This window comes from Candidatus Kryptonium thompsonii (assembly GCF_001535985.1).
GTDB lineage: Bacteria > Bacteroidota > Ignavibacteria > Kryptoniales > Kryptoniaceae > Kryptonium > Kryptonium thompsonii.
Window position 1 is genome coordinate 1 of record NZ_CZVS01000033.1, and the last position, 57,671, is coordinate 57,671.

53 protein-coding genes, 2 pseudogenes and 1 CRISPR repeat array are annotated in these 57,671 nt (G+C 35.5%); of the genes and pseudogenes, 49 read left to right on the forward strand and 6 right to left on the reverse strand.

Annotation, left to right across the window (positions count from 1 at the left end; translation table 11 throughout):
- The 36 genes and pseudogenes from AWW78_RS05530 to AWW78_RS05700 all read left to right on the forward strand — a co-directional run.
- Window positions 1–1,293, forward strand: a 1,293-nt coding sequence (locus AWW78_RS05530) for a WD40 domain-containing protein (protein ID WP_141653896.1), incomplete at its 5' end; no start/stop codon positions are given.
- Window positions 1,290–1,892, forward strand: coding sequence for a caspase family protein (locus AWW78_RS05535; RefSeq protein ID WP_333783399.1), 603 nt, complete (start codon window positions 1,290–1,292; stop codon window positions 1,890–1,892). The genes AWW78_RS05530 and AWW78_RS05535, both read left to right, overlap by 4 nt.
- A gap of 84 nt (window positions 1,893–1,976) precedes the next feature.
- Window positions 1,977–3,248, forward strand: a complete 1,272-nt coding sequence (locus AWW78_RS05540; protein WP_047133282.1) for a cryptochrome/photolyase family protein — start codon at window positions 1,977–1,979, stop codon at window positions 3,246–3,248.
- Between the two features lie 42 nt (window positions 3,249–3,290).
- The gene (locus AWW78_RS05545) at window positions 3,291–4,232 is read left to right on the forward strand and encodes a YbgA family protein (RefSeq protein ID WP_047133283.1); all 942 of its coding nucleotides are present in this window, start codon (window positions 3,291–3,293) and stop codon (window positions 4,230–4,232) included.
- A gap of 602 nt (window positions 4,233–4,834) precedes the next feature.
- Window positions 4,835–6,148 carry a nucleotide sugar dehydrogenase gene (locus tag AWW78_RS05550; RefSeq protein ID WP_047133284.1) on the forward strand — a complete coding sequence of 438 codons (1,314 nt, stop codon included), beginning with the start codon at window positions 4,835–4,837 and terminating at the stop codon, window positions 6,146–6,148.
- Window positions 6,149–7,480 (forward strand): flippase, encoded by a 1,332-nt coding sequence (locus tag AWW78_RS05555; protein WP_047133285.1) that lies wholly within the window; start codon window positions 6,149–6,151, stop codon window positions 7,478–7,480.
- A complete protein-coding gene (gene glf, locus AWW78_RS05560; RefSeq protein ID WP_047133286.1) occupies window positions 7,470–8,603 on the forward strand; it encodes a UDP-galactopyranose mutase in 1,134 nt (377 codons plus the stop codon). Before AWW78_RS05555 ends, glf begins: the two co-directional genes overlap by 11 nt.
- 20 nt (window positions 8,604–8,623) lie before the next feature.
- Window positions 8,624–9,586: a glycosyltransferase family 2 protein gene (locus tag AWW78_RS05565; protein ID WP_075426139.1), complete on the forward strand. Its 963-nt coding sequence runs from the start codon at window positions 8,624–8,626 to the stop codon at window positions 9,584–9,586.
- 110 nt (window positions 9,587–9,696) lie between these two features.
- The gene (locus AWW78_RS05570) at window positions 9,697–10,959 is read left to right on the forward strand and encodes an O-antigen ligase family protein (protein WP_159420990.1); all 1,263 of its coding nucleotides are present in this window, start codon (window positions 9,697–9,699) and stop codon (window positions 10,957–10,959) included.
- Entirely contained in the window at window positions 10,925–12,679 is a 1,755-nt protein-coding gene (locus AWW78_RS05575; protein ID WP_176696232.1) for a glycosyltransferase family 4 protein, read from the forward strand. The genes AWW78_RS05570 and AWW78_RS05575 overlap by 35 nt, the downstream gene beginning before the upstream one ends.
- Window positions 12,660–13,535, forward strand: a complete 876-nt coding sequence (locus AWW78_RS05580) for a Gfo/Idh/MocA family protein (RefSeq protein ID WP_141653897.1) — start codon at window positions 12,660–12,662, stop codon at window positions 13,533–13,535. The genes AWW78_RS05575 and AWW78_RS05580 overlap by 20 nt, the downstream gene beginning before the upstream one ends.
- Before the next feature lies 1 nt (window position 13,536).
- Window positions 13,537–15,663 (forward strand): bi-domain-containing oxidoreductase, encoded by a 2,127-nt coding sequence (locus AWW78_RS05585; protein WP_047133290.1) that lies wholly within the window; start codon window positions 13,537–13,539, stop codon window positions 15,661–15,663.
- A gap of 11 nt (window positions 15,664–15,674) precedes the next feature.
- On the forward strand, window positions 15,675–16,856 hold the full coding sequence (locus AWW78_RS05590) for a hypothetical protein (RefSeq protein WP_082359550.1): 1,182 nt from the start codon (window positions 15,675–15,677) through the stop codon (window positions 16,854–16,856).
- The gene (gene wecB / locus AWW78_RS05595) at window positions 16,857–17,969 is read left to right on the forward strand and encodes a non-hydrolyzing UDP-N-acetylglucosamine 2-epimerase (protein ID WP_047133291.1); all 1,113 of its coding nucleotides are present in this window, start codon (window positions 16,857–16,859) and stop codon (window positions 17,967–17,969) included. It abuts the gene before it with no gap.
- 6 nt (window positions 17,970–17,975) lie between these two features.
- Window positions 17,976–18,983: a DUF354 domain-containing protein gene (locus tag AWW78_RS05600; RefSeq protein ID WP_047133292.1), complete on the forward strand. Its 1,008-nt coding sequence runs from the start codon at window positions 17,976–17,978 to the stop codon at window positions 18,981–18,983.
- 15 nt (window positions 18,984–18,998) lie between these two features.
- A complete protein-coding gene (locus tag AWW78_RS05605) occupies window positions 18,999–20,135 on the forward strand; it encodes a DegT/DnrJ/EryC1/StrS family aminotransferase (protein WP_047133293.1) in 1,137 nt (378 codons plus the stop codon).
- Window positions 20,129–21,568 carry a sugar transferase gene (locus tag AWW78_RS05610; RefSeq protein WP_075426140.1) on the forward strand — a complete coding sequence of 480 codons (1,440 nt, stop codon included), beginning with the start codon at window positions 20,129–20,131 and terminating at the stop codon, window positions 21,566–21,568. Before AWW78_RS05605 ends, AWW78_RS05610 begins: the two co-directional genes overlap by 7 nt.
- Before the next feature lie 27 nt (window positions 21,569–21,595).
- The gene (locus AWW78_RS05615) at window positions 21,596–22,597 is read left to right on the forward strand and encodes a Gfo/Idh/MocA family protein (RefSeq protein WP_047133294.1); all 1,002 of its coding nucleotides are present in this window, start codon (window positions 21,596–21,598) and stop codon (window positions 22,595–22,597) included.
- A 22-nt stretch (window positions 22,598–22,619) separates the two neighbouring features.
- Entirely contained in the window at window positions 22,620–23,159 is a 540-nt protein-coding gene (locus AWW78_RS05620; protein ID WP_047133295.1) for an acyltransferase, read from the forward strand.
- Between the two features lie 21 nt (window positions 23,160–23,180).
- Window positions 23,181–24,602, forward strand: a complete 1,422-nt coding sequence (locus AWW78_RS05625; RefSeq protein WP_047133296.1) for a hypothetical protein — start codon at window positions 23,181–23,183, stop codon at window positions 24,600–24,602.
- A 321-nt stretch (window positions 24,603–24,923) separates the two neighbouring features.
- Window positions 24,924–26,501 carry a capsule assembly Wzi family protein gene (locus AWW78_RS05630; protein ID WP_047133297.1) on the forward strand — a complete coding sequence of 526 codons (1,578 nt, stop codon included), beginning with the start codon at window positions 24,924–24,926 and terminating at the stop codon, window positions 26,499–26,501.
- Window positions 26,502–26,518: 17 nt separating this feature from the next.
- A complete protein-coding gene (gene glmS / locus AWW78_RS05635; RefSeq protein ID WP_047133298.1) occupies window positions 26,519–28,363 on the forward strand; it encodes a glutamine--fructose-6-phosphate transaminase (isomerizing) in 1,845 nt (614 codons plus the stop codon).
- A gap of 96 nt (window positions 28,364–28,459) precedes the next feature.
- A complete protein-coding gene (locus AWW78_RS05640; protein WP_047133299.1) occupies window positions 28,460–29,800 on the forward strand; it encodes a UDP-glucose dehydrogenase family protein in 1,341 nt (446 codons plus the stop codon).
- 14 nt (window positions 29,801–29,814) lie between these two features.
- Window positions 29,815–30,375 (forward strand): dTDP-4-dehydrorhamnose 3,5-epimerase, encoded by a 561-nt coding sequence (gene rfbC, locus AWW78_RS05645; RefSeq protein ID WP_047133300.1) that lies wholly within the window; start codon window positions 29,815–29,817, stop codon window positions 30,373–30,375.
- A gap of 97 nt (window positions 30,376–30,472) precedes the next feature.
- The gene (locus tag AWW78_RS05650; RefSeq protein WP_047133301.1) at window positions 30,473–31,417 is read left to right on the forward strand and encodes a UDP-glucuronic acid decarboxylase family protein; all 945 of its coding nucleotides are present in this window, start codon (window positions 30,473–30,475) and stop codon (window positions 31,415–31,417) included.
- Complete coding sequence (locus AWW78_RS05655; protein ID WP_047133302.1) at window positions 31,414–31,806, forward strand: hypothetical protein; 393 nt, start codon at window positions 31,414–31,416, stop codon at window positions 31,804–31,806. The genes AWW78_RS05650 and AWW78_RS05655 overlap by 4 nt, the downstream gene beginning before the upstream one ends.
- Before the next feature lie 737 nt (window positions 31,807–32,543).
- Window positions 32,544–33,428 (forward strand): hypothetical protein, encoded by an 885-nt coding sequence (locus AWW78_RS05660; protein WP_082360235.1) that lies wholly within the window; start codon window positions 32,544–32,546, stop codon window positions 33,426–33,428.
- Between the two features lie 30 nt (window positions 33,429–33,458).
- Window positions 33,459–36,098, forward strand: a complete 2,640-nt coding sequence (locus AWW78_RS05665) for a molybdopterin-containing oxidoreductase family protein (protein ID WP_082349296.1) — start codon at window positions 33,459–33,461, stop codon at window positions 36,096–36,098.
- 13 nt (window positions 36,099–36,111) lie between these two features.
- Window positions 36,112–36,768, forward strand: coding sequence for a 4Fe-4S dicluster domain-containing protein (locus AWW78_RS05670; RefSeq protein ID WP_047133303.1), 657 nt, complete (start codon window positions 36,112–36,114; stop codon window positions 36,766–36,768).
- A gap of 22 nt (window positions 36,769–36,790) precedes the next feature.
- A complete protein-coding gene (locus tag AWW78_RS05675) occupies window positions 36,791–37,144 on the forward strand; it encodes a hypothetical protein (RefSeq protein WP_047133304.1) in 354 nt (117 codons plus the stop codon).
- On the forward strand, window positions 37,144–37,869 hold the full coding sequence (locus AWW78_RS05680) for a TorD/DmsD family molecular chaperone (protein WP_047133305.1): 726 nt from the start codon (window positions 37,144–37,146) through the stop codon (window positions 37,867–37,869). The genes AWW78_RS05675 and AWW78_RS05680 overlap by 1 nt, the downstream gene beginning before the upstream one ends.
- A 119-nt stretch (window positions 37,870–37,988) precedes the next feature.
- A pseudogene (gene moaCB / locus AWW78_RS05685) lies at window positions 37,989–38,771 on the forward strand (bifunctional molybdenum cofactor biosynthesis protein MoaC/MoaB); the annotation flags it as partial.
- Window positions 38,768–39,511: a sulfite exporter TauE/SafE family protein gene (locus AWW78_RS05690; protein WP_047133306.1), complete on the forward strand. Its 744-nt coding sequence runs from the start codon at window positions 38,768–38,770 to the stop codon at window positions 39,509–39,511. The pseudogene moaCB and the gene AWW78_RS05690, both read left to right, overlap by 4 nt.
- Window positions 39,493–39,924, forward strand: coding sequence for a MoeA family protein (locus tag AWW78_RS10280; RefSeq protein WP_082349294.1), 432 nt, complete (start codon window positions 39,493–39,495; stop codon window positions 39,922–39,924). The genes AWW78_RS05690 and AWW78_RS10280 overlap by 19 nt, the downstream gene beginning before the upstream one ends.
- Window positions 39,925–40,006: 82 nt before the next feature.
- Window positions 40,007–40,711, forward strand: a complete 705-nt coding sequence (locus AWW78_RS10285) for a molybdopterin molybdotransferase MoeA (RefSeq protein ID WP_082349293.1) — start codon at window positions 40,007–40,009, stop codon at window positions 40,709–40,711.
- 106 nt (window positions 40,712–40,817) lie between these two features.
- On the forward strand, window positions 40,818–41,702 hold the full coding sequence (locus tag AWW78_RS05700; protein WP_075427170.1) for an AAA family ATPase: 885 nt from the start codon (window positions 40,818–40,820) through the stop codon (window positions 41,700–41,702).
- A gap of 20 nt (window positions 41,703–41,722) precedes the next feature.
- On the opposite strand, the gene AWW78_RS05705 is transcribed toward AWW78_RS05700, so the two are convergent.
- From AWW78_RS05705 to AWW78_RS10995, 5 genes and pseudogenes are all read right to left on the reverse strand, one after another.
- Entirely contained in the window at window positions 41,723–42,073 is a 351-nt protein-coding gene (locus AWW78_RS05705) for a HepT-like ribonuclease domain-containing protein (RefSeq protein WP_047133308.1), read from the reverse strand.
- The gene (locus tag AWW78_RS05710; protein ID WP_047133309.1) at window positions 42,066–42,362 is read right to left on the reverse strand and encodes a nucleotidyltransferase family protein; all 297 of its coding nucleotides are present in this window, start codon (window positions 42,360–42,362) and stop codon (window positions 42,066–42,068) included. The genes AWW78_RS05705 and AWW78_RS05710 overlap by 8 nt, the downstream gene beginning before the upstream one ends.
- Window positions 42,363–42,498: 136 nt before the next feature.
- Entirely contained in the window at window positions 42,499–42,699 is a 201-nt protein-coding gene (locus tag AWW78_RS05715) for an ATP-binding cassette domain-containing protein (RefSeq protein WP_218059847.1), read from the reverse strand.
- Between the two features lie 186 nt (window positions 42,700–42,885).
- Entirely contained in the window at window positions 42,886–43,668 is a 783-nt protein-coding gene (locus tag AWW78_RS05720; protein WP_075426143.1) for a two-component regulator propeller domain-containing protein, read from the reverse strand.
- 69 nt (window positions 43,669–43,737) lie between these two features.
- Window positions 43,738–43,881 (reverse strand): annotated as a pseudogene (locus tag AWW78_RS10995) (two-component regulator propeller domain-containing protein); the annotation flags it as partial.
- Window positions 43,882–44,789: 908 nt separating this feature from the next.
- Here AWW78_RS10995 and AWW78_RS05735 point away from each other — a divergent pair.
- The 5 genes from AWW78_RS05735 (at window position 44,790) to AWW78_RS05755 (ending at window position 46,552) form a co-directional block, all read left to right on the forward strand.
- Window positions 44,790–45,050 carry a hypothetical protein gene (locus AWW78_RS05735; RefSeq protein ID WP_047133311.1) on the forward strand — a complete coding sequence of 87 codons (261 nt, stop codon included), beginning with the start codon at window positions 44,790–44,792 and terminating at the stop codon, window positions 45,048–45,050.
- 3 nt (window positions 45,051–45,053) lie between these two features.
- The gene (locus tag AWW78_RS10650) at window positions 45,054–45,260 is read left to right on the forward strand and encodes a hypothetical protein (RefSeq protein ID WP_047133312.1); all 207 of its coding nucleotides are present in this window, start codon (window positions 45,054–45,056) and stop codon (window positions 45,258–45,260) included.
- A gap of 20 nt (window positions 45,261–45,280) precedes the next feature.
- Window positions 45,281–45,637, forward strand: a complete 357-nt coding sequence (locus AWW78_RS05745) for a hypothetical protein (RefSeq protein ID WP_047133313.1) — start codon at window positions 45,281–45,283, stop codon at window positions 45,635–45,637.
- A gap of 93 nt (window positions 45,638–45,730) precedes the next feature.
- Complete coding sequence (locus tag AWW78_RS05750; protein WP_141653899.1) at window positions 45,731–46,111, forward strand: hypothetical protein; 381 nt, start codon at window positions 45,731–45,733, stop codon at window positions 46,109–46,111.
- A gap of 72 nt (window positions 46,112–46,183) precedes the next feature.
- A complete protein-coding gene (locus AWW78_RS05755; protein ID WP_047133315.1) occupies window positions 46,184–46,552 on the forward strand; it encodes a hypothetical protein in 369 nt (122 codons plus the stop codon).
- Between the two features lie 257 nt (window positions 46,553–46,809).
- On the opposite strand, the gene AWW78_RS05765 is transcribed toward AWW78_RS05755, so the two are convergent.
- Window positions 46,810–47,106, reverse strand: coding sequence for a PfkB family carbohydrate kinase (locus AWW78_RS05765; protein ID WP_075427168.1), 297 nt, complete (start codon window positions 47,104–47,106; stop codon window positions 46,810–46,812).
- Window positions 47,107–49,190: a CRISPR direct-repeat array (repeat unit 30 nt; unit sequence GTTTAAATTCCACACTGGTTCGATGCTCAC).
- Between the two features lie 473 nt (window positions 49,191–49,663).
- On the opposite strand from AWW78_RS05765, the gene AWW78_RS05770 reads away from it, so the two are divergent.
- From AWW78_RS05770 to AWW78_RS05805, 8 genes are all read left to right on the forward strand, one after another.
- Window positions 49,664–50,656 (forward strand): AAA family ATPase, encoded by a 993-nt coding sequence (locus AWW78_RS05770; protein WP_047133318.1) that lies wholly within the window; start codon window positions 49,664–49,666, stop codon window positions 50,654–50,656.
- The gene (locus AWW78_RS05775) at window positions 50,649–52,334 is read left to right on the forward strand and encodes a helix-turn-helix domain-containing protein (RefSeq protein ID WP_047133319.1); all 1,686 of its coding nucleotides are present in this window, start codon (window positions 50,649–50,651) and stop codon (window positions 52,332–52,334) included. The genes AWW78_RS05770 and AWW78_RS05775 overlap by 8 nt, the downstream gene beginning before the upstream one ends.
- A 26-nt stretch (window positions 52,335–52,360) precedes the next feature.
- A complete protein-coding gene (locus AWW78_RS05780; protein ID WP_047133338.1) occupies window positions 52,361–53,209 on the forward strand; it encodes a DNA-methyltransferase in 849 nt (282 codons plus the stop codon).
- Window positions 53,193–54,269, forward strand: a complete 1,077-nt coding sequence (locus tag AWW78_RS05785; protein ID WP_047133320.1) for a hypothetical protein — start codon at window positions 53,193–53,195, stop codon at window positions 54,267–54,269. Before AWW78_RS05780 ends, AWW78_RS05785 begins: the two co-directional genes overlap by 17 nt.
- A 377-nt stretch (window positions 54,270–54,646) precedes the next feature.
- On the forward strand, window positions 54,647–54,976 hold the full coding sequence (locus tag AWW78_RS05790) for a nucleotidyltransferase domain-containing protein (protein WP_047133321.1): 330 nt from the start codon (window positions 54,647–54,649) through the stop codon (window positions 54,974–54,976).
- A 10-nt stretch (window positions 54,977–54,986) separates the two neighbouring features.
- The gene (locus tag AWW78_RS11000; RefSeq protein WP_047133322.1) at window positions 54,987–55,169 is read left to right on the forward strand and encodes a HEPN domain-containing protein; all 183 of its coding nucleotides are present in this window, start codon (window positions 54,987–54,989) and stop codon (window positions 55,167–55,169) included.
- Window positions 55,170–55,560: 391 nt separating this feature from the next.
- Window positions 55,561–56,820, forward strand: coding sequence for a DNA methyltransferase (locus AWW78_RS05800; protein ID WP_047133323.1), 1,260 nt, complete (start codon window positions 55,561–55,563; stop codon window positions 56,818–56,820).
- Window positions 56,799–57,482, forward strand: coding sequence for an MjaI family restriction endonuclease (locus AWW78_RS05805; RefSeq protein WP_047133324.1), 684 nt, complete (start codon window positions 56,799–56,801; stop codon window positions 57,480–57,482). Before AWW78_RS05800 ends, AWW78_RS05805 begins: the two co-directional genes overlap by 22 nt.
- Window positions 57,483–57,671 lie beyond the last annotated feature (189 nt).

Genomic DNA, 57,671 nt, shown 5'->3' on the forward strand with positions numbered 1-57,671 from the left:
GTCACATCCATAGCCTTTTCACCCGATGGTAAAACATTTGTCTCTGGAAGTGCTGATAACACTCTTAAACTTTGGGATGTCTCTACTGGTAAGGAGATAAGAACATTTAGAGGACATAGTGGTGATGTCACATCCGTAGCCTTTTCACCTGATGGTAAAATAATTATATCTGGAAGTGGAGGGTTATTTGACAACACTCTTAAACTTTGGGATGTCTCTACTGGTAAGGAAATAAGAACATTTAGAGGACATAGTGATGATGTCACATCCATAGCCTTTTCACCCGATGGTAAAACATTTGTCTCTGGAAGTGCTGATAACACTCTTAAACTTTGGGATGTTTCTACTGGTAAGGAAATAAGAACATTTAGAGGACATAGTGGTGGTGTCACATCTGTAGCCTTTTCACCTGATGGTAAAACATTTGTATCTGGAAGTGATGATAACACTCTTAAACTTTGGGATGTCTCTACTGGTAAGGAAATAAGAACATTTAAAGGAAATAGTGATAGGGTTTGGTCCGTAGCCTTTTCACCTGATGGTAAAATGATTGTATCTGGTAGTCATGATGGCACAACCCGCTTATGGGACATCGCAACAGGTAAGGAAATTGCTCAGATGGTGGGTTTCACCGACGGTGAATGGATTGTCATCACACCAGAAGGTTACTTTAACGCTTCACCAAATGGAGCAAAGTATTTGAATGTCAGAGTTGGCAACAATGTCTATTCCATAGACAACTTCTTTGAGAAGTTTTTCAACCCTGTTTATGTTGCATCTGTGCTTCAAGGTAAAAAGGTCGAAGCTGTTGTTGATATAAGAAAGGGAATTTTAACTCCGCCCGATGTGAGTATAATCTCACCTGAACCGAACGCTGTATTTAATACAGACGTAATAACTGTAACTATCCGAGCAAAGGATACTGGTGGAGGCATAGATGAGATAAGGCTTTATCATAATGGCAAGGTAGTTGGAGAAGACAAAAGAGGGATAAAGTTAGCTTCTAGTGAAAATGAGATAATAAAGACGTATACCGTGACCCTTGTTGATAGCATAAACATATTTAGAGCGGTTGGCTTCAGCAAGGATAGGACAGAGTCAAACCCTTATGAAATTACAGTAAGGCTTGCTTCTCCAGCAAAGGATGTATCGCTTTATGTCTTTGCAGTCGGAATAAATAGATATAAAAACCCTGCTCTCAATCTCAACTATGCTGAGCCTGATGCAAGGGGAATAGTGGAATTCTTCAAGGTAAAAGGAAAGGATTTATTCAAGAAGGTGGAGACAATATAGAACTTTACAACGAACAGGCAACGAAGGAAAATATCATTTCAAAACTCAAAGAGCTTGAAAATACGAACCCACAGGATGCTGTATTGATTTACCTTGCGGGGCATGGAGAGACTATAAATGACAGGTGGTATTTCATCCCTCATGAACTTACATATCCAGAAAGGGAAGTGGAGGTGCAGACAAAGGGGATATCCTCTGATGAGCTTTCAGTTCTAATAAGGAACACAAAAGCTCAGAAGATACTTGTGCTTATAGATGCGTGTAAATCAGGGGCTGCGCTTTTAGCATTCAGGGGATTTGAGGATAGGAAAGCGCTCTCACAGCTATCTAGGGCAACAGGGGTGCATGTGATAGCAGCATCTACTAAAGAGCAGTATGCAGCAGAGGTAAAGGACCTTGGGCATGGGGTGTTCACATACACCCTTCTTGAGGGACTAAAGGGCAAAGCGGCTGGAGGAACAAACATTGTAACTGTTCGTAAACTTATGGGGTATGTTGAAGAACAACTTCCTGAGATAACTAAGAGATACAAACAGGAAGCACAATTCCCTGTGGTTGATTCAAAGGGAATGGATTTTCCATTGGTATTGGTAAAGTGAATGAATTTATTGTATATTTATTTTTGTAAATCTTGCACGTAGATGTTGGTATGGTCATTTAAAAAAAATTAGATAATATGAATAATGAGAGCTATAGTCTGGCTAAAAAGGGATTTGAGAGTAGAAGATAACAGGGTTTTTGAAGAAGCGAAGAATTACAAAGAGATTATTCCAGTGTTCATTTTTGACGATCAGATTCTTGCTGATTTGATGTCTTACGATAAGCGCTTAGTTTATATAATAAATGCTATAGAGAACATTGGTATAAAAGTTTACACCTTTAAAGGAAAAACATTAGAAATTTTCAAAAGGCTTTTGGATGAATTAAAGCCCGACGCTGTAATAACCCAAAAAGCTTATTCATGGGATGGTGAGGAAAGGGTAAAACAGGTTAAAAATCTATGTTCACTATACAATGTAAAGTTCATAGAAGTCTTTGATGGACTTTTGGTAAATCCCGAACTCATACCTCCTAAAAAGGTCTTTACAAGTTTTTACAAAGATTGGCTTAAATATCTTGACTTGGAAAGAACCGATGTGAAAGTAAAAAACATACCTATCATAGACTTAAAAACTTTTGACCCAAAAGAATTAATAAGCCAGTTGAAAATAGATACAGTATACTTCAAACCTCAAGACTGTAAAGAGAGATTAAAAAGTTTCGATTTCAAGAATTATGAGAAAACCAGAGATTATCCTTATTTAGATGGTACTTCGAAGTTATCTCCGTGTATAAGATTTGGGATTATCTCCATCAGGGAAATTTTTGAAAGGTCCAAGGAAAGTGAAAGTTTTTTAAGAGAACTTGCTTGGCGAGAATTTTGGTATCATATCAAGCTAAACTTCCCGTGGACAAAAGATTTAGAGTTTCAAGAAAAGAGAAGGAATATACAATGGGAAAACAATCAAAAATTTATAGATGCCTTCCTCAACGCAAGCACTGGTTATCCCATTATAGACGCAGGCATTAGACAACTTATTCAAGAAAAGTGGATTCACAACAGAGTTAGAATGATTTTGGGAAGCTTTTTAACAAAGGACTTGCTCGTAGATTGGCGGATAGGTGAGGAATTTTTTAAACACCATTTAATAGACTATGACCAGTTGGTGAATATAGGAAACTGGCAGTGGATTGCTTCAGTAGGAGCAGACCCTAACCCTTTGAGGATATTTAATCCTATACTACAAGCTAAGCGATTTGACCCTAACTGCGAATATATAAAAAAATATATCCCAGAATTAAAAAATCTCCCATGCCACCAGCTCCATGATCCGTTAACGTATAATCTACCATATCATAAGCCAATAGTTAACCATTATGAGAGAGTGAGTATTGTAAAGTTGAAATATAAATAAATCTAGGCTTGTTTGCAGAACAAATATTAAGGGTCAAAACTTATGAGAGAATTCGAAAAACCTATTTTGGTTTTAAGTGCTTGCCTTGATTTACAGCCTGTTAGATATGATGGAGGCACTATAAAAGATGAGTTTGTTATCAAGCTTAGGAACTATTGTGAGATATTGCCTGTTTGCCCTGAAGTTGGCATAGGTCTTGGTATACCTAGGGATAGAATAATTGTATACGTAAAGAATAATACCTACGGTGTTTTTCAACCTACCACGGGAAGGGACTTAACCCAAGAATTACTTGCATTTTCAAATAACTTTATAAAATCTTTGCAGGAAGTGGATGGTTTTTTGCTAAAGAGTAAATCTCCCTCTTGCGGAGTATCAAATACTACGGTATATAAGGACACAGAGGGGAAAGAATTTTACACAAAAGGCAAAGGGCTTTTTGCGATGGAGGTTTTAAAAACCTATACAGATATACCAGTAGAAGACGAAGGTAGACTTCGCAACCCACAGCTAAGGGACTTATTTTTAACGCGTATTTTTTCACTTGCGCATTGGCGAGTTTTTAGTAAAGAATTAAAAACGATAACCGAACTTATGAACTTTCACAGAACTTATAAATACATGCTCTTGTCATTCAGTCCTATGCTCTTAAAGAAAATGGGAAGACTCTTGGCTCAATACAGAAGCAAAGAAGATTTAGAAAGTATAAAATCCGAGTATGGTCTTCTTTTTAAAAAAGCTCTAAGTAAGAAACCTCATGCTGGATCTCATATAAACACTTTTATGCATATTTTGGGACATTTATCCGACTTTTTAACAAGTAGGGAAAAGAAGCATTTTTTGGAGGTTTTGGAAAAATTTAAAAATGGGAAACTACCGATAAGCGTTCCAAGGGAAATTCTTAGAAGCTGGGCTTATAGATTTGGAGATAGCTATGTGCTTTCACAAGCTTATTTAGACCCTTATCCGGAAGAGTTAGAATGAACAATCACAAATCCTTATAAAAGCAAGCTTAGGCTTATAAATTATTACGTTAAAATCCACTGCTCTCATGTTTACGTTTATAGGTGCGAATATCTTTTCTATATGTTAAGTTATTCAGCATTTACTAGTAAGATGGTCGCGAGAGATTTAGTTATCAGAGCTAAATTTTAATAGATTTGAGTGAGTACAGCAAATAGTTGTTTGAATAGTATAGAAGCGTTTTGTTATGAGTTTAACATTTATTTTTTTTCATGAAAAATGTTTTGTTTCATAAAAGTTTTTTCATTAGTCTAAAATGATATTTTGGTTTGATATCGAACGCCAATGTGTGAAACAATTGGAAATAGAGTGAACAGGTAGGTAAAGGTTTTGATTTTAAAGCGGATGTAATAAATGTGTTTGTTTAACTTGACAATGTGTGTTTTTATTTTTTATATTTATACTAGGTTCATGTTGATTGACTTGACAAACACGTTTTTATTTTTTATATTTATATAAGAGGTTCATGTTGTTAATCTTACACATATCAATGTTTTATTCCAGCGAGCCTATTATGGGGTCGCAATGGCGGTAGCACGCAAAGTAAAAAAGTTGGGGCTTAAATGTCATCCGATTTACATATTGAATTAATTGAAAAAATTAACTCAAAGACCGCAAAGATAGGTGTCATAGGGCTTGGTTATGTGGGTCTCCCTCTTGTGATTGCTTTTTCAAAAGCCGGCTTTGATGTCGTCGGCTTTGATATTGACGATGAAAAGGTCAATCTTTTAAACAGGGGTGAAAGCTATATAAAGCACATTGATATAACACCGATAAAACAAAACAGCAAGTTCAAAGCGACATCCGATTTTTCAAAATTAAGTGAAGTTGATGTTATTATAATTTGCGTCCCTACGCCTTTGAATAGGTATCGTGAGCCGGATATGAGCTTCGTCCTTAACACAGGGGAGACAATATCAAGATACTTGCGCAGGGGTCAAATTGTCGTTCTTGAATCAACCGTTTATCCTGGGGCTACGGATGAGGATTTAAGACCTGTCCTTGAAAAGAGCGGTTTAAAAGCAGGCGTTGACTTTTTCCTCGCTTTCTCTCCAGAGAGGGAAGACCCGGGGAATAAAGGATTTTCGCTGTCAAACATACCGAAAGTCGTCGGTGGATATACAGAAAAATGTCTTGAGGTGGCAAAGGCACTTTATTCCAAAGTTGTCGCAAAAGTTGTCCCTGTATCAACAACAAGGACAGCTGAGGCGGTAAAACTGCTTGAAAACATTTATAGGTCTGTTAACATAGCGCTTGTAAATGAATTGAAGATGCTTTTTGACAGGATGGGGATTGATATTTGGGAAGTTATAGAAGCAGCAAAGACAAAACCATTTGGATTCCAGGCGTTTTACCCAGGACCAGGGCTTGGGGGACACTGTATCCCCATAGACCCTTTTTATCTAACCTGGAAAGCAAGGGAATATGATTTTCAAACGAGGTTTATTGAGCTTGCAGGTGAGATAAATACATATATGCCATACTATGTCGTTCAAAAGACGATTGAGGCGTTAAACAGGAAAGGGAAGAGTATTTCAGGAGCGAGAATATTGTTGCTTGGTTTAGCTTATAAAAAAGATGTTGATGATGCTCGTGAGTCACCAGCATTTAAATTGATGGAGTTGTTTGAGGAGAAGGGAGCGGTGGTTGATTATAACGACCCTTATATTCCTCTTTTACCCAAGACGAGGAAATATAAGGCAAACAGCAAACGATCGGTTCCTTTGACCGAGGAAAATCTCTCAAAGTACGATTGCGTTGTCATTGTTACCGATCATTCCGTTTATGACCCAGATTTCATAGTAAGACATGCAAATCTTGTTGTTGATACGCGTGGTTTGATAAAGGATAAAAATGAAAAGGTGGTAAAGGCGTAAGTGTTTAATAAACTGAGAAATATTATTTCACATCCAGAGCATAAAATTTTGCTGAAAAACATCTTTTCTCTCTCAATTTTGCAGTTCGCAAATTATGTTTTGCCGTTAATCACGATACCTTATGTCGTTCGTGTTATAGGTCCAGATAAATTTGGCTTAATTTCTTTTGCTCAGGCATTTGCTACTTACTTTTTGCTTGTTGTAAATTATGGCTTTGATCTAAGCGCGACGAGAGAAATATCATCAAATAGAGATAATAAAAACACACTTGTAAGAATTTATAGTAATGTTTTATTTACGAAAGCATTTTTGTTCACGCTTTGCACTTTGATTTTCACGAGTTTAATTTTCCTTATACCAAAATTTAGGGAAAATATCCTCGTATTTATTGTCTCATATTTAATTGTGGCTGGTTACGTTTTGTTTCCGACATGGCTTTTTCAAGGGCTTGAAAAACTTTATATTACCTCAATTTTTAATTTTATTGTAAAGCTTCTTTTTACAATAGGGATTTTTATTTTTTTAAGGAATAAAAACGATTTTTATCTCGTTCCACTGCTAATGTCTTTGGGTCAAATTTTTGCTGGAACGCTTGCCTTAATGTATAGTTTAAAATTGCTTGATTGGAAAATAAATATGCCCAGGTTAGAAGATATATTTCGTGAATTGAAAAATGGTTTTTCGGTTTTCATTTCACTTGTTTTTATAAATTTTTATACGATATCAAATACATTTATTCTGGGTTTTTTCGCTCCACATGAAAATGTCGGATATTTCGCCTCTGGGAGTAAGCTTGTCTTGGTTTTCCAAACTTTGGTTTTGGCTCCTTTGGCTCAATCTTTATATCCGCATGTGGGGAAAATTTTAAGAAACGATTTGAATAGAGGTATTGAATATATAAAAAAGTTCAGTGTTATCGTAACTGCGCTCACCTTACCCGCAAGTATTTTTTTGCTTATTTTTGCCCCTATCTTAGTGAAGGTTTTTTTAGGAGATCAGTATTTGCCATCAATTAATGTCGTGAGAATTTTATCCTTTTTCCCGTTTATCATTGGTCTTTCAAATCTTTATGGAATTCAAACGACTTTAAACTTGAAAATGGATAAGGATTTTTTTAAAGTGGTTATGGGAGGATCTATTATAAATTTGCTTTTAAATGTGTTGCTTGATCATAAATTGGCGGAAATTGGAAGCTCAGTTTCATGGCTGATAACTGAAATATATATAACGAGCGCATTTATAATTTTGCTTGAAGCAAAAGGAATAAAAATCATTGACTTTAAATTTTATTCAAGGTTTATAACAGGAGTAGTAAAAAGTCGTGAGATTTGATTATTTAATAGTAGGTGCAGGATATAGCGGTTGTATATTAGCAGAAAGAATAGCAACACAACTTGAAAAAAGAGTTTTACTCGTTGAACGTAGGAATCATATAGCTGGTAATGCCTATGATTATTATGATGAAAATGGGATCCTTGTTCATAAGTATGGTCCTCATATTTTCCATACAAATAGTAAAAAAGTTTGGGATTATCTTTCAAGGTTTACGGAGTGGAGGTTGTATTATCACAAAGTTCTTGCTGTTGTTGATGGAAAAAAAATTCCAGTGCCTTTTAATTTAAATTCTCTCAAAATGATATTTCCTGAAAGATATGCTGAAAAGCTTGAGCAACTTCTTATTGAAAAATATGGATATGGTGTTAAAATACCCATCTTAAAATTCCTTGAAGACGCGGAAGGCGAGTTAAAAGTTCTTGCGGAATTTATTTATGAGAAAATATATTATGGATATACCTTAAAGCAATGGAATTTGAAGCCTGAAGAACTTGATCCAGGAGTTACAGCTAGGGTTCCTGGAATATTTATTAGTAAAGATGATAGATATTTTCAAGATAAATACCAGGGAATTCCAAAACATGGCTACACAAAGATGTTTGAGAAAATGATAAACCATCCAAATATACATGTTTTGCTTAACACTGACTATAAAGATATAATTGACTTTATAAAATTTGACAAGTTAATTTTTACTGGACCAATTGATTATTTCTTTGATTATATGTATGGAGAATTGCCTTACAGGAGTTTAAGATTTAAGTTTGAGCGATATGATGTTGAGTTTTTCCAGGAGGTAGCGCAAGTAAATTACCCTAATGAGTATGATTATACAAGGATAACTGAATTTAAACATTTAACTGGTCAAGTTAATCCTTATACTGTTGTGGCATATGAGTACCCCGAAGCTTACGAAATTGGCGCAAACGAGCCATATTATCCTATACCCAGGGAAGAAAACCTTGAGGTATATAGAAAATATGCCAACGAGGCAAAAAAGTTAAATGGCGTTGTTCATTTCGTTGGTAGGCTAGCGGATTACAAGTATTATAACATGGATCAAATAGTTGCAAGGGCATTGAGTGTTTTTGAAAATGAGATAGTTTATTCAAGTGTATAAAACAAAAATTTTTAACATAGATGAGAGACAATACGGTTTGTGCCGTTGTGGTGACTTACAATAGAAAAAATCTCCTTTTGGAATGTCTTGAAGCGATAAGGAGGCAGACAAGACCAGTTGATGCAATTTACATCATAGATAATGCATCTACGGATGGAACTCCCGAAGTTTTAAAAGAAAACGGATATATCCCCGAATTACCTCCTTTCAATCTTTCAGAACCTTATGAAATTGAACATAAAATAAGCAACTTGGTTGACGGAAATCCTATCAATGTATTTTATGTCCGAATGTATGAAAATACAGGTAGCGCTGGTGGATTTTATGAAGGAGTCAAAAGAGGATATGAGAGAGGCTATGACTGGTTGTGGTTAATGGATGATGATGGCTTGCCTGAGAAGGATTGTTTAATGAATTTGTATAAATGCACTAATGATTTAAATATTGTTGGTTCTTTAGTTGTAGCCTCTGATAATTCCTCCGAATTAACATGGAAACTGCGGGTAGTTGATTCTCTGGGAAATTTTATCCCAAGAACTTATTTTTCAAATGTTGAAGAAGTCAAAAGACACGCAAAAAATGGTATATATTATGGTATTCCGAACTTCTTCAACTCAATTATAATTAAGAAAGACGTAATCTCTATAGTTGGGTTTCCGAATAAAGACCTTTTTATATGGGGTGATGAAGTTGAATATGCAATGAGGTTGAAAAAAGCAGGTTATAAAATGGGGGTTTGTGTAGATAGCATATTTAGGCATCCGAAGATTAAACATAAAACTATTAGTGATGTTTACATTTATCGTCTATATTCAGATATTCAGTTTAATAGTTTCTTTCTCAGATTAATTTATCCAGTATATATATTCATTAAGTTCAGCAAGTTTCTTATCTTGAGATTTAAATTTAAACTAACGGCAAAAATTATAAGAGCAATTATTTCAGCGCTTTTTTGGGGTAAATTAATACCTTATAGAAAATGAGTGAACTGTTTTATATATTATTGCCTTTTGTAATTTTATATTTGTTTAAACTTTATCCTTTGTTCAGGAAAGATTTGGTGTATCTATTATTTGTCTTTTGGGTCACAGGAGTGGCAACTTTAGCTCGTGAGTTTACCTATATAAAGTTTGGATTTATTTACATTACCGAGCTTATTATGTTGTCTGTAATTTTGAGTTCTATGGTTAGGGCTTCGCTTGGGCGAAAATTAATTACTTTTAAAAACGGGATAATAAATGTTGCCTTGTTGTTTTTATTTGCATATCAATCTTGGGGACTATTGAGGTTAATTTACGATTTACTTTTCTTTAAACCATCTGTAACATCTGAAGATAATATCTTAACTGTTTTACGAAATTTTAGTTTGGTTTATTATTCCATTTTTGTCTATATCGTTTTGATTGTTCTAAATTTTGAGGGTGCAAAAAAAATAGAAGCAATTTTCAAGTCTATTTTATATTTTAGTGTTTTAAGAAATATTGTCGTAATCGTTCTTTATGCTATCGGTTATGAAACATTTATTCCAGAAGATGGTGGAATTATAGGTGGACATCATTCTTTATTTGCTGTTTTTTCTTTTTTAATTTCATTTTATTTTTTAATAGAGTATAGGGACTTAAAATATTTGTTCTTTCTTTTACTTAATCTGATTTTTGTAGTTCTTTCAAGTCATAGAAGCGCATTTATGGCTTTAATAGGTAGCGTATTATTATTGATTTTATTATATAAAGGGCAAATAAAATTTAAATTAATTACGGCACTATTGATTTCATTCTTCGGTTTGTCGTTTGTTATAATTACTTTTTCTGAAAGCGCGTTTGCTTTTATCGTACGAAAAATATCAGAAAATTTTGAAAGTTTGGTTTATTATAAATTATCTGATCCCAATTCCAACTGGCGATATCTTTACTGGAACAATGTATTAAAAGTTTTTTTAGAAAATCCAATTGGAGTTGGTTTTAACTATTCGTTAAGTAATTTAGCTCCTTGGTGGGTTTGGAGTGACAATCCCAGAGAAATTCTTTTTAGAAGTTCACTAAGGTTGGATCCACATAATTCATTCTTGTCTATTTTAGTTAGAACTGGAGCGGTTGGATTTGCTATGTTTACTTTATTTTTGGCAATTTTTTTTATAATTGTTAGAAAGACTTACAAGAAAGCCAAAGGAAAGATAAAGAATTTACTCATAATATCTTTCTCCAATTTTATATCTGTTTCAATGTTTGCAATGTTTAATGTTACTTTAGAAGGTCCTTATCATGGAACATTTTTTTGGATATGGATAGGAATATGTTTGTTTATAGCTCTTAATGTTAAAAATGCAGTTGAGAGTAATGGAATATTCAAAGATTAAAATATTAATCGTTGGTTCATTTCCCCCTCCTTACCATGGGAGCGCGATATATCTTGATAAGTTGAGAAAGAAACTTATTCAAGAAAAAGATTTGGAAGTATTTGTTGTTGACACATCAGATAAAAGAGATGATTTAACCAACTTGGGTAGATTTGACTTTGCAAATGTATATGCTGGCTTGAGGTCATTGTTTAAATTGATTTATTATCTAATATTTGTTAGACCAGATGTGGTCTATATCCCAATATCCCAAAATCATTGGGCTTATTTTCGCGATGGTTTATTTATTTTAATTTCAAGTGTATTTAAAGCCAAAATTCTTATTCACCTGCATGGTTCATATTTCCTGAAGTTTTACGAGGAATCATCTTGGTTGTATCAAAAGTTCATAGATTTGACAATGAAGCGCGTTGACGGAGCTATAGTTTTAGGGGAAAAGCTAAAATATATATTTGAGAAGTGGTTATCCACCGATAAAATTTTTGTCTTACCGAATTTCATAGAGTGGGAATTTAACGAAGATAAAATTCGTAGCACTAAGAATGATGAGTCGGTAGTTAGAATAACTTACCTGGGAAACTTGCGTGAATCAAAGGGTATATTTGATTTACTTGAGGCAATAAAGATTGTGAAGAAAAGTACAAGGACTAAATTTATTGTTAATATTGCTGGGAAATTGGGTGATGATCCTGTAACGGGTTTGAGCTTGAGAGAGCATGAAATTAGATTTGGTAATTATTTGAAAGAACTTGGTGATGTGGCGAATTATATTGGTGAAATAAAGGAAGAAAAAGATAAATTTGAGCTTTTGAAAAATACGGATATTTTCGTTTTCCCAAGTTGGAATGAGGGACAACCACTTGTAATTCTTGAGGCAATGTCATGTGGTTGCCCTGTTATATCAACTAAAGATGTTGGGGTGATTGATGAGACAGTTATTGATGGAGTTAACGGATTACTTGTAGAAAAAAGGAATATTAGGCAACTCGCGGATGCTATATTAAAATTAGTTAATAACAGAGATCTGAGGATTAGTTTCGGGATGAATTCTTTGAAGAGGTTTGGAGAATTTTATACGATAGAAAGGCATATTTATGAATTTAGAAAGATATTAATTGTTTTATTGTTTGGAGAAAAATTAAGATATCTTAAAGTTTTACCGGTTGCTATAAAACTTATACCCCCAAGAAGGTTTAACGACCTGTTTGATTTAAGGGGATATACATTGAAAAAGTTTATAAAGTTTTTGGTGATAGAAGGTATCGGTTTAAGTATTAATAAGGCAAAAAATAAATTAATTGAGAGAAAAATTTTAAAAGGTGAATATCTTGTGATAATGAAATTTAAGTATGATAAAAATATCTTTTTTTGCTTTACCAGAGATTTGGGGTATTTTAAACCTGAGGAAATTATGTTTTTTAAATCAAAATTTGATGATATAGGAATTAATTCAATATATTTATCCACAGAAACTTTAGATATATTTGAACATTATCTTCCAGTTCCTTCTTGCCCTGATGATGTAAAGGAAAAATTAGTAAATGGAATTTTAAAGGATAATCAATATTTAGTTCCATTTCCTGAAATTTATACTGTTATTTGTAGAACTAAGATTGAATCTACAGCCATATTAAGTAATCGTATCTCTCTAAGAGATAACGGTTGTTTTATTTTGGGTTTTGGTGGATATATGCGGGAATATGCACTACACTTTTTTTAAAAAAGATATAATAGCTGCTTTGGATTATAAGGCTAGAGCTATAAGGCGATATTTTAAATTTGATTTTCCAATTTATGATAGGTTTGAAGATATTATGGATGAAATCGCAAGAGTGAAAAATCCATTAGTTATTATTGCTACCTATCATTCAGATCATGCATGGATGACTAAAATGGTTTTGGATTGCAATCCAACCGCAAGAGTTTTTATAGAAAAACCCGCTGCAGTTACTAATGAAGATGCAAACATTTTGTTTGAACTTAGAGCTAAAGGAGCTTTCATTGATATTGGTTATAACAGGAGACATGCTCTATTTACTCAAGTTATTCGTAATGCTTTAAAGGACTCAAAAGGTCAGGTTCATATTACTTTTATTGTTAAAGAATTAAAGATTCCAAAAACCCACTGGTATTTTTGGTCAAATCAAGGAACCCGAGTAACTGGTAATTGGACGCATTGGATTGATCTGCTTAGATTTTTAACGGGTAAAAATGTAATTAATTTTTCAGTTATTGGAGATGATGGAAATGCAACGGTACTTTTTGAGTTGGAAGATAAAATTTTGGCTGAGATTATAGTAACAGATATTGGTAGTGATTTTTATGGCGTTGAAGAATATTTTGAGATTAGATTTAATAATACAACAATAAAACTTCGTGATTATAGGGAATTAGAGATAATAAATAATTTTAGGAAAATACGTTATAAAAGAATGAGAAGAGACAAAGGACATTACAAAATGTATTTAACGCTAAAGGAAAACATTTTGAATAATAAAGGTCCTTTTTATCCTGCTGAAGATATACTTTGGGTTACTCATTTGTGTAATGAAATAATAAGAGTTATCAAAGATTAATATGTTTCAAATAGTTCAATATCAAAAGACGGGAAAGATATCTGTAGAGGATTTACCGGATATAAAGATGTTTCCAGGAGGTATCCTTGTTCAAAACTATTATTCTCTGATTAGTGCGGGGACCGAGAGAACTTCGGTTAAAACCGCTCAGGCGTCTTTATTTGGGAAGGCAAAGATGAGACCAGATCTCGTTAAGCAGGTTTTGGAAAATATAAAACGTGAGGGTTTAATCGCAACCTATAAGAAAGTTATGAATCGGCTTGATAACTATAAAGAACTGGGTTATAGTTCAGCTGGAATTGTGCTTGCGTCAAATGTTGATGAATTTAAACCAAGCGATAGGGTAGCTTGCGCTGGGTATGCATATCATTCTGAGCTAATCTTTGTTCCAAAGAATCTCGCAGTTAAGGTCCCTGATAATGTTTCTCTTGAAGAGGCATCTTTCATTGCGATAGGTGCAATCGCTTTACAAGGAATAAGGCAAGCAAAGATAAATTTGGGTGAAAATGTTGTGGTGATTGGATTGGGATTGATAGGTCTTGTTACAGTTCAATTGCTTAAAGCAAGTGGATGTCGTGTTATTGGAACTGATATATCGGAGAGAAACTTTAATCTTGCAAGAGAGTTTGGATGCGATGAAGTGGCATTGTTTGATAGTTACATTGAAAAGGTCGTTGAATCATTTACTAAAGGTTATGGGGCTGATGCTATTATAATTACTACTGCCACAAATTCCAATGAACCTATTGAGAAGGCGATTTCATTTGCAAGAAAGAAAGGAAGAGTTGTAGTTGTTGGTGTTACCGGAATGGATATACCTAGAACAGGATTTTACGAAAAGGAACTTGAAATAACTATCTCATGCTCGTATGGACCTGGAAGATATGAGATTGACTATGAACAAAAGGGGATTGATTATCCTTTTGGTTATGTTCGTTGGACGGAAAAAAGAAATATGGAAGCGGTGATTCAACTATTGTCTGAGGGTAAAATTAGCTTCAGTAGATTAATAACACATAAAATTCCAGTTGAAGAGGGGCTAAAGGCATATGACTTAATTACTGGTAAAATAGACGAGCCGTACATTGGGATTTTGATTGAATATAATAAGGAGCCGAAAAAAGAGTTTGTTCGCATTAGAAAAAATATTAAGGGTGAAAATAAAATAAGTGATATTGTTGTTGGCTTTATTGGTGCGGGTAATTTTGCACAATCTTATCTTCTGCCGTATTTGAAAGATAAAGTTACTTTGAAAAATGTTGCGACAAGAAAACCGATAAATGCAAAGTCCGTGGCAGAAAAGTTTGGTTTTATTGAATATTCAAGTGATCCATCGGTGATTTTTGAAGATAAAAATATAAATACTGTGTTCATAGTAACGCATCATGATTCCCACGGATTTTATGTTAAGGAAGCTCTAAAGTATGGGAAAAATATATTCGTGGAAAAGCCACTAACTGTTAGAGAAGACGAATTATATGAAATTAAGAAGTTATACGATGAGTCCAATGTTCATTTAATGGTAGGGTTCAATCGCAGATTTTCAAAACAATTTGGGCTGATAAAGGATTTCATTTCAAAAAGTAGAGACCCCATTGTTATTAATTATAGAATTAATGCTGGTTCTGTATCACCGAACTCTTGGTTGCAAGATTGGGAACAAGGAGGAAGAATAATTGGGGAGGCATGTCATTTCATTGATATTTTTGACTATCTAATAGATTCCGAACCCGTATCTGTTTATGCAGTATCATCCGATAGTAATAACTCAAAGCGTTTGGAGGAAAATGTAGTGGTGACCATCAGTTATAACAATGGTTCTGTTGCAAACTTATTGTATTTATCTAATGGAAGTAATTCTCTGCCTAAGGAATATTGTGAAGTTTTTTCTGGCGGGTTGGTTGCGGTGATGGATGATTTTAAAAGAGTTATATTATATTCTGCTGGTAAAAAGAAAAAAGTTAAATTTAACACTGGTAAGGGACATAAAGAAGAAGTGGAGCATTTCCTCAAAGTTTTAAGGGGTGAAGAAAAGCCAAAATTAAGTTTTGATTCAATCTATAAAACCACCTTTTTAACATTTAAAATCATTGAATCTTACCAAAATAGAGCTGTAATATATCTTTAAATCGGTAGGTGATGGAATTAGATTCAAAATTTATGAGGGTTCTTTTTTCGCTTAGGGATTATATTAGGAGAGAAGGCTATGCAGGTTATGATCCTTATGATGGATTAAACTCTCCGTTATTTAAATTGCCAATATTAAGGTCGAATAAGTTTATCCGTTTTGCTTTTCAGCAAATTTTCAGAAGAATACCTATTAATCTTAGGGGTTTGTTGGGTATAAAAAAGGGGATAAATCCTGTAACACTGGGTTTATGTATACAAGCATATACGTATCTTTCCATGATAAATGAAGAAGAAAAAGAATTTTACTTGAATGAGATAAAAAGTTTATTAGATATTTTAGTTAATTTAAGTTCAAAAGGATATAGTGGTTTTTGTTGGGGTTACAATTTTGATTGGGAAGCAAGATACACCAAAATTCCAGCATATACACCAACCATAGTAGCAACTGGGTTAATAACTAATGGATTATTTGTATACTATAAAGCTTATTCCGACAAAAGCGTTAAAGAAATTTTAATAAGTTCAGCTAAATTTGTTTTGAATGATTTGAATCGAACATATGAGGGGGAGACATTTTGTTTTAGTTATTCACCTAATGACCATCAAAAGGTTTATAATGCTACAATGAAAGGAGCGCGCCTTCTTACCCAAGTATACGAAATTACCGGAGATCAATATTATTTAGAAGAGGCAGAGAGAACTGTAAAGTTTGTTATCAATAATCAGAATGATGATGGTTCATGGTTTTACTCAAAGGGAGACGCAAGAAAGTGGGTTGATAATTTCCATACCGCTTATGTTCTTGATGCATTAGATGATTTTATTAAACTTTCAGGTAGAAATCAGTATAAGATATATTTGGATAAAGGGTTAATGTATTATCTTGAAAAGCTTTTCATGCCGGACGGTAAACCGAAATATTTTTCAAGACGATTTTATCCTGTAGATGCAACTGAGGTAGCTCAATCGATTTTAACTTTAACACGTTTTGGGTATATTGATAGGGCTATTAATGCGTTAAATTACGCATTGGAGAGTTTATATTCTGGTAAGGGATTTTTTTATTATCAAAAAAACAGATTTTTCACGCACAAAACATCTTATATGCGTTGGAGTAACGCTTATTTTTTTAATGCAATTGCTTGTCTAGCATATTCGGTGGTAGTAAAAAGTAAATACCTTTGTTTTTAGATGAAAAAGATCATTTCTGTAGTTGGAGCAAGACCAAATTTTATGAAGGTAGCTCCTATTAATAGAGCGATTCAGAATTTCTTGAGAGAGCATTCGGATTTTCCTCTTATTCATAAGATTTGTCATACAGGTCAACATTATGATAGTAATATGTCTGATGTGTTTTTTAAAGATTTAGAGCTTCCAGAGCCGGACTTTTATCTTGGAGTGGGAAGTGGTAGCCATGCAGTTCAAACTGCGCGAATAATGATTGAGTTTGAGAAAATTTTGATAAGTGAGAAACCGGATTTGGTTATAGTTGTTGGTGATGTTAATTCAACAATTGCGTGTAGTTTGACAGCTGTTAAACTTGGTATTAAAGTAGCCCATGTTGAAGCTGGCTTGAGGAGTTTTGATAGAACTATGCCTGAGGAAATCAACCGTATCTTAACAGATGCAATTTCTGATTATCTTTTTGTTAGTGAAGAAAGTGGTGTAAAAAATTTAAAAAGAGAAGGTATTCCAGATGAAAAGATTTTTTTTGTTGGTAATGTTATGATTGATAGCCTGATAAGTTATTTGCCAAAAGTAGAAAGGTCGGAAATTCTTGGATTTTTTTCTCTTAAACCGTCTCAGTATGGAGTTGTTACTCTCCATAGACCTTCAAATGTTGATAGTAAAGAAAGGTTAAAGCAAATAATAGATCTTCTCGTGGATATTTCAGAATATAAAAGGATAGTTTTTCCAATACATCCAAGAACAGCTCAAAATCTTGAAAAGTATGACTTATTGAAATTTTTAAATCACAATATTATAGCAACTAAACCTCTCGGATATATAGATTTTATAGCTTTAATTAAGAATTCGGCTTTTGTGTTAACCGATAGCGGGGGTATTCAAGAGGAAACGACATACTTAGGGATTCCGTGTATTACTTTAAGAAATTCAACAGAAAGACCAGTTACCGTTGAAATTGGAACAAATGTACTCTCTGGGGAGGATATTACTGTGGCTTTTAAGTATATAATGGAAATTTTGAATGGTAATTTTAAGAATGGGAAAATACCAGAGCTATGGGATGGAAAAGCAAGCGAAAGAATTGTTAAGATTTTAATTGAAAAGTTGTTTGAGTAGGTAGCTATGAAGTCAATATGGTTTGATATAGATAATTCACCTCATGTTCTTTTATTTGCTCCCATAATTAAAATTCTACAAAACGAGGGATATGATATTATAGTAACAGCTAGGGATTTTGCCCAAACATTACCTTTGCTTGATAAGTATAAAATTCCGTATATACGGGTAGATGGTCACGGCGGAAGATCTAAAATGAAAAAGATTTTAGCAACTTTAAAACGCGCATATGGTTTATATAAGGCTCTTGAAAGTTTTAAGATTGATCTAATGGTTAATCACGGAGCGAGGGCTGGTATTATAGCTGCGAAAGCGCTTAATGTACCAGTAATATCTGCTTTTGATTATGAGCATACAGAATTATTTATAATTAAGCACCTCAGTAATTGGATTGTTATTCCATCTGTTTTGCGCAATATGTTTCCAGATTCAAAGTTTAGTTATTATGATGGAATAAAGGAGGAAATTTACCTTTGTGATTTTATTCCAGATGAGAATTTTTTAAAGAATTTACCTTTCAAGAATATTAAAGAGAAACCACTCATAACAATTCGCCCACCCGCTCGTCATGCAAATTATCATAATGAATTTAGTGAAATCGTTTATAGAAAAACTCTTGATTATATTTGTAATTATGACTGTTATGTTGTCTTAATACCAAGGACTAAAGAAGATTTAGATTATCTAAAAGTTTTCAAAAATAAAATTTTTATTCCCGATGTACCGTTAGATGGTCCGAATCTCATTTATTATTCAGATGCTGTAATTTCAGGAGGTGGAACTATGGTTCGGGAAGCATCTGTGCTTGGGACACCTTCTTATAGCATTTTTACTGGTAAGCCAGCAGCGATTGACCTTGAGTTATCAAGAAATGGCAGATTAACTTTTATAAGAACTCTTAGTGATATAAAAAAGATTAAAATAGAAAAGAAAATAAATAGGAGTTTAAAGAAATTAAATTGTGGGGTTCGTGAGCAATTCGTTAAGATAATTTTGGATAAACTTGAAAATTAAAGAGATTAACAGTAAATGCAAGTCCCTTTTCTTGACCTTAAAGCTCAATACAAGCAAATCAAATCTGAAATTAACAAGGCTATAACTGAGGTTCTTGAAAGCACATCCTTTATACTTGGGAAGCCAGTTCAAGAGTTTGAAAGTGAATTTGCGAAAATGCATGATGTTAAGCATTGTGTTGGACTGAGTTCTGGAACCGATGGTAATCATATTGCCTTGTGGGCGTTGGGTATTAAATCTGGCGATGAGGTTATAATACCGGCAAATACTTTTATTGCAACCGCGTGGGGGGCAACACTTTGTGGAGCAAAACCGGTTTTCGTTGATTGCCATCCAGAAAGTTACAACATTGATACTGAAAAAGTTGAGAATGTCATTAATAAAAAAACAAAAGCCATTGTAGCAGTTCATCTTTATGGACAGCCAGCTGATATTGATCCGTTGATTGAAATTGCACGAGAATATAATATATATCTTGTTGAGGATGCTGCTCAGGCGCACTTGGCTGAATATAAAGGCAGAAAAGTCGGCGGTCTTGGAATATGTGCCTCATTTAGTTTTTATCCTGGTAAAAATCTTGGCGCTTACGGTGAGGCGGGTGCTGTTACAACAAATGATGATGAACTTGCCCAAAAATTTAGAATGATTAGAGATCATGGTTCGGTGAAAAAATATACACATGTTTTGCTTGGTCACAATTATAGAATGGAAAGCATTCAGGGGGCTGTTCTTAAAGTTAAATTAAAATATCTTGAAAAATGGACTGAAGAGCGAAGACGGGTTGCAAGTAGATATAGAGAGCTATTGTCTGACTTAGAGGAAATAAAGCTTCCGGTTGAAATGCCTTACGCGAAACATGTATATCATCTGTTTGTTATACAGGTTAATTCAAAGCCGGATAAGAGACAAGAAGTGAGAGATAAATTGCAAAGATTTCTAAATGAAAACGGTATTGGGACAGGGCTACATTACCCAGTTCCACTTCATTTACAACCATGCTTCAAAGAACTCGGATATAAAAGAGGGGACTTTCCAGTATCTGAACAACTTGCAGAAAGTGGGCTTTCTTTACCGATTTATCCGGAATTGACAGATGAGCAGATAGAATATGTAGCAGAAAAAATACGTGAATTTTTTAGAAGGAAATGTTAAGATTTCCTAAATATAAATATGCTTTATTATTAATTGATCTGTTTGTGATTAATTTCGCCTTTTTTATATCGGTGGTATTATTTAGAGAACTTGTAAATGTAATTGACTTTTTTGCCTCTCTTCAATTTTTATTTGCTATTTTATTTTCTTTCTTTCTTGTCTTTATTTTTCAATGGAATGGATTGTACAGAATAAATGTTTTTTCCACACGTATTCCCCAATTTATGAATTTGTTGAAATCAATTTTCATTGGCTCATTATTATATGTATTGATTGGCTATTTATCAAAATTTGAGTTAATATATGAAAGCCGATTGGTATTGATATATTTTATTATGTCATTGTTTGTGTTATTTACCCTTTACAGGATTATTTTGTTACCGTCCCTTTTAAAGCATTTTATGAATTTAAAGGCATTAAAGAGGAAATGTGTTATCATAGGGGCTGGGGAGCTTGGGCGGAGAATATTGAACGACATTATAGCTAAACCAGAATTGGGTTTAGAAGTAGTTGGTTTTATAGATGATTTTATTTCGCGGGGAAGTGGTATTTGGAATGGCTATAAAGTTCTTGGAGATGTTGAAAATATTGTTCAAATTTGTGAAAAATATGATGTTGACGAGGTGATAATTGGGATTGATAATATAACTCATGAGAGGTTAATTGAAATAATTTCCGAAGCTAAAAAAACAAAGAGCACAGTTAGATTAACATCGTCTATTTTTAAAGTTATTCCAAGTAGGTTAACTACAGAGGCATATGTAGATTTTCCAACGATTACATTAACACGCGGTTTCTATGGTAAAGTTTTTCTTATTCAAAAAAGAATAGTTGATTTTGTCCTTTCACTTTTTGCTTTAGTTTTGTTAAGCCCCTTTTTCCTGTTAATTGCTATTTTGATAAAGGCAACTTCTAAAGGTCCTGTGTTTTATAAGCAGGAAAGAATTGGAAAAGATGGGAAAAAATTCAAAATGTATAAGTTTAGAACAATGTATGTAGGTGCTGATAAAGATGAAAACAGGATTGAACAGATGAAACGATTTATTTGGGAGGGAAAACATCCCGATGGGGAGGCAAAAAGCAAAAAGGTTGTTGATAAAAATAAAATAACTCCGGTCGGTAAATTTTTAAGGAAGTTTAGTATAGATGAGTTTCCACAATTGATAAATGTATTAAAAGGTGAAATGAGTTTGGTTGGACCAAGACCTGTACTACCTTATGAATATGAGATGTTCAAACCGTGGTATCACGAAAGAGATAAAGTATTGCCGGGATGTACCGGGTTTTGGCAGGTTTATGGAAGGGCTGAGACAAGTTTTGATGATATGGTATTGATGGATATTTACTATATACAGAATATGTCGCCTTGGCTTGATTTGCAAATTATTTTAAAGACAATACCGGTAGTATTGTTCGGAAAGGGCGGGGGATAAAATTAAAAACAAAAGTAGAAGATAAAAATGAAGGTGGGTGTTATAGGGTTAGGTTATTGGGGTCCAAATCTTGTAAGAAATTTTTTATCAACGCCAGGGGTTGAAAGAGTATATGGCTGTGATCTTGATGAAAAGCGATTGGCTTTTATTAAGTCAAGATTTCCAGCGGTTGAAATAACAAAGGATACGGATTTTGTGTTGAGATCTGCAGATATTGATGCTGTTGCTATTGCAACCCCTGTTGCTACACATTATCCATTAGCTAAAAAAGCGATTGAAAATGGAAAACATGTGTTGGTTGAGAAACCATTAACAGCATCGGTTAAGGAGGCAGAAGATTTAATTAATCTTGCTGAAAAAAATAAAAAAGTTTTAATGGTGGATCACACATTTATATATACGGGGGCTGTAAGAAAGATTAAAGAGTTGATTGATAATGGAGAAATAGGTGAAATTTATTATTTTGATTCAGTGAGAATAAACTTGGGTTTATTCCAGTATGATGTTAATGTTATTTGGGATTTGGCTACTCATGATGTCTCTATAATGGATTTCGTAATTAATTCACGACCTGTATCAGTTTCTGCGTTTGGAACTTCGCATTATAATGGTATAGAAGATATTGCCTATATAAATGTTAATTTTGATAATGGTATAATTGCGCACTTCCATGTTAGTTGGCTTGCTCCAGTTAAAGTTAGGAGGATACTAATAAGTGGAACCAAAAAGATGATAATTTACGATGACACCGAACCGAGCGAAAAAGTGAAAATATATGATAAGGGTGTGGTTGTGACTTCACAAGAGGGTATTCATCGGTTGTTGATTCAGTATAGGAGTGGAGATATGTATGCCCCCAAACTTGATGACACAGAGGCGTTAAGCTTAGTATGTAGGGAATTTGTTGAAAGTATATTTGAAAATAGAAATCCAATTACAGATGGATATGCAGGTTTAAAAGTTGTTAAAATTTTAGAAGCAGCAGAAAAATCAATAAAGAAAAATGGGGTGTTGGTTAACCTTGATTGAAAATAAAAGTGAGGTTTAAACTATGGATTTTGATGAAACATATTGCCAAGCGAATTTCATAAGGATTTCAAAAGATGTGAAGCTCGGTAAGAATGTTAAAATATTTGGTTTTGTAAATTTATATGGTTGTGAAATAGGTGATAATACTAAAATCGGCGCTTTTGTTGAGATTCAAAAAGGTGTCAAAATTGGAAGTAATTGTAAGATCTCATCTCATACTTTTATATGTGAAGGAGTAACGATTGAAGATGGGGTTTTTATCGGGCATAATGTAACTTTTATAAACGATTTATATCCAAGGGCTATAAATGAAAGAGGCGAGCTCCAAACTGAAAAGGATTGGAAAGTTGTGCCAACAATAGTGAAAAGGGGGGCTTCTATTGGCTCATCTGCGACTATATTGGCTGGTGTTACTATCGGTGAATATGCCATAGTTGGAGCAGGGGCTGTTGTTACTAAGGATGTACCTCCATATACAATTGTTGCGGGCGTTCCCGCTAGAATTCTTAGAACTATAAAGGATTTTGACGATGAGAAAAAAGGCGACCCGAACGCTTATTGATTGGTTTAAAAGAAATTTATTTTGGTTTTGTTTAAGAAGATCGCATTCCATTTTCTAATCCTTCTCCTTTTCTATTCCTGCTCACCGAATAAGCCATCGGGGAAATCAATCGCTGGAAGGGTGATTTTAAAGGATACAACCGACTTTTCTAATGTAAAAGTCCTCCTTTATAACCCTGCCCCCGTTGACACTTCAATTTCAAACCCAGCTGTTAAGTTCAACCTGTTCAATCAAGACCTTACCGTTTATCTTTTTGATTATAGATGGCAAAAACCTCTCTATCAAACTTTTACTGATAAAGATGGAAATTTTAAGTTTAGTGATGTCCCGGAGGGTGAATATATCCTCTTTGTCCAGAAAGATGGATATGGCTGGAAATTTGCTAAAATTTCAACCTCAAGTGATTCAAAAACTTTGACGCTTGAAAAGGAAAAGGTTATATTTGGAGTGATAAATGATAAAGATACGCTCAAAGAAAATGTCCTTATCAAGGGTGATGTTTTAATACCGAGTGGCTCAACTGTTTATATTAAAGATGGGGCAGTTTTAAAGTTTGATGGGTATTACAAGTTTATAGTTGAGGGTAACTTAATTGTGGAAAACTTTGATTTTAATTCGCCGATTATCTTCACTACCGGAGATACAAGTGTTTATTTTGATGGGGTCTATGTGAGAAACCGTGGGAGTGTTAAGATCAAAAACGCAGTATTTAGAAGCGCAAATGTAGGTTTAAGTGTTGATGCTTCTGATTGTGAGGTTGGATATTCACTTTTTGTTGGGAATAAAAGCTATGGAATTTCCGCTACGGGGATAAATTCGGGAAGATATGTCAGGGTTTACAATTGCATATTCGCTGGGAGGGTTTATGGGTTTGGACCTGGGCAACCTGTCGGCGTAAACTTTGAGTTTACAGATACAAATGCGATCGTTTCAAATTCAATTTTTTATTTGAATTCCGAATCCGGGGTTTATTGTACGACTTCAGGGGTAAGGATAGAGGGGAATTATTTTAGTGGGAATGGCTATTCAATTGAAATTTGGTCAAATGTCAATAGGGATACTTTATTGATAAAGAACAATGAGTTTGTTCATTCAAAGAATTATCATGTTTTGCATAGAGGTGGGATTGCGAAGTATTTGTATAATAACATATATTCAACTGCTGGTGGTATAACTTTATCTCCAGCGTATGGTAGTCCTGTTGCTGTGATTAATTTTAACAATTTATCCGGTAAGAAGTATTTATTGGCGCTTGGGGGTTATACCTCAAACACAGATGCACGTTTTAATTTTTGGGGGACGGTGAGTGAGGCGGAAATAAGGAATTTAATTTTTGATAGGAATGATGTCTCGCCTTCAGATCCGTATTATAATCGTTATGGTGTGGTTGATTATTCTGGATTTTTAACCTCGCCTATTCCAAACGCTGGCATTAGACGGTAAGTAAAGTGGCTTATTCTAACAAGAAAAGAGATGAAAGAGAAAGAATTAACAACACCCCTCACCTTAGTCCTCTCCCGCAGGGGGAGAGGAGAATTAGGGGTAGAAAAATTATTCAAGGACTTCCTCCCCATTGATGGGGGAGGATAGAGGTGGGGGTGAAAAAATTAACAGAATCCCCCACCCTAACCCTCTCCCGCAAGGAGAGAGGAAAGAAAAAAAGAGTTAAAAGAATTCCTTTAGACTTCCTCCCCATTGACGGGGGAGGATAGAGGTGGGGGTGAGAATTAAATTAAAAGAGAGGTGAAAGAAAGTAAAATCATTATGTTTAAAAAATTTTTCATTTTTCTGATTTTCGCCTTTGATTTTGTTTTCGCCCAGTTTCAAGAGACGATGCCAACGGATTACTGGGTTTATAAAATAATTGAAGAACTTAAACTCAGAGGTTATTTCAGAGGACTACCACAGGGATATAAACCATACTCAAGGATTGAGGTTGCAAGAAAAATTTTAGAGGCAAAACCATTGAATGATTTTGACGAAAAACTTTTCAAGATACTTGAGGATGAATTTCAAGATGAGATAAATTTTTTAAATTCAAATTCAAAGAACGATTTCTCATTCAAAGCTGGCGTGATGCTTTCGGAGTATGCGGTAAGGGATAATTTTTCAAGCAGGAGCTTCAGGTTTAGGGGGAGGTCTAAATTTGCGTTTTATTTCGGGGATAAATTCACGCTTTACAACAATTCACTTGCAGATCAAAACCTGCTTGATGATACGACATACACGGGTAATAGATTTCGCGGTTTTTTCTCCGGTTATACTGAACAAGGGTATTTGAGGTTAAATTTTGAGCCATTTTCAATTAAACTCGGTCGTGATTATATCAAGTGGGGATATGGTCGTGGTGGAAACCTTTTGATCTCCGACTATGCAATCCCATACGATGTTCTTCAAATTGACCTTTTCTCAAAAAAGTTTAAATATAGCTTCTTCATCTCTCAACTTGAAAATAGAAGTTATTCACCGGATAGCGGTAGGACGACTTTAAATGCAAACAGATACCTTACTGGTGGGAGGTTTGAGTTTAATTTTTCTGACAGGTTTTTCATCGGTTTTGCCCAGACGATTTTATATGGTGGTGCAAATAAAGGGATTGACATAACTTTGTCAAACCCATTCGCTTTTTATTATGAGTTTCAGGCGAACGAGGGGAAAGAGATGAATGGGATGGTTTACGCCGATTTGAGTTTTTATCCCGTTAAGAACTTAAATTTTTATGGAGAGCTTCTAATTGACGATTGGCAGGTGAGCAGACAAACGAAGGGTGACCTTGAACCAAATGAATATGGTTTTATGGTTGGTTTAAGATATGCCGATATTTTTAAATTTTTGAATGTCGTTGGGAGTCAAATTCAAATTGAATATACACAGGTTAGAAATAGAACTTATAATGTCGCTGATAACAGGGGTTATCAAAAATACATTCGTTTTAAGCGACCTATAGCTCATCCGCTTGGTAATGATTTTCAATCTCTTGATGTTTGGGTTTCGCAATGGATTTTCACGGGCGGTGGATATAGAAACAGTTTGAATTTGACATTGAATTACAAATTTATTGAGCATGGTGAAGGAGGCGTAGAAAAGCCCTGGGATGAGCCGTGGATGGCTCCAGATGTTACGGTTGAGAAGGGTTACAAGGAGAAGTTCCCTTATGGTGTTGTTGAGACGACGCATAAGTTTGGCTTGAACTTGTTTTACTTTTACAGCAAAAATTTTAACATAAATTTTGAGATTTATTTTTCAACCTACAAAAATTACAGAAATCAAATTGGCAACCGCAAAAGCGAGGTATCGTTTAAAATTTGGTTATTTTTCAACTTTGATAAATGGTATCACTAACAAAAATGGGATGAAAAATGTGTGGTATTGTCGGTTATATCGGCAAGAGGAATGTCATAAGCATTTTGGTTGATGGTTTAAAACGACTTGAATACAGGGGCTATGATTCAGCTGGCGTTGCTTTTCGGGATAAGGAAGGGATAAGGGTTTTCAAAATAGCTGGGAAAGTCGCTGAACTTGAGAGGATGTTGATCGGGTTGGGTTCAAATTCAAACATAGGAATAGCTCATACTCGCTGGGCAACGCACGGGATACCAAATGAAGTGAATGCACATCCGCATGTTGATTGCACTGGAAATATAGCGGTCGTTCATAACGGTATAGTTGAAAATTATCAATCGCTGAAGAAGAAGCTTGAAAAGGAGGGTCATATTTTTAAAAGCCAGACGGATACGGAGGTGATTGCGCATCTTATTGAGGAGTTTTATAAGATTTATGGTGATATTGAAATAGCGGTTAGGAATTTGTTTTTTGAAGTTAAGGGGACATTCGGGCTTGCTATTATGACGAGTTATGACCCGGATAAGATAATCGTTGCAAGGCGTGGAAGCCCAATTGCAATTGGAATCGGCAACGGTGAAAATATAACCGCCTCAGATCCAACCGCAATTATCGGGATAACGAGGGATGTCATTTTCCTTGACGATGATGAATATGCCATAATAACGAGGGATAATGTAAGCGTTAAGAGGGTTGACCAAAATTCTGTATCTGAGCTTGATAAGGAGATTTTCAAGATTGAGTTTGAGCTTGAACAGATTGAGAAGGGTGGATTCCCCCATTTTATGTTGAAGGAGATTTTTGAACAGCCGGAATCAATAATGAATTCAATGAGGGGGAGGGTTTTGATTGAAGATGGGGACGCAAAACTTGGCGGTTTAAGTGATGTGATGGATAAAATTTTAAATGCAAAGAGGTTCATAATCGCAGCTTGTGGGACATCCTGGCATGCTGGTTTAGTTGGCAAGTATATGATTGAGCAATTTGCGAGAGTTCCCGTTGTGGTTGAATATGCCTCTGAATTTAGATATCGTGACCCTGTAATTTATCCAGATGATGTTGCCTGGTTTATAAGTCAAAGTGGTGAGACAGCCGATACACTTGCTGCCCTAAGGCTTGTTAAGTCAAAGGGTGCGACTGCGCTTGGTATTGTAAATGTCGTCGGCTCAACTATAGCAAGGGAAAGCGATGCAGGGGTATATATACACGCTGGACCTGAAATTGGTGTTGCCTCTACAAAGGCGTTCACAAGCCAACTTGTAGTCCTTGCGCTTATAACATTGCTCATCGGAAGAAGAAACGGCAATATATCGCTTGAACAGGGAAGGGAAATCGCTCAGGAACTCGTTAAATTGCCCGAGAAAGTGAGAGAAATCTTGAAGTTAAATGATTTCATTGAAGAGATAGCAGAGAGGTTAAAAGAGCACAGGAATTTCCTTTATCTTGGGCGAGGTTATAATTACCCTGTGGCGCTTGAAGGCGCATTAAAACTTAAAGAGATATCATACATTCACGCAGAGGGTTATCCAGCTGCTGAGATGAAACACGGTCCGATAGCTTTAATTGATGAGAACATGCCAGTTGTTTTCATAGCTCCAAAGGATAGCATATATGAGAAAGTTCTAAGCAACATTGAAGAGGTGAAAGCAAGAAGAGGTAAGGTAATATCAATAATTACCGAGCGGGATGATAAAATTTTGAGGGTTTCTGACTTCGTCATTCAAATTCCTCAGACGATTGAGATGTTGATGCCGATTTTAACTGTTATCCCACTGCAACTTCTTGCTTATCATATAGCTGTAAAGCGTGGATGCGATGTTGACCAGCCGAGAAACCTTGCAAAAAGTGTGACTGTTGAGTAAATTTTATTAGTAAAAATTAAAATTCATTTTAATAAGAGGAAAAGGGGATAAAAATTTACTTCTCTTGTGAGTTTTAAAAATAAAATAACAGGTTAAATGAAGATTTCCGTCATAGGCACTGGTTATGTTGGACTTGTGACTGGGGCTTGCTTTGCCGACACTGGAAACGATGTGATTTGTATGGATGTTGACAGTGCGAAAATTTCAAAGTTGAAGAAGGGGATTTTGCCGATTTACGAACCAGGGCTTGATGAAATAGTCAAGAAAAATTTGGCAGTCGGTCGTCTTTCATTTACAACGGAGCTTGAGGAAGCGGTTAAAAAATCAGAGTTGATTTTCCTTTGCCTTCCAACCCCACCGAGCAAGGATGGAGATGCCGACTTGTCAATCGTTTTCAATGTTGTCAAGAACATAGCCAGAATTTTGAAAAGGGAAATTAAATCAAACCCACAACTTCGCAAATTAATAGTTAGTAAGTCAACGGTTCCCGTTGGAACTGCAGACAGGATAAAAGAGGTGATTTTTTCAATTCTCGGGAAGATACCTGAGGGGGCATTTATTGATGTTGCGTCAAACCCGGAGTTTTTGAAAGAAGGGAACGCAGTTCAGGATTTTATGTTCCCCGATAGGGTTGTCATAGGGGTAAACAATGGCGAAAGCGAGAGGATAATGCGCGAGCTTTACGAACCATTTGTGAGGACTGGCGCACCAATACTTGTCATGGATACAAGAAGCGCTGAGATGGTTAAATATACAGCAAACGCATTTCTTGCGATGAGGATATCCTTTATGAATGAAATAGCAAACCTTTGTGAAAAGCTTGGAGCGGATGTTGAGAAGGTAAGGGTAGCAATTGGATATGATGTCAGAATCGGTCCGAAGTTTCTATTCCCTGGGGTTGGTTGGGGAGGGAGTTGCTTCCCGAAGGATCTGAAGGCGCTTATAAAGATGGGCGCGAAAAATGGGGTTGATTTGAAAATAGTTAAAGCTGTCTATGATGTCAACGAAAGACAGAAAAAATTGATCGTTGAAAAGATAAAGAAGCATTTCAATGGGAGGTTGAAAGATAAAAAGATCGCAATTTGGGGTTTGTCTTTTAAGCCGAAGACGGATGATATGCGCGAAGCCCCTTCAATTACGATAATAAACGAGCTGTTGAAACTTGGTGCAAGTGTTGTCGCATACGACCCAGTTGCTATCCCAAATGCGAAGAAAATTTTTGATAAGAGGATTAAATTTGCGAAAAATCAATACGAAGCACTTAAAGGTGCAGATGCACTTGTCCTTGTCACGGAATGGCAAGAGTTCAGAGAGCCGGACTTCAATTATATGAAAAACCTTATGCGAACGCCTGTCGTCTTTGATGGAAGAAATATCTATAAACCGGAAAAACTTAAAGGGCTTGGTTTCGTCTATTACGGAATTGGGAGAAAATAAATTTCATCACAAACTTGCCTTTTAAATTTTCAAGGGTAGATCAAATACCAGACCTTGTCTTGATTGAACCAGCGGTATTTGAGGATAAGAGGGGATTTTTTATGGAAACATACAGCTACAAGGACTTTGAAAAATTTGGGATAAGTGAAAAGTTCGTTCAGGATAACCATTCAAGGTCAATTAAAGGCGTCTTGAGGGGGCTTCACTTTCAAATAGAGCCATTCACTCAATCAAAACTTGTCAGATGTATAAGAGGTGAAATTTTTGATGTGGCTGTTGATATAAGACCTGATTCAAAAACTTTCAAGAAATGGTTTGGCGTTATTTTGTCTGAGGAAAACAAAAGGATTTTATACATCCCGAAGGGATTTGCACATGGTTTTGTCGTGCTTTCTGAAGTTGCCGAGGTTGAATATAAAGTTGATAATTTTTACTCCCCTGAACATGAAAGAGGGATAATTTGGAACGACCCTGAGATAGGGATTGAATGGCCGATTGATAACCCCATCCTTTCAGAAAAAGACGCGAAGTTGCCAACGCTTAAAGAGTTCCTCAAAGATCTGTCGCTACTATGATTTTTTCTCCATCTACAAAATCCTTTGATATGATATAGTAATCGGTTAGTTTAATGCTTTCAGCGACTTTAGAAAAAATAAAAAAAGGTGTAAAGAATTGGCGAGGGTAGTTATAACAGGTGGGGCTGGCTTTATAGGGTCACATCTTTGCGACAGATTTATAGCCGAGGGTGATGAGGTGATTTGTCTTGACAATCTAATCACTGGAAACCTTGATAATATAGCTCATCTTTTCGGTCATCCAAAGTTCAAGTTCATCAAATATGATGTCACTGAGTTTTTGTATGTCCCTGGGGAAGTTGATTTTATACTTCACTTTGCTTCGCCAGCAAGCCCGATGGATTATGTTAAGTATCCCATTCAGACATTGAAAGTTGGTGCTTTGGGGACACATAAAGCGCTTGGACTTGCAAAGGCAAAGGGAGCAAGGTTTCTCCTTGCTTCAACAAGCGAGGTTTATGGTGACCCGCTCGTCCATCCACAGAGTGAGGATTACTGGGGGAATGTGAATCCGATTGGAATTCGCGGTGTTTATGACGAGGCGAAAAGATTTGCCGAGGCGATGACGATGGCTTATCATAGATATCATGGGCTTGATACAAGAATCGCAAGGATTTTCAACACCTACGGACCAAGGATGCGAATCGACGACGGCAGGGTAATTCCCACATTTATGACGCAGGCACTTAAAGGCGAGGATATAACAGTTTTTGGCGATGGAACTCAAACAAGAAGCATTTGCTACATTGATGACCTCGTTGATGGAATTTTTAAACTTTTAATGTCTGATTACGTATACCCGATAAACCTCGGAAACCCAGATGAGGTCACGATTTTACAGCTTGCACAGGAAATCAAGGAATTAACAGGAAGTAAAAGTAAAATTGTCTTTAAGCCACTTCCTCCCGATGACCCGAAGGTGAGAAGGCCCGATATAACGAAAGCGAGGGAAATTCTCGGATGGGAACCCAAGGTTCCAAGAAGTGAAGGATTAAAAAGAACACTTGAATATTTCAAACAGAAATTGGGCACTGTAGATTGAAGAAAACATTCGATAGTGAAAAAATTATCCATCTTTTTAAGGGAAGCAAAAGATATGTTACAATCATCCCGTATGAAGAATTTAAAGTTATGAAGAAAAATTTTAAGAATCCTAAAGGGTCATTGCCTGATGAAAAAGCAAAAAGTTATGAGATTAGGTTTAGTGAAGATGTTGTAGTTCAACTTCTTAATATATATTCTGGTGATGTTGAAAAAATTTACCTTTTCTCGAAAAATCTTGACGTTTTGAAAGCCAAACCTATTTCCAAGGATAGCGAGAAACTAACCTCGGGTATTTATAAAACTAAGATTGCAGAATTACTTGTATTTTATCGCATAAGCCATAAATTTAAATTAATAACAATCTTGTCCGTTGAGCCTTTTGTCTAATTTTGTATAAGTATACAATCACTCCACATCTACTAATTCGACCCTTCCCTTTTCACTCCTTAACCGGGGGATAATTCACAAAAATGTGTATTCAGTCCTAATAAACTCGCCTCAAAAAAATCTTAAAAGAAATTCCTTCTTCACAGAAAAGAACAAATCCAAATAAAGAGCTAAATGAGTTCTAACTTTACAAAAGTAAAACAAATACCCCCAAATGATGGAGGAATTTCTGTGGGTTAAATAATCATTGCTTCAAAAAATATTTAATAATTACTTTTTAATTTCTCATTTGCTCTTGTCTTAAATTTTCCAAATTTTGTGATTATGATTTTGTCATTAAAAAGTGTGTTCTAACTCTACAGATAAACAAATATGGCTTAATACGACAACCATGAAGTAATATACTTGTCTCAAATTGACACTTTGTGCTGAAAGTTGCAACATTTAAATAAAAATGGATTTCTAAAAAATTATTGAAAATAAATTTGTTTAAGAACTAAAATCTTTTTGGCACAGTGTTTGAACGATTCAAACAAAAACAAAAGGTTAAAAAACAAAATTTATAGGCCTCAGGACTATGAGAAACGTAATTTCAACCTCATCTAAACTTAAACAAGAAATAACAAAAAGCGTAATAATCTTGTGGCTTCTCATAAGTCCTGGTATTCTCTTTTCATCAGATAAGGGGAAAATCTCAGGCTATATGTTTGGAGACTATTATTATGTAGCGATGAACCATGATTCTACTTACAAAGGACAAAAATGGCTTCTGGTTTAGGAGAGTATACTTCACTTATGACTATGACATAAGTGAGAAATTTTCTACAAGGCTTAGAGTGGAATACAACAGTCCTGATTTTACAAAGAGTTCTGGTAAACTAACCCCTTATGCAAAAGATGCTTATCTTAAGTGGAAATTTGAAAAATTTTCTCTTCTTTTAGGTATATCACCAACTCCAACCTGGGAGTTAATAGAGGATTTCTGGGGATATCGTTCTGTTGAAAAAACTCCCCTTGACCTTCAAAAGTTTGGTTCTCCGAGGGATTTTGGTATTTCTCTTATTGGTAAGTTTGGTTCTGAGGGTAAATTGGGATATCATTTTATGTTTGGAAATGGGGAGGGTATTTCATCAGAAAACAATAAGTTCAAGAAAATTATGGGAGAAATCCATTTTGACCTTCCCTATTTCTTTATTCAGATTTATGGAGATTGGGCAGATGGAAAAGGGCATACAGATATATATACCTATCAGGGATTTCTTGGGTTAAAAACTGATAAATTTAAAATTGGTGCTCAATATGCGGCACAGATAAGAGAGAAGGATCCTGATAAACAAGATACTTATGAAGTTGCTTCAGGATTTATTACCTACAATTTAAGTGAAAAATTAACACTTCTTTTAAGATATGATAAGATGTTTGATCCGTCACCCTCTGGAATTTCCTATATCCCCTTTGCCAGTGCAAAATCAAATCTTTTAATTGCAGGAATAGATTTCAGACCTAATGAATCTGTTAGTTTTATCCCAAACATTGAATATGTTTTTTATGATGAAACCGATACTAAAAAACCTGGCTCTGATCTTTATCTTAGACTCACTTTTTATTACAAATTTAAATAAGCATGTGTAAATAAATTAGGGAGGGTTATCATGGGTATAACTCGAAGGGAGTTTATAAAGAAATCCTTGGGGATCGCAGCGGTTGCTGCGATCGGCGATCTTTTTTTTGACATTGACAAACTTTCCGCGCAGGAATCAATGAAAGAAATTCCGTTTTCACCTGAGGAAGATGTTTTAATCCCATCAACCGATGTAATGTGTGTCAACTTCTGTGGAATTAGGGTTAGAAGGGTGAACGGTGTTATAAGGGCGATATATGGGAATCCTGAAAGTCCTTATAATAAGGGGCATCTATGTCCAAAAGGTCAGGCTGGAATGTTTCATACCTATAACCCTTATAGAATAAAAAGACCTTTAAAGAGGACAAACCCAAATAAAGATCCAAGAGAAGATCCAAAGTGGAAAGAAATTTCGTGGGAGGAAGCTTTTAATGAAATTGCTGAAAAACTGAAAGATTTAAGGAATAGAAATCCAAAGGGACTCACCTTTCACTGGTCTCATGGGAAATATTTAATCCAGGATCAATTTTTAAAGGCATTCTGCAAAGCTTTTGGGACGCCTAATAATGTTCATAGAACAACTGTATGTGAAGCAGCAAGACATGTCGCTGATGAACTCACTTGGGGAGGACATGGAATTTTGCCCGATCTTGATTACACAAAATACTTTATAAATATGGGTTCTAACTTTGCAGAGGCAGAACAATGGGCAAGATGGATGGATAGAACAATTATGAAAAGAATTGTTGATGATAGGGATATGAAGATGGTTGTTGTGGAGCCAAGGCTTTCTAATGCTGCTTGTAAAGCTAATGAGTGGATTCCAATAAGACCTGGGAAGGATGTAGTATTTCTCCTTGCAATGGCAAAAGAGCTGATTAAAAAAGGTTACATTGATAAAGAATTTTTGATAAATTATACTGATGCAGTTTTCCTTGTTGGTGAAGACAAAAAGTTCCTTAGGGATGAAAAGGGAAATCCTTTAGTATGGGATGAAAAGAATTCAAAAGCTCTTCCCTATGATTCTGCAGAGGAAATCGCTCTTGATAAAGAAGTCCAAATTGATGGTAAAAAATATAAAACTGCTTTCAGGATTTTCAAGGAGTATGTTCTTTCACTCAAAGACAAGGAAGTTGAAGATATAACAGGTGTTCCTTATAGCACTATCAAAAGAATTGCAGAGGAATTTGGGAAAAATGCAAGAATTGGAGAAACAATTGAAATAGAGGGGAAAAAGTTGAGATACAGACCTGTTGCGATTTATACATTTAGAGGTCTTTCTGCAAAGGAATACGGATCTCAAAACTGGCGAGCTGGTTTAATAGTTAATATGCTTGTTGGTTCTCTTGATGCTGTTGGAGGTCTTTTGCTCAATAAGGCAGATCCTAATCATAAAAATATGAAACCTTCAAAATGTGAGTATCCTCCCAATAGGGTTGATCTTGCAGAAAGTGTCTTCTATCCCTATGCCACTCATAATGTAGCCGAACAGCCTGCACTTACCTATTCAGAACCTGAAAAATACGGACTTCCTTATAAGCCTGAAATGTGTATCTTTTATGCCACAAACAGGATAATGTCAACTTCTGAAATTGAAAAGCAGATTGAAGGATTTAAAAAGGTTTACTCAGTTAATATAAATGTTGTCCTTGATGAAACAGCCCAAATGGCAGATATTGTACTACCTGACAAGACTTACCTTGAAGATTGGCACTATTCGCCAACAAGAGAGACACCTGATTCATCTCATAAGGCAATAAGACAACCAATTGTAAATGCTTATAATCTTAGATATGGAGCACTTGAAATTCTCTTCGAAATTGCTAAAAGGGCGGGATTCCTCGATGAATTCATAGAAGAGATAAATAAGGAGTGGAAGTTGGGAGGAGAAAAGAAATTTGAAAAAGGTAAAATGTATAACTCTGAGGAGGCTGTTAAAATTCTTTGGGAAGCAGGAACAGGTAAGCCTTTTGATTACGCGATAAAGAATGGTCTTATTGCTAAAAAAATAGACGTTAAAGAAAGATACCTTTCAAATGCTGAAAAATATAACGGTAAAGGAAAACCGAAAATGCATTTTTATGCGGAGCAGTTAGTTTTCACAAAGGAAAAAGTTTTTGAGATAATGGACAAAAATGAAAATGTGAAAAAAGTTTTTATGGAGTGGTATGAAGAGAATGACGAGAAGGAACTTAAAAAACTTCTTGAAATTAAATTCTCTCCACTACCATTAAAAGAACATGCCTTCCCAACTCCTCATAGAAAAAGAAATGAAAAAGAATATCCCTTTTATCTTATTACATACAAGCGAATGTATAGGAATCAAACAGATACCCATGCCTTAAATCCGATTTTAAATGAAATTGCCCATGATGCGGATACAAATTATGTTCTTATAAATACAAAAACTGCCCATAAACTTGGAATAAAGGATGAGGATTGGGTTTATGTGGAAAGTAAGGTAGGAAAAGTAAAAGGAATAGCAAAACTTACAGAGGGCATAAGGCCTGATACGGTTGCGATAAGTTATCATTATGGAAGATTTTCAAGTGCATTTCCTGATTTTGCAAAAAAAGGAACAATGCCAAATCTTATCATAGAACTTCACCCAGACATAATTTCAGGACATAATTCCTTTAACGATACAAAGGTTAAAATTTATAAAACATAAAGGAGGTTTTTAAATGGCAAGATATGCACTCGTAATAGACATTGCAAAATGCACAGGCTGCCGTTCCTGCGTGGCAGCCTGCAAATTGGAAAATATGGTTCAAAAGGGAAATTACTGGAATTTTGTACTTGAGTACGAAGAAGGAGAATACCCGAATGTAAGAAGATGGTTTGTTCCGATGAATTGTATGCACTGCGAAAATCCACCTTGTATGAAGGCATGCCCTGAAGGCGCAATAAAGAAAAATGAATATGGAGTAGTTCTTATAGATTATAATAAATGCAAGGGGAGAAGGTATTGCATTGCCGCTTGTCCTTATGGCGTCATTCATTACATCTCAAAAGAGGAAACTTTTTATCCGGGAGAGAAAACTCCTTACGAGAAACTCCCTTCGGATGCAAGGCATCCATTGCATAGGAAAAAACCAGGGGTTGCGGAAAAATGTACCTTATGCTGGCATAGAATAGAAAAGGCATTAAAGGAAGGCAAGAAACCTGGAAGTGATTATGATTCAACCCCTGCTTGTGTTCCCGTATGTCCAGCAGAAGCAAGATACTTTGGAGACCTTGATGACCCTGAAAGTATTGTATCAAAACTTATAAAAAAGAGAAAAGTAAAAGTGCTAAAAGAAGAATTCGGAACAAAACCCAAGGTTTATTATTTATTTTAAGTAAAAAAATTTAGGAGGAAAGATGAAGAAAGGTGTTATATTTGTAATAATCTTTTTAATTCCCTTTATTTTCGCTGGTTTACCTTCCCAGAAAAAAGTTAAGGAAATTTCGAGAGCAATAAGGGAAGGTAAAATTGATGTTGGTACTGAATATGATATGGAACCAGGACAGAGATGGCATAATATTCATTCGGAAGTTCTTAAAATTGATTGCAGCGATTGCCATATAGAGAAATACGACAATGACTATCTATATCAAAGAAGGTATAAGGTGCCTGTAAGAGATGCTCCTGGTGTTGTTAAAAGGGAAGTCTGTCTTAAATGTCATAGAGAGGGAGGACCTACAGGAATGGAACTTTACGGAAAATCAAAGTAATGTTTAAAAAACTCAAAATGGAAGAAATAATACAAGAAATTGAAAAACAAGCGAAGGAAAGAAGCAAAGTTTATCGGTTGCTTTCTATGTTCTTTCTTAAAAATCCCTCTAATGAGTTTCTTAAAAAAATAAAAGATGACGAATTCCTGGAAAATATTCTGAGGATTTGCGATTATGGAGAAGAGGAATTCAAAAAACCTGTTTCATATATAAAAAATTTTTTAGAGAGCGCTAAAAGGAACAACTTTGAAGACAAAATTCTCGAGAGTCTTCAAGTAGATTTCACAAAGCTAACAAGAGGTATAAAAAGGGGATATGGACCCCCTCCACCTTATGAATCGGTTTGGAGGGGGAGTTCCTCTATTATGAGTGAATGGACAGAAAAAGTACTCAGATTTTATGCCGAAGCAAAAATTGGGATGGACTTGGAAGATGAGTTGCCAGACCATATTGGAATAGAACTTAAATTTATGTCGTTATTATGTTATAAAGAGATGGAAATGTGGAATAAAGGGAAAATTGAATCTGCTTTTGAAGTTCTGGAAAGAGAAAATGATTTTCTAAAATTCTATCTTTTAGCATGGACACCTTTTTATCTCAATGAAATGGAAAAAGAAGCAGAAACTGATTTTTACAAAGGCGTAGCACTTCTTACAAAAAGTTTCTTATATTTTGATAAAGAAGTCATAGAGGAAATTTATTCAGAGCTAAAGGACCTGATATGACAAGGTAACAAGAACATTGCAGAAGGAATTAAAGATTCAAAAGAAGATATAGAATAGAAATGAAGATAAAAGCAGTTGTCCTTGCGGGAGGCAAATCTGAAAGATAAGGAGATCTATTTGAAATTTCGAAAGCAGTTTCTGCTTTTTCAGCGAAAAAGACATCAGAAATCTTTCCCTTCTGTCATAACATTCCTATTGAATGGGTGGGATTTGAGCATAAAATAGAAGATAACAAAATAATAATCGAAGTTACAGTTAAAACGATTGCAAGGACTGGTTGTGAAATGGAAGCCTTATTTGCTGTTTCTTGTGCAGCTCTTAATATATACGATATGTTAAAACCGATCGATAAAGATATTGAAATTAAAGAAATCAAACTTATTGAAAAGAAAGGTGGTAAATCAGATTTTAAGGAGGAAATCCCTGAAGATTTTAAAGCAGGTGTTCTTGTTATTTCTGATTCAGTTTACGCAGGGAAAAAAGAAGATAAAGCGGGAGAATTTATTGCTCAGAGTCTTAGAAATATGGGGGTTAAAGAAATTGAATATAAAATTGTCCCTGATGAACCTGAGATGATAAAAGAAGAGGTTCTGAAGTGGTGTGATAAAAATTTCAATCTTGTCGTAACAACAGGAGGAACAGGGCTTTCACCAAGGGATAAAACTCCCGAAACGATAGGACTACTCATAGAAAGAGATATATCACAAATTATGGAAATGGCGAGAGTTTACGGTTATGAACGAACTCCATATTCAATGTTTTCAAGGGGTATTGCAGGTATAAGGAATAAAACGCTAATTTTAACATTACCAGGTTCAACTAAAGGTGCAAAAGAATCAATGAACGCAATTTTCCCTTATGTTTTTCATATTTTTAAAATAATGGAGGGTAAAGGACATTGATCTATCTATACCCTTTATTCTTTCTATTTGCTTTTCTTTATTCAATAGTAGGGCTTGGAGGAGGAAGTGCATATACTGCTCTTTTGGGAATTTCAGGAATAGATTATAGATTTATACCTTCAACTTCACTTTTCTTAAATGTAATTGTTACATTAATTGGTTTTTTAAATTATAGAGTTCATATTGATTTTAAGAAAAGAAAGATTTTTTTAATTCTTTTATATGCTTTTGCAATTTTTGGGGTCACCCTGGGTTCACAAGTCGATTTGGGCAAAAAGCTTTTTTTCACAGTATTAGGCATAACCCTCTTAATTTCATCCCTTATTTCTATCTTTAGAGATGTACTATTAAAAGATAAAGAGCGAGAACTTGAAATGAAAAGTTATATCCTCGTTTTAATATTTGGATTTTTATTTGGTTTTCTTGGAGGTCTTGTAGGGATAGGGGGAGGGATTTTTTTGTCGCCGATTCTTTTGATTGCTGGTTTCCCTGTAAAGGAAATTGCAGGAATAACATCTCTTTACATATTTCTAAATTCCTCTTTTGGATTTATTTCCCATTTTTTAAGGGGAAATATAAATCCTAATATAATTCTGCCTTTATCTCTCTTCGTTTTAACAGGAAGCCTTCTAGGTTCATTTCTTGGTTCTTTTAAATTCAAACCTATTTTGATCAAACGAATTCTAACATTAATTATTTTAGCAATAGGAGGTAGAATATTATGGCAGGGTATTACATAACTTTCGAAGAGGCAAGAAAACTTTTAGAAAAGAATTTGTTTTTGCTTGATTCTGTTAAAATCCCCGTGAAAGATGCTCTTTCTTACATACTTGCGGAAGACATACGTTCTCCAATAAACCTGCCACCTTTCACAAGTTCAGGAGTTGATGGGTTTGCGGTAAGATTCAATGAATCAGAAAAGAATGATAAGTTTATCCTAAGGGAAGAAGAGATAAAAGCAGGTGATTATAGAAAAATAAATTTAAAAAAAGGAGAAGCTATCAGAATTTTTACAGGCTCTCTCTTGCCTTTAAATACTGACGCGGTTGTAATGCAAGAATTTGCAGAGATTAAAGGAAATATTTTATATGTTAAAAATCGGAATGCAGATTTGATTTCAGAAGATAAAAAGGGGGGAGAATATAAGACGTGAGGGTGAGGAAATTAAAAAAGGAGAAAAAGTTCTTGAAAAGGGAACATATTTAAATCCAGCAGGAATCGGATTTTTAAGTGCGATGGGGATAAAAGAAATAAATGTAATAAGAAAGCCAAGGGTTTATGTGATAATTACAGGAAATGAACTTGTAGAACCCGGAGAAAAACTTGAAGAAGGGAAAATCTATGATGCAAATTCCTTTTCACTATATTCTGCATTAAAATCAGCAGGGGTTGAGGAAATTGAAACAAAGAGAGTAAAAGATGATTTTGTAGAAGTAAAAAAAGAATTTTACAAGGCACTTGAATTTGCAGATATAATTATTTTTTCAGGTGGAATTTCAGTAGGAAAATATGATTTTGTAAGAGATTTAATGAAGAAGGAAAGGGTTGAAACAATTTTTTATAGAGTTAGACAAAAGCCAGGTAAACCTTTATATTTCGGCAAATTAAACAAAAAACTAATTTTTGCATTACCTGGAAATCCTGCTGCTGTTCTTGTTTGCTTTTACGAATATGTTTATCCTGCGATAAGGGCACTTTCAGGCTTTAAAAATATATTTTTGCCCGAAAAAGAATTTGTTCTTTTAAAAGAGATAAGAAAAAAAACCGATAGATTATGGTTTTTAAAGGGAAAAATTAAAGGGAACGGAGTTTTGCCTCTTGATTTTCAGGAGTCTCATATGCTTTCTTCCTTTGCAATAGCAGATTGCCTAATCCTTGCTCCAAGAAATAGAAAGTTCATCAAAAAGGCTGAGAAAATTAAAGTTCATCTTTTATATTGAAGATAAAAATTACCATCCCTTGACACGATAAATGAAACAAAGTCTTATTGGAGACAAGCTATATTAATTGGCTTTTGCATCCAGCGCAATGGAATTCTAAACTTATATGGTATCTTTACTTTTAGTAGGTGCTTTATCTAATGTCTCTTATGTAAACTTGACTTTACACTCCTCCCTTGCTAAATTAATCCTGAAACATAAAACACAAATTAAAAAACTAAACACCTTGTACATCTGCAAGGTCTGCAAAGACACGCAACTTTCATTCACACTCAAATGCCGAACTTGCGCCAGTTTCCTTTCACTTGAAAAAATTATACCTGAACCCCAAATCCTAACTCTCGATGAACTCGAAATAACTGAAATAAGAAAACTCAAAACCCCAATAGATGAAAACCTAAACGAAGGCCTCCCTCTCGGATCAATGACAATTCTTGCTGGCGTCCCAGGAGCTGGCAAATCAACCCTTGCCCTTGAAATCATAAACCAAATCTTACTTACGGAACAAATCCCTGTGCTTTACATCTCTTCAGAGGAACCACCAGAGATGATAAAGATAAGAGCCCTAAGATGCGCACCTGAACTAATTCACAACGACAATTTTAAAATACTTTGCGAAACTATTATCGAAAGGATAAGAGATGCAATAAAATCAGTCTTGACTTCAGAAGACATGATCATAGTCCTTGACTCAATAAACGCTGTTGTTGCTGGAAAATCAAAATCTGCCCCTGGATCACCATCAAATATCATAAAAGCATTGAACATGCTACACAACTTCAGAAAAACACAGGAATTTAAACCAACATTTTTAATCATATCCCACGCAAACAAACAAAAAGCAATAGCTGGACCGCTCACACTTCAACACATGGTTGACATAGTTTTATTCCTTGACATTGAAAAAGACAACTCAAGAACCTTAACAACCCTAAAAAACAGATTCGGTCCCGCTGGAATAAAAACAACCCTAAATCTTCCCCCTTATTGATCTCCCCTATATCCCTCTACTTATCCTCCTAAATCTTTTAAAATCGCCTTCGCTATTAGTTCTAACTCAGGAAGTTTTGTTTGGATAACATCCCAAACTATTTCAAGGTCTATCCCAAAATAATCATGAACTATAACATCCCTGAATCCTGCAATCTTTCTCCACTCTACTGAATAATTCTTTTTGATTTCCTCTGGTATGTTTTTTACTGCTTCCCCAATATTTTCAAGAGATTTTAAAACTGCGTAATAAATCAAATCATTCTTATAAAACTCTTCAAAACTTTTTATGTCTTTAACAAATCGTCGAATCCTTTCTATTTCGTCCAATATATCCTCAAGATATAACTTTATATCTCTCTTCTTAGACATACACAACCTCTTTTAAAATATACTCTTTCAACTTTGGCTTGATGGCAGATTTTATCACGAGATCAACCTCAACCCCAAGCAAATCCTCAAGATAAAACTTTAAATCCATATAATTATCAAATGTCTTTTTCCCTTGTTCAAACTCCACAAGTACATCTATATCACTAATTTCACTCTGCTCTCCCCTAACATAAGAACCGAAAACACCAAGCTCCTTAACCCCAAACTTTTCCCTTATCTCATTTAGATGGCTTGAGATGACCTCTTTTATTTCTGCTAAACTTCTCATAATGACACCTTGCATAATAATTTTACCTTTACTCTCACAGTAAGCGAATCCCCTATCAAATTTTCTTTAAACATAAGAACACTTGAAAAATTTTGTTTTTACTTTTTTATAAAATATACAAAAATCTTTAAAAAATTTAACGTTCCCCCAAAAATGACTTTCTAATTTCATCATTATTAAGAAGATTTTCTCCTTTACCCTCAAAAGCAATTTTCCCAATCTTAAAAACATAACCTCTGTCAGCATATTCCAAAGCCATTCTTACATTTTGCTCTACCAGAAGAATTGTAGTCCCTTCCCTATTGATCTCCTTTATTTTCTCAAATATAATCTCCACATAGTTCGGTGAAAGCCCCAAAGAAGGTTAATCCAGTAAAAGAAGTTTTGGCTTCAACATCAAAGCCCTGCCAAAGTATTAAACTTTCCCTCTCTATTTATAGAAACGGATCAGGGATGAGTCACCTCACCCACCTCAACTGTGCCACATCAAAAGACTATTAATATATCTCTTAAATGTTAAAATTTATCCACCTACAAGTATTAATAAAATAATCAAAAGAGCCCAACCCAACCATACAAGCATCCCTTTCCCTTTTTCTTGCTCTTCTATTATTATACCCATATCTGGACTCTTTTCAGCAGAGCCAGTTAAAACAACCTTGAAAACATTATCAGGATATGAATTACTATAAACAAACACTGTATCAACATGAGAACCCGAAGAACTCGGACTAAACTCAAAACTTAAATTAACAGAATCCCCAGGATTTAAAACTATCGGCAGTTTATTTAAAAGTTTAAATGAACTACTTCTTACGCTTACATCTGTAATCCTTAATTCAGACCCACCATCATTGCTAACCTTGAGACTTAAACGATTAACCCCTCCTAAACGAAGTTTACCAAAATCGAGTTTATCACCGTAAAAATAAGCATACGGCTTTGGAAATAACTTCACTCCGCTCTCCTGATATACCGCAACTCCACCATTCGTCCCAATCCATTTAGTACCTTCGGAATCTATTGCTATAGTATAAACATTATCACTTGGAAAATCTAAACTTGATGTTTTGTAAACAGCCCAATTTACGCCATCAAATCTCGCTAACCCTTCATTTGTTCCAATCCATTTGGTGCCTTGTGAATCTATCGCTATAGCATAAACATAATTACTCGGCAAACCTGAATTTAAAGTTTTATAAACAGTCCATCTCACCCCATCAAACTTTACTAATCCTTCATTTGTCCCAATCCATTTGTTACCCTGTGAATCTATCGCTATAGTATAAATATAATCACTCGGCAAGCCTGAACTTGATGTTTTATAAACAATCCATCTTACACCATCAAATCTTGCTAATCCCCCTCCATATGTCCCAATCCATTTGTTTCCCTGTCCGTCTATCGCTATTGCATAAACATTATTACCTGGCAGTCCTGAACTTAAAGTTTTGTAAACTGTCCAATTTACGCCATCAACAAATTTTGCTAATCCTCCATTTGTCCCAATCCAAAGGATAACCCCGGTGGCCTTGCGTCCGCACTAATTTTATTTAGTGCAGACGCTTAAATTTTCTGCCCGCCTTTGAAATCGCTCCCTTTGACTTCGTCAAAGAGAGCGTAAAAATTTTTAAAAACTCCCACCGCCCACCCCCAATCACACTAACTTAACATCCGCTTCGTGCCACTGCTTTGGCAGTGTCACGCCTTTTGCAAGTCCTAACGGACGGCAAAAGACGCTCAACAATAAATCACAACATAAAACAACCTCACCGAAACATCTTCAACCAACCCAAAATATTTCCACCCGCCAATGAGAAAAAATTAACCCCCGAAACTCTCCAACATCCCCAACGCTTTCCTCACTCCCGACCCTTTCTGCAAACCCCGTTTTTGTGTTTTGCCCCCGCAACAAATAACAATTTAAGCGGGCACGCTCCGCCTAAAGGCTACGCTTTCCGCTCGGTCCTCGCAGAAAGCCTTAACACTAAATCCAGCCATTTGAAACGGCAGGCACGGTCTTGACAGGACGCTCGCCAAAGGCTCGCTTGGGCACTTCTGCCCACCTGTCAAGACCAAGGCGAGCGTGCCTGCCTTTACCCGCAACTTAACCTTCGCTTCGTGCCACTGCAAAGCAGTGTCACGCCTTTTGCGGTCCTAACGGACAGCAAAAGACGCTTAACAATAAATCACAGCATAAAACAACCGCAACCGTCGGCGGGCTCGGTCTTGACAAGACGCTCGCCTCTCGGCTCGCTCGGGCACTCCTGCCCGCTTGTCAAGACCAAGACGAGCGAGCCCGCCTCCAAAGGCTTTCCGCTCGGACCTCGCTCCAGCCCGCTTGTGTAGTAATTAGGTTGCGGGGGCAAAACAATTGCCTTTTTGCTGTTTTGCTCTTTTTTAAAAACAAAATTTTTTGATGCGAAAATGAAATATCGTGAAGAAATTATCACTATCACCGTCGCACAGGTTAAACCCCGTGGCTTGGTCGCTTCAGACGGGCGTTTCTTTGCGTTCCCAAAGCCTTTACCTCTTGTCTCTGAGATTATTCAGCCTGGCGATGTGGTCTCGTTCGTTAGATTTCGCACACCATACGAGATTATTTATGCCTGTGGCAAAGATCCGAAAGCAACGCAAAAATGCAAGTCTCACATAAAACAAATCTTAAAAATTCAAAAAGGGGGCTGAGCCATGCAAGAAAAGAGATTAAGCAACCTGATTATCGACAAGTTTTACTTTGAGCTTTTTACTTCACATCTACCAAAGCAATTAGAAGAACAAGAAAAGAAATGTGACGGTTGCGGAGCCTCGGAAATCCACCGTGAAATCATTTCACCATTGCAAGTAAAAGTTTGCATCTGTGAAAAGTGCTGGAATGAATTTCTATCAAACTCTTAAACAAAAATAGGAGTCAAGAAATGAATTTCGTTGATGAATTCATTGAGTATAAAAAGAGTTTAGAAAGGGAATTAAAAAATGTCAGTGAGTTATTTATCGCTGAAGTAAGCCAAGAAAGTCTGAAGTTATCGCAATGGCGTCAAGATTTACACAAAAAGGGCTGGAGTATTTTCTTTAAAGTCTATTACTTAAAGAATGGGGAAATTAAAGAGTTAAAAATCGAAAGGTTTAGATACTGGGATTATGAAGGGAACGACTGCTTTTTCTACTACGGTTGGGCAAGCCGAGAAGAAAAGATCAAGCGGTTTCTCGATGAATTAAGCGCGTGGCTTTTCAACTACAAAGGCAAATTCAAATTTAAACTAATGTCAAACTAAAAAGGAGATGCTACCATGATTAAACAAATTAATTCAAATCAAGCCTTCTCAAACAAATCACAAAACAATGTTAAACAAAATATGGAGAGTGCCATGATTAAAAGAATTAACTCAAACTCTTCGGCGTCCCCGGTCTCAAGCGAAGTTATCACCGGGATAGTTCAACAAGTGAATGATCGCGGTATAAAAGTCGGAGATCGCTGGTATAATTATAGCAAATTCCTTGCTGAAAAACCCTCTATCGCTGTAAATGATACCGTTAAATTTGCTGTGTCAAATGGCTTTATAGTAAACTTTATCGCTGTTGAAAAGCCAACCGAACCGAAACCATCCGAAAGGGAAACTCAATTGCTTGAAGCCTTGAGAAGTGCTGTCAAAATCGCATCAACCCTTGAAGGTGAAGTCTCAATCAAGTTTTCTACTCAAGATATTATAAAACTTGCTCTAACGCTGTTTATTCAATCTGATCGCTAAAAACTAAACTCGGCGGGCTCGTCCCGCCGGGATCTTTAAACTAAATGTCAAACTAAAAAAGGAGATACTACCATGAAGAAATTAGAAGAAATCAAAACGGCACAGGAATATAACGAATATGTCAATCAAGTAAAAATGCAAGCCTTTGTAAGACTTGTTGAAATTAGAAAACTCATCCAAGAATTGCAAAAAGAAGAAGAACAAATCAAAGACTGGGCGCTTGATTATGTGCGTGATGTATTGATGAGAGATGAAAAAAGCGCTGATTTTGATGTTAATGGAATAAAGGTTAATGTGACAATAAACTATAGAAAAATTTTCCAATACCCAGAAGAAATCCTGAAACTTGAAAACGAGCTGAAGCAAAAAAAGAAACTTGCCGAGCTTGACGGCTCAGCTAAACTTTTAACACTCAACCCTTACCTTGTCCTTAAGTTCTAAAAAACAAAAAGCCCCGGTGCTAAGCCGGGGCTTAAATTTAAAAACAAAAACCGGGGGTTTTGCTCCCCCGGCGATAGTTAAACTAAAAGGAGGAAGCCATGAGAGAAGACTCATAGCTAAGTTAAATATAACAAATTTTTTAAACGAAAAGCAAGTAACCTGTCCACCACTCCAAAAAGAACTGAGACAAAGAGAAGCTCACTGAACTTGACAGAACCGCAAAACTTATAAGCCTTAAGTAGCTGTTAGCCCGAGAATTATCTAACAATTCGACCTGTTCCGGGACCAGTAGCTAATGCTTCTATTTCTTGAATTGACAATAAACCAAAATCTCCCGGTATTGAGTGAACTAAACATGAAGCTGCTACTGCAAACTCTAAGGCATCTTTGGCATTGGCATTTTTTAAAAAGCTATAAATTAACCCGCCACAAAAAGCATCACCACTCCCAACTCTGTCTACAACATGAATTGTATATTTCTTTGATTGATAAAAATTTCCATTATCCCACAAAACGGCTGACCAACACGGCAAAAACAGTGTAATTTTTGCCATGTTTAAATTCCACACTGGTTCGATGCTCACTCTTCCAAATTTTATAGTTATCAATCCTGAAAATTTGTTTAAATTCCACACTGGTTCGATGCTCACGAATGAAATCCGAAAATAATGAAACATATGTTCTGAGTTTAAATTCCACACTGGTTCGATGCTCACACTTTAAAGACAAACCCTTATGCAAAGGGACAGGCACCGTTTAAATTCCACACTGGTTCGATGCTCACTCCAATTCAGCCGTTGCACCAATTTGAGTTTCGTGCTGTTTAAATTCCACACTGGTTCGATGCTCACCTGTCTTCATAAGCCTCGGTAATAGGTGTTGAACTGATAATGTTTAAATTCCACACTGGTTCGATGCTCACCCTGTTAATCTCATCTGTTTCGCCAAGCAAAATTTTGTTTAAATTCCACACTGGTTCGATGCTCACAAATCAAAAAAGAGAATGAAAATGCAAAATCAAAAAGTTTAAATTCCACACTGGTTCGATGCTCACTGGAGTTTCTACAGGGGCATTTATAATGACAAAAGAGTTTAAATTCCACACTGGTTCGATGCTCACTATTCAATTGCAATTTCCACAACTGGAGTTAAAGGAGTTTAAATTCCACACTGGTTCGATGCTCACTCTATTGTCATAGCGTAAAATTTTCAGACAAATATGTTTAAATTCCACACTGGTTCGATGCTCACCACATAATACTCTCTTAAACAATATAATTTTTCAGTGTTTAAATTCCACACTGGTTCGATGCTCACCACATAATACTCTCTTAAACAATATAATTTTTCAGTGTTTAAATTCCACACTGGTTCGATGCTCACCACATAATACTCTCTTAAACAATATAATTTTTCAGTGTTTAAATTCCACACTGGTTCGATGCTCACCACATAATACTCTCTTAAACAATATAATTTTTCAGTGTTTAAATTCCACACTGGTTCGATGCTCACTTCTTACCGAGAAAATTTCTACCAGAAATCCTTCTGTTTAAATTCCACACTGGTTCGATGCTCACACGACGCTTGCGTTGAAATTATGTTTGATGTAGCAAGTTTAAATTCCACACTGGTTCGATGCTCACATTGTCAAATAAATCAATCAACTTATAATAATCGTCGTTTAAATTCCACACTGGTTCGATGCTCACGCCAATTTGATAACTTATATTTTCGCTTTTATAAAGGTTTAAATTCCACACTGGTTCGATGCTCACTTCTTTGACCCAATCAAGGGCTTTAAAAATTTAACTGTTTAAATTCCACACTGGTTCGATGCTCACTATGAAGCTTCAATATATAAAGAAATCCCAAAGAAAGTTTAAATTCCACACTGGTTCGATGCTCACCTGCAATATATTTTACATGTTCCCAAGTCAATTCATCGTTTAAATTCCACACTGGTTCGATGCTCACTGAAAAGTTTAATGGTGATGAAAATAGAGCCAAATCAGTTTAAATTCCACACTGGTTCGATGCTCACTATAAGTGCAAGCGAACTCGCTGAAATTCAAAACGGTTTAAATTCCACACTGGTTCGATGCTCACTGGGGCGTTCGCCTGACTATGCTGATGCTTTTGTAAGTTTAAATTCCACACTGGTTCGATGCTCACTCAATAATTTTCCCGATTAACTTTAGTTAATCGCTGTTTAAATTCCACACTGGTTCGATGCTCACCCGTGCTTGCGCTATCTTGTTTATTTGAGAACTCGTGTTTAAATTCCACACTGGTTCGATGCTCACTTGTTCCAACTCCAAAAGAAGTTGTGTTTGAACGAAGTTTAAATTCCACACTGGTTCGATGCTCACAATAAAACCTTCAAAATCATCCATTCGGGCAAATTTGTTTAAATTCCACACTGGTTCGATGCTCACATGTCTCGCTAAATTCAATCGGAATAAATTACAAATACGTTTAAATTCCACACTGGTTCGATGCTCACTTCCCAAAAAGTCTGCAGAAACTCACATTTATCACTGTTTAAATTCCACACTGGTTCGATGCTCACGCACTAATTCACCCTCTATTTCCTTATCTCTTAATTGTTTAAATTCCACACTGGTTCGATGCTCACTCTCCAAAAACTACAAAATTTTACACAGAAAATCAAATTTTTCCAACCTAAATTAAGTCGCGGAGCAAAATGCAAAAATATACAGCCCGCGACTAAGAGAAAACTGATTAATTTTTTTCAAACTTTCAAATATTAATATTTAACCGCTAAACTTAATCCCCCAAAATCCTGTCCGCGACTAAATTATTCTACTTCACTGCTATCCTCACATCAACTAAAACTCCTCAAAACCGTGTGCTCATTTCTTAACATCTTCAACTCACCATAAAAATTTATCAAAACAAATATAATAAATCAAGCGCCCACAACTTCCCGCCCTCAACCCTTTCACCCTCTCATAGTCACTATCCTCCCCACCCCAAATTACCACCCTACCCTCTTGACTTTTAAATTTTTAAGTTTTATCTTTTGGAAAAAACTAAAAAATTTATATATTAGAAACGAAAATATTTAAAACAATTTCACAAAAAACTATGAAAAAATTTAAAATCAAGGAATTTGCCCAACTCCTAGGCTACCACCCCCAATATCTCCGAGTCCTCGAAAAAGAAGGAAAAATACCACCAGCAAGAAGAGACCCGAAAACGAACTGGAGATATTACACACTCCAAGATCTGATCGAAGCAAAAAAACAACTCGGCATCCCTGTCAATGAAAAACCTACTATCCAAGTCTTCATAAATTACAAAGGTGGTACCGGAAAATCAACTATAGCATCAAACTACGCATATAACCTTGCTCAACTCGGCTTCGAAGTCCTCGCAATCGACCTCGACCCACAAGGACACCTGACACGATCACTCGGAATCCCAGACGAAGCCTCAAGAACACTCCCAACAATCATGGACGGCATCACCAAAGGCGATATCTCAACCTCCATCATCTCCATCAAAGATAACCTCCTGCACCTCATACCAAGTAATGTCAACCTAACCATCTTCGAAAAATATCTTCAACAACAAAGCATCGCCGTGGAAACTAAACTATATAAACTACTACAACCCATAATGCCTAAATATAACTACATCATTATTGACTGCGCCCCGAGCGTCTCCCTCGCAAACATCAACGCAATGGTCGCCGCAGACGATATAATAGTCCCAATCATCCCAGACTTCCTCTCATACGACGGACTAAACCTCCTGTTCAAAGATATAAGCGCCCTTAGAGAAAACGCAACTATGTACCATGCCAGACAAATTAGAATCATCGTCAATAAATACGATCAACGCCTCTCAATCGCTGACATCCTCATAAAAACACTCAAAGAAGAATATAAAGATATGCTCCTTAATTCAATAATTCGACAAGATGCAACGGTGGAAAGAGCGCAGGCAAAACTTCTGACCATCTTTGAATACGCAAAAAGAAGCAAATTTGCACAAGATATAATTAGCTTCACACATGAGATGCTCGAAAACGAAAAGAAATTTACATTAAATACAGTGGGGGCAAAAAATGACTAAGAAATCTAAACGGAAGAAAAAAGCCAAGCAAGATGACTACATAGGCTTTAAACTTATAAAGCCAGTCCCCCAAGACTCGCTCTTGCCCGACTATGAAAGACTCAAGAACCTTAACCTTCCTGCAGCTCTTAAAGCAACTTATCTTACTAAAACCATTGAAAATCAATCAGATAATGAACTTTCTGAACGATACCAGTCTCAAAATGATACTGGTATCAAAATGACACCAGTATCAAAAAGAGACCAGTATCAAGATGATACCAGTATCGAAATGATACCAGTATCAAAACAAGACCAGTATCAAAATGACACTAGTATCGAAACGACACCAGTATCAAAAAGAGACCGGTCTCAAAAAGAGAAAAAACAACCCGAACCGATCAAAATTAAAGAAATACCTGATACAGTAAGTGAAAAACTCAAATTTAAACCCGGATTCTTCTCACAATGGGAAACCTCAATATTCAACGAACTCAGAAAAATTCTATCAAATAGCGAATTCAAAATCTATACGGTCCTCTTCGAAAACTCCTGGGCTTTCGGGAAAAATATAACAAGCATAATCGGCTACCAAACCATAGCTGAAAAAACAGGCTTAAGCAGAGCCACAGTCATAAGAAGCATAGAAAAACTCATAAAAAGAAAAATCATAGAGAAAAGAACCTCGTTCAACAACCTCGGCACAATCTATAAAGTAAACCTCCCAGAAGGCGCAGAAATACAACCAAACGAAATCCAAAGTAGGGGAGAATCAACATTCACCCAAGATGATGACGAATCAACATTGACCCAATCACCACCAGCCCAATCGACACTTCCTCTATTGGATGTCCCAGACGAAGAAAAGTTTATCTTCGAAAATAACCTGATCAAAGTCAAAACCCAAGAAGAAATCATAAAAACGCTCAAATCAAAACCGTTCTCACTTAAAGACGATATTATACAACAAATAATAAAAACAACATCGCCACAACTCATCTCTCTAAAAATTGAAAACGCACTCTTCAACTACCACAAAAACTTGATAAAGAAACCCGGCGAATGGCTAATTCTTTCAATTTTCAACAAATACAAAACATCAAAACAATTCCTCAAACACCTCAAGGGCAAGCTTGAAGCCAATGCGCGGGCAAATCCCGATTTGCCCCGACCATTAGATGAACATTTAATAAAAACTGTGTTCGGCTACTACACCAAATGGCTAAGAGTCATTCCAACAAAAGAAACACTCATCAAAGAACTTGAAAGATATAACATACCAGACCAAATGATTAACGATATAATTAAAACCTATCCCCCTGAATATATCTTCTTTCAGATAAAGCACGCCGACTCCCAAGCCCACAAACTCAAAGACCCCACCGCTTGGCTAATCAACGCAATCCAAAAAGTATATAAACCCAGTAGGGAATTCGCTAAAAAAATAGAAACACAAATAAAACAACTCGAAGAAGAGAGAAAACAAATTGAAAGGGAAAGGGAACTCCAACAAGAAAAAATGGAAATCGAACGAGCGCTCAACTACTTCAAAACCCTCCCAGAAAAAAACCAAAAAGAGCTCATAAAGATCGCTGAAGACGAACTAAAAAAACTCAACATAACCCCAGAAACCCCTGGCTACAAAACCAACCTTGACTTCAAAATCGCCCAACTAATAAAAAAACTGTATAACACTTGAACCTCAACAAACCGAAAGAAGACGCCATGACGCACCATAAGCTGATAATTGGAAACTGTATGACTATGCAGGAGATCCCCGATGAAAGCGTTCACCTAATGCTCACTTCACCCCCTTATTTTAACGCCCCATTTGACTATAAAGGTTTATTTAAAGATTATGACCAATACTTGGAAATGCTGGATAAAGTTGCTCGAGAAGTGTTCAGAGTGCTAAAAAATGGAAGGATCGCTGTATTAAACATTGATGATATGCTTGTAAATGGTGAAAAATTCCCAATCGTCGCCGACGCTACAAAGATATTTCAAAACGCCGGATTTAGATATAGAGACCGCATTATATGGAAAAAACCCGATGGCTACCTGAGAATAAGCAGAAGAAGTGGAGTTTTATTGCAAAATCCTTACCCGATGTATTTTTACCCAGATAACCTCCTGGAGAGCATCCTGATATTCCAAAAAGGTAAGTTCGATTACAACTCGATACCAAAAGAAACAAAAGAAGCTTCAAAAATCGACATAAAAGAATTTTTAGATAATAAATGGTATATGACACTTTGGGAGATGGTCAATGTCCTGCCTAATTCGCCATTGGAGAAAGAAATCGCCGCTTTCCCCGAAGAACTACCTTACAGAATTATAAAACTATTCTCTTACAAAGGAGAAACCGTTTTAGATCCATTTGTAGGAAGTGGAACCACTATGAAAGTAGCAAGACAACTTGGAAGAAACAGCATCGGAATCGAGATCAAAAAATCCCTAATCCCCATAATAAAGAAAAAAATAGGTTTCGACGGACAATCAAACCTCTTCAATCAAGAAGACACCTTTGAAATAATAATAAGAGAAGAAGGTGAATATGGATGTATTAGCTAAAATAACAGGGATCAAATATACACCATTTCTATGCCGTTCTTTAAATCTGTACAACATCTCAGAACTAGAATCCGCTCTTAATAAAGATTCGGCATTTATTTTAAATGTTCAAAATAAACAACTTGCCTTAAGCTGGTGGGTCTCCCCAAAAAGAACACGGTCTTACCCGTATGCACGAGTTTATGACACTTTAAATTTTCAAGGCAAAAGATTAACTATAATCCCCATTCTAAAAGACGAGGGGAAAGAAGGGGATAGGGATTTTTTACAGTGGGATACCATCTCTTTAATGAGTTTACTTGGCATTTATGTGGTTATCTCTTACTATAAAAGTGCTGAAAGAAGCTCCAAATATAAGCATAAAATCACAAACCAAAAGTTCGATATCCAACACATCGAAGAAGAAATAAACAATCTCTTATCCTACCAATCTGACGCCTTACACTGGAATCTTTCGCAAGTTGAAAAAGTTGGTCAAATCGCTCAAAAAGCACTAAACACATATCAAAGAATTTCAAAAACACTTGACATTGAAATGCACTCAGAAGAAACTGCCCAAAAAAGAATTGACGAACTCCTTAAAGGAAAAGATGCCTTTATGAAACTCTCAAGAGAATTAGCGAAGAAAGCACAAAGTAGGGAATCTATAACAGTTCAACCTAAAGAGCGATTGTCAGGCACTAAAGCCACCCTTACAATTAAAAACTATTTGGGTGGGTATTACTTCTTTACTTGTGATGAGGTAAAAATTGAAGAAGAAAAAATATATTTAATCGAGGGTAAACACAGTAAGCACAGCGCTATTCCGTCGATAGATGACATAAAAGATGGCTTACTAAAAATGATTTTATTCACAAATTTAAAAGAAGTAAAAATCGGGGCTGTCAAATATACACCTATACCAATACTAAAACTTACAACAGATATAAAGTTTTCAATAAACAATTTAAGAAAATCCCAAATTGACAACTTGCGCCTTCTTAAAAAAGAAGCTGAAGTAAATGGCTTCCAAGTGCTTATCAACAATAAAAACTTGTCGCTTCTTCTTCCGAAAGAGTAAATTAGACTTCCATGAATTTTTCTCTTTTATTACCCCACACCCGTCTCAAAATGATACCAGTACTAGTATCAAAATGATACCGGTACTAGTATCAAAATGATACCAGTACTGGTATCAAAATGATACCAGTCCCCCTCAAAAATGCCCCAAGAAACCATTGAAAATCAATCAATTTCAAAAACAGCACAACATATATAACAATAACTATACATATAATATACATACATAACACAGAGCCAATTCACAAATTGCCTAAATTTACCTTTAATGGCCATACCGCATATTAATAACTGCCTGAAAATAAACCACATCAAACTTCAAAATCATCTAACTAATAAAAAAAATTATATAACACCTAAACCTAAAAGGCTTCAAAAATGGATAAGCTAAAAAGAGCAATAGAATGTATAAAAAAGTATAACCCAGAAAAAATCATACTCTTCAGCTCCTACGCTTGTGGGGAAATAGACGAATATAGCAATATGAATTTTGTTGTAATCAAAAGAACTGATAAAAGATTTTTGGAAAGATTGATTGAAGTAGTAAAATTTATAGACAACGATTTAGGTCATGTTAATATTTTTGTATATACTCCTGAGGAATTTGAAGATATGATTAAAACCGCAAACCCTTTTATTCTACAAGCTTTAAAAGAAGGTAAAGTAGTTTACGAATTGGAAAAAGAAAACCAAAATACAGTTAAATAAGAAATAAACTTTGAAATGGCTTGCGCAAGCAGAATTTGACCTTAATTCCGCAAGAATAAATTTTGAAGCCCAAATTTATGCTTATGCCTGTTTTATGTGTGAACAATCTATACCACAAGATATCCAAATGCAGTTGCCCCTCCCGCAATCCCATATCAGTCCTTTACAAAGAAAGAAGCCCAAGAAGCAATAAACCTAGCAACTGAAATTTTTAATTTCGTGAAAAATAAAATTGGGAAGTCGCTGTGAAAGACTCAACCTATACCAAATATACTAAAGCCAGCCTTGCTTCTTTATGCTGTGCACTAATAGGACAGAAAAAGAATGCCTTGAAAAGGGACTATTCGGCACCCAAGAATGGTGTTTCCCTCACCTGAAATCAATACTTGGGAGGTTGAAAAATTTAAAAAATGGACTCAAGAAAGGGGATTGAAAATATGATTTATTTCAAGAATCGCAGAGACCTCTACCTTAAAAAGAGAATTACCATTCCTCACCACCCTTGACAAGCAAAATTTTTTCTAATATATTGTTTTAGTGAACGCAAGACAAACGCAAAATTTAAAAGCAAATAACATCTAAAAATGGTGTTCGCAAAGATAATAATCGGAGACAGCAGGAAAATGATAGAACTTAAAGATAGTAGCATTGATCTGGTTGTCACCTCTCCTCCTTATTGGCACATTAAGAACTATGGTGTTGAAGGACAAATCGGATATGGGCAATCACTACACGAATATCTTAAAAGTCTTTACATTGTATGGAAAGAATGCTTCAGGGTTTTAAAACCTGGAACAAGACTATGCATAAACATAGGAGATCAGTTCTTAAGAGGTATAATTTATGGAAAATATAAAGTAGCACCCTTACATTCTGAACTTATCGTTCAATGTGAAAAGATAGGATTTGATTATATGGGTTCTATCATCTGGCATAAAAAAACTACTATGAACACAACCGGCGGTGCTAATGTCATGGGCTCCTACCCCTATCCGCCAAACGGACTTATAGAAATAGATTACGAATTCATTTTGATCTTTAAAAAACCAGGCAAAAAAACACCACCATCAAAGGAGATCAAAGAAAAATCTAAATTAACAAAAGAAGAATGGAAAGAATACTTCTCTGGACACTGGAATTTCCCCGGCGAAAGACAAATAGAACATGAAGCCATGTTCCCAGAAGAACTACCCAAAAGACTAATCAGAATGTTCACTTTTGTAGGCGATACAGTCTTAGATCCATTCTTGGGAAGTGGAACTACCGTAAAGGCTGCACTAAATTTAGAAAGAAACGCAATCGGTTATGAAATAAACGAAAAATTTCTGCCCATAATCAAGAAGAAAATCGATATAAACCAAAATTTGTTTGAAAATAAAAAAATAGAGATAACAAAAAGAAATCAACAAATAAAAATAGAACCTGTAACGGACTATATCCCCAACATAAAAGACGCAATGCCACAAACTAACCCAGAACTGTTTAAATTTGAACGTGAAAGATTATATACCGTCAAAGAAGTGCTGAGCGAAAATTCCATCAAGTTGGATACAGGCTTGATAGTAAAGTTGTTGGGCGTAAAAATTACTAAAAAAGACGAAGCAAAGCAATATTTAGAAAAATTTGTGAAAGGTAAAAAGGTCTTTCTTAAATTTGATCCCTCATACCAACCAGAAAACAACATAACACCCGCTTATGTATTTTTAAAAAATAAAATTTTCATAAACAAGGAAATGATAAAACAAGGATTCGCAGATATACAAGAGGGGAATTTCCTATACAAGAACAATTTTGCAAAAGTTAAAACATTAGCTGAAAAAAAATGGCTAAAGAATGGATATTGAATATGGCAAATAGCAGATGGGGGCTTACCAAACAAAACAGGGTTGGCCCAGTAGCCGCTTGGATAAGGGAATGTGCCCCTAAGGAAATTCAAGAATGGGAAAATTTCTACTTCAAAAAATTGGAAGATTTCTTAAAAAAGAAAGATATCAACTTGACACCTGCTGAATACTTGCAGGACTTAGGTAAAAAACTTTACATAAAAATAACAGAAGTTTTGAGATCTGAAATAGATGAAGTAACAGAAGAAGAATGTATAGAATATATAAAAAACCTCGTTATAAATAGAACATTTGAGGGTTATATGACTGAGAAAGAAACAATTTACGGACAACTGCAAGAAATTTTAAATATAGAAAACATAAAAATAGAATCAGCACCAGATGAATGGGATAGACTCTATAATGTCGACTTCTTTATAAAAGTAAATGATAAGTATATCGGTTTGCAAATAAAACCTGTGACATTTGAACACGCCCCCGAATTCGCAACCAAGTGGCAGGAAGCATACAAAGTTTCTCACGAAAAATTCACAGAAAAATTTGGCGGAAAAGTATTTATTATTTTATCTGTAAAGAGGGGCAAAGATAAAGTTATATTCAACAAAGAAATCATCGATGAAATAAAAAAAGAAATTGACAGATTAATGACCGATTTCCCATAGGGGCAAATCATGATTTACCCTTTAAACTTTATCTAATTTAACAGGTAAATGGATAAAAAGAATTACCCTTTACTATCTACACCGCTAAGCAAATCCACAAATAAATCATCCCCTAGAAAAACCACTATTAAAACACACTCCTAAAAGCAAACAACTTGAACATCCCAACATAGCAACACAATCCACTTG

What these genes read in the sequence shown, in the direction of transcription:
- AWW78_RS05600 (WP_047133292.1), top strand. Translation starts at nt 17,976, where the DNA reads ATGAAGTCAATATGGTTTGATATAGATAATTCACCTCATGTTCTTTTA.
- AWW78_RS10650 (WP_047133312.1), top strand. Translation starts at nt 45,054, where the DNA reads ATGCAAGAAAAGAGATTAAGCAACCTGATTATCGACAAGTTTTACTTT.
- AWW78_RS05545 (WP_047133283.1), top strand. Translation starts at nt 3,291, where the DNA reads ATGAGAGAATTCGAAAAACCTATTTTGGTTTTAAGTGCTTGCCTTGAT.
- AWW78_RS05770 (WP_047133318.1), top strand. Translation starts at nt 49,664, where the DNA reads ATGAAAAAATTTAAAATCAAGGAATTTGCCCAACTCCTAGGCTACCAC.
- AWW78_RS05780 (WP_047133338.1), top strand. Translation starts at nt 52,361, where the DNA reads ATGACGCACCATAAGCTGATAATTGGAAACTGTATGACTATGCAGGAG.
- AWW78_RS05640 (WP_047133299.1), top strand. Translation starts at nt 28,460, where the DNA reads ATGAAGATTTCCGTCATAGGCACTGGTTATGTTGGACTTGTGACTGGG.
- AWW78_RS05590 (WP_082359550.1), top strand. Translation starts at nt 15,675, where the DNA reads ATGGAATTAGATTCAAAATTTATGAGGGTTCTTTTTTCGCTTAGGGAT.
- AWW78_RS05585 (WP_047133290.1), top strand. Translation starts at nt 13,537, where the DNA reads ATGTTTCAAATAGTTCAATATCAAAAGACGGGAAAGATATCTGTAGAG.
- AWW78_RS05630 (WP_047133297.1), top strand. Translation starts at nt 24,924, where the DNA reads ATGTTTAAAAAATTTTTCATTTTTCTGATTTTCGCCTTTGATTTTGTT.
- AWW78_RS05550 (WP_047133284.1), top strand. Translation starts at nt 4,835, where the DNA reads ATGTCATCCGATTTACATATTGAATTAATTGAAAAAATTAACTCAAAG.
- wecB (WP_047133291.1), top strand. Translation starts at nt 16,857, where the DNA reads ATGAAAAAGATCATTTCTGTAGTTGGAGCAAGACCAAATTTTATGAAG.
- AWW78_RS10280 (WP_082349294.1), top strand. Translation starts at nt 39,493, where the DNA reads ATGGCAGGGTATTACATAACTTTCGAAGAGGCAAGAAAACTTTTAGAA.
- AWW78_RS05605 (WP_047133293.1), top strand. Translation starts at nt 18,999, where the DNA reads ATGCAAGTCCCTTTTCTTGACCTTAAAGCTCAATACAAGCAAATCAAA.
- AWW78_RS05735 (WP_047133311.1), top strand. Translation starts at nt 44,790, where the DNA reads ATGAAATATCGTGAAGAAATTATCACTATCACCGTCGCACAGGTTAAA.
- AWW78_RS05610 (WP_075426140.1), top strand. Translation starts at nt 20,129, where the DNA reads ATGTTAAGATTTCCTAAATATAAATATGCTTTATTATTAATTGATCTG.
- AWW78_RS05565 (WP_075426139.1), top strand. Translation starts at nt 8,624, where the DNA reads ATGAGAGACAATACGGTTTGTGCCGTTGTGGTGACTTACAATAGAAAA.
- AWW78_RS05620 (WP_047133295.1), top strand. Translation starts at nt 22,620, where the DNA reads ATGGATTTTGATGAAACATATTGCCAAGCGAATTTCATAAGGATTTCA.
- AWW78_RS05705 (WP_047133308.1), bottom strand. Translation starts at nt 42,073, where the DNA reads ATGTCTAAGAAGAGAGATATAAAGTTATATCTTGAGGATATATTGGAC.
- AWW78_RS05805 (WP_047133324.1), top strand. Translation starts at nt 56,799, where the DNA reads ATGGCTAAAGAATGGATATTGAATATGGCAAATAGCAGATGGGGGCTT.
- AWW78_RS05790 (WP_047133321.1), top strand. Translation starts at nt 54,647, where the DNA reads ATGGATAAGCTAAAAAGAGCAATAGAATGTATAAAAAAGTATAACCCA.
- AWW78_RS05700 (WP_075427170.1), top strand. Translation starts at nt 40,818, where the DNA reads ATGGTATCTTTACTTTTAGTAGGTGCTTTATCTAATGTCTCTTATGTA.
- AWW78_RS05580 (WP_141653897.1), top strand. Translation starts at nt 12,660, where the DNA reads ATGCACTACACTTTTTTTAAAAAAGATATAATAGCTGCTTTGGATTAT.
- glmS (WP_047133298.1), top strand. Translation starts at nt 26,519, where the DNA reads ATGTGTGGTATTGTCGGTTATATCGGCAAGAGGAATGTCATAAGCATT.
- AWW78_RS05660 (WP_082360235.1), top strand. Translation starts at nt 32,544, where the DNA reads ATGATTCTACTTACAAAGGACAAAAATGGCTTCTGGTTTAGGAGAGTA.
- AWW78_RS05800 (WP_047133323.1), top strand. Translation starts at nt 55,561, where the DNA reads ATGGTGTTCGCAAAGATAATAATCGGAGACAGCAGGAAAATGATAGAA.
- AWW78_RS05540 (WP_047133282.1), top strand. Translation starts at nt 1,977, where the DNA reads ATGAGAGCTATAGTCTGGCTAAAAAGGGATTTGAGAGTAGAAGATAAC.
- AWW78_RS05615 (WP_047133294.1), top strand. Translation starts at nt 21,596, where the DNA reads ATGAAGGTGGGTGTTATAGGGTTAGGTTATTGGGGTCCAAATCTTGTA.
- AWW78_RS05755 (WP_047133315.1), top strand. Translation starts at nt 46,184, where the DNA reads ATGAAGAAATTAGAAGAAATCAAAACGGCACAGGAATATAACGAATAT.
- AWW78_RS10285 (WP_082349293.1), top strand. Translation starts at nt 40,007, where the DNA reads ATGGGGATAAAAGAAATAAATGTAATAAGAAAGCCAAGGGTTTATGTG.
- AWW78_RS05775 (WP_047133319.1), top strand. Translation starts at nt 50,649, where the DNA reads ATGACTAAGAAATCTAAACGGAAGAAAAAAGCCAAGCAAGATGACTAC.
- AWW78_RS05785 (WP_047133320.1), top strand. Translation starts at nt 53,193, where the DNA reads ATGGATGTATTAGCTAAAATAACAGGGATCAAATATACACCATTTCTA.
- AWW78_RS05665 (WP_082349296.1), top strand. Translation starts at nt 33,459, where the DNA reads ATGGGTATAACTCGAAGGGAGTTTATAAAGAAATCCTTGGGGATCGCA.
- AWW78_RS05680 (WP_047133305.1), top strand. Translation starts at nt 37,144, where the DNA reads ATGTTTAAAAAACTCAAAATGGAAGAAATAATACAAGAAATTGAAAAA.
- AWW78_RS05710 (WP_047133309.1), bottom strand. Translation starts at nt 42,362, where the DNA reads ATGAGAAGTTTAGCAGAAATAAAAGAGGTCATCTCAAGCCATCTAAAT.
- AWW78_RS05745 (WP_047133313.1), top strand. Translation starts at nt 45,281, where the DNA reads ATGAATTTCGTTGATGAATTCATTGAGTATAAAAAGAGTTTAGAAAGG.
- AWW78_RS05575 (WP_176696232.1), top strand. Translation starts at nt 10,925, where the DNA reads ATGCAGTTGAGAGTAATGGAATATTCAAAGATTAAAATATTAATCGTT.
- AWW78_RS05675 (WP_047133304.1), top strand. Translation starts at nt 36,791, where the DNA reads ATGAAGAAAGGTGTTATATTTGTAATAATCTTTTTAATTCCCTTTATT.
- AWW78_RS05750 (WP_141653899.1), top strand. Translation starts at nt 45,731, where the DNA reads ATGATTAAAAGAATTAACTCAAACTCTTCGGCGTCCCCGGTCTCAAGC.
- AWW78_RS05765 (WP_075427168.1), bottom strand. Translation starts at nt 47,106, where the DNA reads ATGGCAAAAATTACACTGTTTTTGCCGTGTTGGTCAGCCGTTTTGTGG.
- AWW78_RS05670 (WP_047133303.1), top strand. Translation starts at nt 36,112, where the DNA reads ATGGCAAGATATGCACTCGTAATAGACATTGCAAAATGCACAGGCTGC.